This is a genomic window from Granulicella cerasi, from assembly GCF_025685575.1.
GTDB lineage: Bacteria > Acidobacteriota > Terriglobia > Terriglobales > Acidobacteriaceae > Granulicella > Granulicella cerasi.
This window is the reverse complement of the sequence record NZ_JAGSYD010000004.1, coordinates 1-57,671: the sequence shown is the minus strand read 5'-3', so window position 1 is coordinate 57,671 and position 57,671 is coordinate 1. Positions and strand designations below refer to the sequence as shown.

The 57,671-nt window shown below is 59.0% G+C and carries 44 protein-coding genes (1 of these 44 running past the window's edge); 31 read left to right on the top strand and 13 right to left on the bottom strand.

The annotated features are described in order from the left end of the window. Nucleotides 1-1,925, bottom strand: the 5' portion of a protein-coding gene (locus OHL11_RS13875; RefSeq protein ID WP_263372124.1) for a glycoside hydrolase family 31 protein. Its footprint begins 802 nt before the window's first position; only the first 1,925 of its 2,727 coding nucleotides appear in the window; its start codon is at nt 1,923-1,925; the stop codon falls past the left edge of the window. A gap of 239 nt (nt 1,926-2,164) precedes the next feature. Between OHL11_RS13875 and OHL11_RS13870 the strand changes: the two genes are divergently transcribed. Continuing rightward, nucleotides 2,165-5,359 (top strand): beta strand repeat-containing protein, encoded by a 3,195-nt coding sequence (locus tag OHL11_RS13870; protein WP_263372123.1) that lies wholly within the window; start codon nt 2,165-2,167, stop codon nt 5,357-5,359. A gap of 58 nt (nt 5,360-5,417) precedes the next feature. Here OHL11_RS13870 and OHL11_RS13865 read toward each other — a convergent pair whose 3' ends face one another. The 11 genes from OHL11_RS13865 to OHL11_RS13815 all read right to left on the bottom strand — a co-directional run bounded on the left by OHL11_RS13865 (nt 5,418) and on the right by OHL11_RS13815 (nt 26,887). Beyond that, nucleotides 5,418-7,061 carry a glycoside hydrolase family 28 protein gene (locus OHL11_RS13865; RefSeq protein WP_263372122.1) on the bottom strand — a complete coding sequence of 548 codons (1,644 nt, stop codon included), beginning with the start codon at nt 7,059-7,061 and terminating at the stop codon, nt 5,418-5,420. Further along, the gene (locus OHL11_RS13860; protein WP_263372121.1) at nt 7,058-8,140 is read right to left on the bottom strand and encodes a hypothetical protein; all 1,083 of its coding nucleotides are present in this window, start codon (nt 8,138-8,140) and stop codon (nt 7,058-7,060) included. The genes OHL11_RS13865 and OHL11_RS13860 overlap by 4 nt, the downstream gene beginning before the upstream one ends. Then, nucleotides 8,140-11,799, bottom strand: a complete 3,660-nt coding sequence (locus tag OHL11_RS13855; RefSeq protein ID WP_263372120.1) for a hypothetical protein — start codon at nt 11,797-11,799, stop codon at nt 8,140-8,142. The genes OHL11_RS13860 and OHL11_RS13855 overlap by 1 nt, the downstream gene beginning before the upstream one ends. Before the next feature lie 3 nt (nt 11,800-11,802). Beyond that, complete coding sequence (locus tag OHL11_RS13850; RefSeq protein ID WP_263372119.1) at nt 11,803-14,028, bottom strand: GH92 family glycosyl hydrolase; 2,226 nt, start codon at nt 14,026-14,028, stop codon at nt 11,803-11,805. A 55-nt stretch (nt 14,029-14,083) separates the two neighbouring features. Beyond that, nucleotides 14,084-16,327, bottom strand: a complete 2,244-nt coding sequence (locus tag OHL11_RS13845; protein WP_263372118.1) for a GH92 family glycosyl hydrolase — start codon at nt 16,325-16,327, stop codon at nt 14,084-14,086. A gap of 17 nt (nt 16,328-16,344) precedes the next feature. After that, on the bottom strand, nt 16,345-17,907 hold the full coding sequence (locus tag OHL11_RS13840; protein WP_263372117.1) for a VWA domain-containing protein: 1,563 nt from the start codon (nt 17,905-17,907) through the stop codon (nt 16,345-16,347). Between the two features lie 162 nt (nt 17,908-18,069). Beyond that, the gene (locus tag OHL11_RS13835; protein ID WP_263372116.1) at nt 18,070-20,625 is read right to left on the bottom strand and encodes a hypothetical protein; all 2,556 of its coding nucleotides are present in this window, start codon (nt 20,623-20,625) and stop codon (nt 18,070-18,072) included. A gap of 199 nt (nt 20,626-20,824) precedes the next feature. Further along, nucleotides 20,825-23,140, bottom strand: a complete 2,316-nt coding sequence (locus tag OHL11_RS13830; protein WP_263372115.1) for a hypothetical protein — start codon at nt 23,138-23,140, stop codon at nt 20,825-20,827. Nucleotides 23,141-23,384: 244 nt separating this feature from the next. Next, complete coding sequence (locus tag OHL11_RS13825) at nt 23,385-25,082, bottom strand: SGNH/GDSL hydrolase family protein (RefSeq protein WP_263372114.1); 1,698 nt, start codon at nt 25,080-25,082, stop codon at nt 23,385-23,387. Next, entirely contained in the window at nt 25,079-25,897 is an 819-nt protein-coding gene (locus OHL11_RS13820; protein WP_263372113.1) for an SGNH/GDSL hydrolase family protein, read from the bottom strand. Before OHL11_RS13820 ends, OHL11_RS13825 begins: the two co-directional genes overlap by 4 nt. Before the next feature lie 117 nt (nt 25,898-26,014). Further along, on the bottom strand, nt 26,015-26,887 hold the full coding sequence (locus OHL11_RS13815) for a MurR/RpiR family transcriptional regulator (protein ID WP_263372112.1): 873 nt from the start codon (nt 26,885-26,887) through the stop codon (nt 26,015-26,017). Between the two features lie 359 nt (nt 26,888-27,246). Here OHL11_RS13815 and OHL11_RS13810 point away from each other — a divergent pair, with 359 nt between their 5' ends. The 13 genes from OHL11_RS13810 (at nt 27,247) to OHL11_RS13765 (ending at nt 41,606) form a co-directional block, all read left to right on the top strand. Further along, nucleotides 27,247-30,651 (top strand): TonB-dependent receptor domain-containing protein, encoded by a 3,405-nt coding sequence (locus OHL11_RS13810; protein ID WP_263372111.1) that lies wholly within the window; start codon nt 27,247-27,249, stop codon nt 30,649-30,651. A gap of 112 nt (nt 30,652-30,763) precedes the next feature. Further along, nucleotides 30,764-33,676, top strand: coding sequence for a glycoside hydrolase domain-containing protein (locus OHL11_RS13805; protein WP_263372110.1), 2,913 nt, complete (start codon nt 30,764-30,766; stop codon nt 33,674-33,676). A 423-nt stretch (nt 33,677-34,099) separates the two neighbouring features. Beyond that, the gene (locus tag OHL11_RS13800) at nt 34,100-35,320 is read left to right on the top strand and encodes a tyrosine-type recombinase/integrase (protein ID WP_263372109.1); all 1,221 of its coding nucleotides are present in this window, start codon (nt 34,100-34,102) and stop codon (nt 35,318-35,320) included. Nucleotides 35,321-35,552: 232 nt separating this feature from the next. Further along, nucleotides 35,553-35,777 (top strand): helix-turn-helix domain-containing protein, encoded by a 225-nt coding sequence (locus OHL11_RS17390; protein WP_390233450.1) that lies wholly within the window; start codon nt 35,553-35,555, stop codon nt 35,775-35,777. 91 nt (nt 35,778-35,868) lie between these two features. Next, a complete protein-coding gene (locus tag OHL11_RS13795) occupies nt 35,869-36,159 on the top strand; it encodes a hypothetical protein (RefSeq protein ID WP_263372108.1) in 291 nt (96 codons plus the stop codon). After that, nucleotides 36,159-36,575, top strand: coding sequence for a hypothetical protein (locus tag OHL11_RS13790; protein ID WP_263372107.1), 417 nt, complete (start codon nt 36,159-36,161; stop codon nt 36,573-36,575). The genes OHL11_RS13795 and OHL11_RS13790 overlap by 1 nt, the downstream gene beginning before the upstream one ends. A gap of 942 nt (nt 36,576-37,517) precedes the next feature. After that, nucleotides 37,518-38,099, top strand: a complete 582-nt coding sequence (locus OHL11_RS13785; protein ID WP_263372106.1) for an HNH endonuclease signature motif containing protein — start codon at nt 37,518-37,520, stop codon at nt 38,097-38,099. A gap of 63 nt (nt 38,100-38,162) precedes the next feature. Further along, nucleotides 38,163-38,435, top strand: coding sequence for a hypothetical protein (locus tag OHL11_RS13780; RefSeq protein WP_263372105.1), 273 nt, complete (start codon nt 38,163-38,165; stop codon nt 38,433-38,435). Then, nucleotides 38,428-38,901, top strand: coding sequence for a sigma-70 family RNA polymerase sigma factor (locus tag OHL11_RS13775; RefSeq protein WP_263372104.1), 474 nt, complete (start codon nt 38,428-38,430; stop codon nt 38,899-38,901). Before OHL11_RS13780 ends, OHL11_RS13775 begins: the two co-directional genes overlap by 8 nt. 181 nt (nt 38,902-39,082) lie before the next feature. Beyond that, nucleotides 39,083-39,706, top strand: coding sequence for a DNA cytosine methyltransferase (locus OHL11_RS17385; RefSeq protein WP_390233444.1), 624 nt, complete (start codon nt 39,083-39,085; stop codon nt 39,704-39,706). Further along, a complete protein-coding gene (locus tag OHL11_RS17380) occupies nt 39,672-40,205 on the top strand; it encodes a hypothetical protein (RefSeq protein WP_396269813.1) in 534 nt (177 codons plus the stop codon). Before OHL11_RS17385 ends, OHL11_RS17380 begins: the two co-directional genes overlap by 35 nt. Beyond that, nucleotides 40,186-40,545: an HNH endonuclease gene (locus tag OHL11_RS17375; protein ID WP_390233438.1), complete on the top strand. Its 360-nt coding sequence runs from the start codon at nt 40,186-40,188 to the stop codon at nt 40,543-40,545. The genes OHL11_RS17380 and OHL11_RS17375 overlap by 20 nt, the downstream gene beginning before the upstream one ends. Further along, nucleotides 40,542-41,606 carry a DNA-methyltransferase gene (locus OHL11_RS13765; RefSeq protein ID WP_263372102.1) on the top strand — a complete coding sequence of 355 codons (1,065 nt, stop codon included), beginning with the start codon at nt 40,542-40,544 and terminating at the stop codon, nt 41,604-41,606. Before OHL11_RS17375 ends, OHL11_RS13765 begins: the two co-directional genes overlap by 4 nt. Here OHL11_RS13765 and OHL11_RS13760 read toward each other — a convergent pair. Further along, nucleotides 41,599-42,363 (bottom strand): 3'-5' exonuclease, encoded by a 765-nt coding sequence (locus tag OHL11_RS13760; protein ID WP_263372101.1) that lies wholly within the window; start codon nt 42,361-42,363, stop codon nt 41,599-41,601. The genes OHL11_RS13765 and OHL11_RS13760 overlap by 8 nt on opposite strands. Before the next feature lie 145 nt (nt 42,364-42,508). On the opposite strand from OHL11_RS13760, the gene OHL11_RS13755 reads away from it, so the two are divergent. From OHL11_RS13755 to OHL11_RS13675, 17 genes are all read left to right on the top strand, one after another. Next, nucleotides 42,509-42,901 carry a hypothetical protein gene (locus OHL11_RS13755; RefSeq protein ID WP_263372100.1) on the top strand — a complete coding sequence of 131 codons (393 nt, stop codon included), beginning with the start codon at nt 42,509-42,511 and terminating at the stop codon, nt 42,899-42,901. Next, nucleotides 42,873-44,567, top strand: coding sequence for a terminase large subunit (locus OHL11_RS13750; protein WP_263372099.1), 1,695 nt, complete (start codon nt 42,873-42,875; stop codon nt 44,565-44,567). Before OHL11_RS13755 ends, OHL11_RS13750 begins: the two co-directional genes overlap by 29 nt. A gap of 12 nt (nt 44,568-44,579) precedes the next feature. Then, nucleotides 44,580-45,890, top strand: a complete 1,311-nt coding sequence (locus OHL11_RS13745) for a phage portal protein (RefSeq protein ID WP_263372098.1) — start codon at nt 44,580-44,582, stop codon at nt 45,888-45,890. A gap of 3 nt (nt 45,891-45,893) precedes the next feature. After that, entirely contained in the window at nt 45,894-46,610 is a 717-nt protein-coding gene (locus OHL11_RS13740; RefSeq protein WP_263372097.1) for an HK97 family phage prohead protease, read from the top strand. A 111-nt stretch (nt 46,611-46,721) separates the two neighbouring features. After that, nucleotides 46,722-47,870, top strand: coding sequence for a phage major capsid protein (locus OHL11_RS13735; protein ID WP_263372096.1), 1,149 nt, complete (start codon nt 46,722-46,724; stop codon nt 47,868-47,870). Nucleotides 47,871-47,963: 93 nt separating this feature from the next. Further along, a complete protein-coding gene (locus tag OHL11_RS13730; RefSeq protein ID WP_263372095.1) occupies nt 47,964-48,635 on the top strand; it encodes a head-tail connector protein in 672 nt (223 codons plus the stop codon). Nucleotides 48,636-48,638: 3 nt separating this feature from the next. After that, entirely contained in the window at nt 48,639-48,968 is a 330-nt protein-coding gene (locus OHL11_RS13725) for a phage head closure protein (RefSeq protein WP_263372094.1), read from the top strand. After that, a complete protein-coding gene (locus tag OHL11_RS13720) occupies nt 48,961-49,353 on the top strand; it encodes a DUF3168 domain-containing protein (RefSeq protein WP_317890655.1) in 393 nt (130 codons plus the stop codon). Before OHL11_RS13725 ends, OHL11_RS13720 begins: the two co-directional genes overlap by 8 nt. A 77-nt stretch (nt 49,354-49,430) precedes the next feature. After that, entirely contained in the window at nt 49,431-49,907 is a 477-nt protein-coding gene (locus tag OHL11_RS13715; RefSeq protein ID WP_263372092.1) for a hypothetical protein, read from the top strand. A gap of 45 nt (nt 49,908-49,952) precedes the next feature. Then, a complete protein-coding gene (locus OHL11_RS13710) occupies nt 49,953-50,312 on the top strand; it encodes a hypothetical protein (RefSeq protein ID WP_263372091.1) in 360 nt (119 codons plus the stop codon). A gap of 337 nt (nt 50,313-50,649) precedes the next feature. Further along, nucleotides 50,650-51,096: an HK97-gp10 family putative phage morphogenesis protein gene (locus tag OHL11_RS13705; RefSeq protein WP_263372090.1), complete on the top strand. Its 447-nt coding sequence runs from the start codon at nt 50,650-50,652 to the stop codon at nt 51,094-51,096. Further along, nucleotides 51,089-53,644, top strand: coding sequence for a phage tail tape measure C-terminal domain-containing protein (locus OHL11_RS13700; protein WP_263372089.1), 2,556 nt, complete (start codon nt 51,089-51,091; stop codon nt 53,642-53,644). Before OHL11_RS13705 ends, OHL11_RS13700 begins: the two co-directional genes overlap by 8 nt. 9 nt (nt 53,645-53,653) lie before the next feature. Continuing rightward, complete coding sequence (locus OHL11_RS13695; RefSeq protein WP_263372088.1) at nt 53,654-55,246, top strand: SGNH/GDSL hydrolase family protein; 1,593 nt, start codon at nt 53,654-53,656, stop codon at nt 55,244-55,246. 65 nt (nt 55,247-55,311) lie between these two features. After that, nucleotides 55,312-55,944, top strand: a complete 633-nt coding sequence (locus tag OHL11_RS13690; protein ID WP_263372087.1) for a hypothetical protein — start codon at nt 55,312-55,314, stop codon at nt 55,942-55,944. After that, the gene (locus OHL11_RS13685; RefSeq protein WP_263372086.1) at nt 55,944-56,489 is read left to right on the top strand and encodes a hypothetical protein; all 546 of its coding nucleotides are present in this window, start codon (nt 55,944-55,946) and stop codon (nt 56,487-56,489) included. The genes OHL11_RS13690 and OHL11_RS13685 overlap by 1 nt, the downstream gene beginning before the upstream one ends. Nucleotides 56,490-56,494: 5 nt before the next feature. Then, complete coding sequence (locus OHL11_RS13680; RefSeq protein ID WP_263372085.1) at nt 56,495-56,956, top strand: DUF6950 family protein; 462 nt, start codon at nt 56,495-56,497, stop codon at nt 56,954-56,956. 55 nt (nt 56,957-57,011) lie between these two features. Further along, nucleotides 57,012-57,671: hypothetical protein (locus OHL11_RS13675; RefSeq protein ID WP_263372084.1), on the top strand; the 660-nt coding region annotated here is incomplete at its 3' end.

The following is a 57,671-nucleotide window of genomic DNA, read 5'->3' as shown; positions in this document are numbered from 1 at the left end:
GTTCCGGGACGCATGAAGACCGGCGTCTGCTCAAGAGAGTACTCGCGCGTCATCCGCGCGCCGCCCTGCAGGTGCCTGCCGCTGGACTGCTCGATCCACTCACCCTGCGGCAGCCAGAGGCTCTCCTGAGCAAGCCCGGAGACACTGTCGACCGGCGAGGTGACCGGCGCCACGATGACGTTGTCGCCGAAGAGAAACTCGTTCTTCGCGTCGTAAGCCTCGTTCTGCTCCGGCCAGGAGTAGTACAGCGGCCGCAGGAACGCCACGCCGGTGTCGTATGTGCGTCGTGCCTCCGTGTAGATGTAAGGGATCCATGCAGCGCGCTGGCGCAACGTCGCTTCCATGATGTCGCTGTACGGCTCCGGATACGCCCACACGCGGCGCTCGGCCTCCGGGTTCTTTGTGGTGTGCGTGCGCAGGATGGGGCTGAACGCGCCGAACTGCAGCCAGCGCAGATACAACTCCGGCTCAATCGCACCGGGCATGTGGCCGCCGATGTCGTGGCTCCAGTACGCATAGCCGACGTTCGCTGCGGTTGCTGTGAAGTTCGGCTGAAAGGCCAGCGACTCCCACTTCGAGATGGTGTCGCCGGAGAAGCCGATCTGGTAGCGATGGTTGCCGAGACCACCCCAGCGATGGAAGAGCATCGGGCGCTTGCCCTCGCGCTCCTGGTCGGTGAAGTGAAGATAGTTCAGCCAGAAGGTCGGATCCACCCCGGCCACATCCGTATGCGCTTCCTGCTGCCAGTCGAGCCACCAGAAATCGATGCCCTGCTTCTCCAGCGGATGATGCAGGATGTCGAAGTAGTTCTCGGCAAACTTGCGGTCCGTGATCTGGAACGGCACGTACTTGCCGTCGGTCTGGCCCATGGCGCGCGCCATCTCCGCGTACGGAGCCTCGAAGGTCTGCACACCCGACGCCGGATGAAGATTCAGCGTCGCGTGCACGCCTTCCTCATGCAGGCGATGCAGGAACAACTCCGGTTCGGGGAAGAGGTTCTTGTTCCAGGTGTAGCCGGTCCAGCCCTTCCGGTGGCCCGACGGGTCCTGCTCATTGCCACGCACGGCGATGTGCCAGTCCATGTCGATGACGAGTACATCCAGCGGCAGGTTGCGCGAGCGGAAACCGCTGACAAGTTCGTTCAACTCCTGATCGCTATACGCCCAGTAGCGCGACCACCACATGCCGAAAGCGTAGCGTGGCGGCAGCGGGATGCGTCCGGCCACGCGAACGTAATCGCCCATCTCGCGCGCGTACTCATGGCCGTAGCCGAAGAAGTACCAGTCCACACGCTTGCCGGGCTTGCGCTGCGCAAACCACGGCCAGTTGCTGGCGAGGCCCTTGCTCATCGAGAAATCCGCAGAGTCAAAGAGCAGGCGCGAGGAGTCATCGACCAACGTCCAGCCATCGCGTGAGAGCAGCCCCTGCTCCAGCTTTACGTCATCGCCCTTCACCCCATCGAGCGTGCGTGCCGTACCCAGCAGATTGCCACTGGGCGCCATGCCGGGCTTCCAGGAGACCGACTTCCCATTTACGTCGAGCGCGATGGAAAGGTTTGCGCTGGTGAAGCCTTCGTCCCCCTTTGCGGGCTGATAGGTCAGCTTCAGTGCGCCTGTGTCGATCGTCAGTGTGCGCGTGTCACCGCTGCCCGTCAGCTGCTGTGAAAACTTCGGCACCGCGAGATGGCGGTTGAGAAAGGTGAACGACGCGCGGTCTTCGAAGGTGCCATCTGCTGACCACTCCAGGCGGATCAGCTGCGGCGTCAACACGGTGAAGCGTGCGTGGTCGAACACCACCGCGGCCGCTGCGGCCGCGGTCGAATCATAACGTTCGGCAGTGCCTTCAGTGGCACGCGGTACAGAGTGCTGCGCGGCGGCGACGGGGACAAGCGACAGGCACAGCATGGTGCGCAGGAAATTCTTCACAACAACTCCATGAAAGATCGCGTTCATAAACTGACCCATTGCGACGCGAAGAATCTGTTGACTCTCTATCGTGGCAGAGGGTATAAGTTGCTCGCTCGCAAAGTGGCTCAACTTCAGCATGGAAACGTTACCAGTTTTCGCCCGCTTTTGGCGATAAAAAACGTCTCCACGCCGTCACTGCCAGGTTTATGTCTTGGGGGAGAGCTCTATGGAGTTCTCCTCGGAAAGAGTTTGTACTCATGCGTAAGATCGTCGCAGCTTTTCTGCTCACCACGGCCGGCCTCCTCTCTCTCGCGGGCTGCGGGAACTCCGCGGCCCCGAAGATTACGGACACGCTCACGCCCTCGGGCACGCTGGCACTCGATGCCGGGCAGAGCGTCGCCTTCACTGCGAAGGTGAATAACGACAGCAACAACGGTGGCGTGACGTGGCAGCTGCTCGACAGCTCCGGCGGCCAGTTGACCCAGCAGACCTCAAGCTCCGCGACCTACGTGGCGCCCGCGACGCTCACCGGGCAGTTCATCGCATTGGTGAACGCGTTCCCGATCAATGCACCGCAGTCCTCCGCGACAACGACGATCAACGTCTTCCCTGCGCTCGCCGCGACGACACCGACGATCCCCTCCGGTCGCGTCGCCGCTTCGTACACCTATCAGTTTGCGTCAACAGGCGGAGCCGCACCTGTGGCCTGGAAGGTCGCGTCCGGTACGCTGCCCGCAGGGCTCACGCTTTCGAGCACAGGTCTGCTCTCGGGCCTTCCCACCGTTTCGGGCACCTTCACCTTCTCGGTCAGCGTGACCGACTCGGCGACCACGCCGCAGAGCATCCAACTCTTTGAGACACTGACGATCGTTGCGGCGAACCTCGCCATTACCACGGTGACGCTGCCCAATGGTCTGCTCAATCAGCCTTACAGCGCGACGCTGACCTCGCAGTATGGCACCGCGCCAGTCACCTGGGCTCTCGCCAGCGGCAGCGCAGCGCTGCCCGCAGGACTGACGCTTTCCTCTGCAGGCGTGATTTCCGGTACGCCGACCGCGGCAGGCGCCACGACCTTCAGCGTGCAGGCCACGGACTCCAGCCCCACGCCACTGAAGGCCAGCGCTACCTTCACCATCACCATTTACGCGCCGCTCGCCATCACGACGACCTCCCTGCCGCAGGGCTCGGTGAAGAACGCGTATTCGCAACAACTGCAGTCCACCGGCGGGCAGTCGCCGGTGACCTGGAGCATCACCTCAGGCACGCTGCCTGCGGGGCTCACGCTCAGTAGCACCGGCCTTCTCTCCGGCACGCCGACCACGCCGGTCAGCAACGCCGCGCTCACCGTGAAGGCGACGGACTCCTTCACCCCGGCGCAGACCGCCAGCGTCAACCTCAACCTCACCATCGTGCTGAGCACGCTCGCCATCACGACCACCACAGTTCCCTCGGGAACGACAGGCCTGCCGTATTCGCTGCAACTTGCCTCCACCGGCGGCAATGCACCGATTACCTGGTCGCTCGCGGCAGGCTCCACGCTACCGGCGGGGCTGACGCTTTCCCCCGGCGGCCTGATCTCCGGCACACCCTCGGCGGTTGCCACGACGACCTTCACGGTGCAGGCTACCGACACCACTCCCGCCACCGTAACCCAGACGTACACGATGAAGGTCGTTGCTCCATCGCTGCTGCAGATCGATACGACATCGCTGCCGGCTGGCAATATCGGAACGCCTTACTCTGCGACGCTCTCCGCCTCGCTCGGCACAACGCCCTATACGTGGACCCTCTACAGCGGCACGCTACCGAGCGGCTTCACACTCTCCGCAGGCGGCGTGATCTCCGGCAACACCTTCGTCGGCGGAACGTACAGCTTCACCGTGGCAGTTACCGACAGCACCGGCGCGAGCGTCACCAAGGCCTTCACCATCGCCATCGGAAGTACGCTCTCAGGTGGCACCGCGAACGGGACGCTGAAGGGCAGCTATGCCTTCCTCGTCACCGGCCGCCCGGGCAGCACGACGGTGGGCGATGGCAAGGTCTACGCCCGGGGCATCCTCGGCAGCTTCAACGCCGACGGCAACGGCACCCTCACCGGTGTGGTCGACCTCAACGATGGAAGCAGCGGCGTACAGACGGCCCAGACCCTCTCCGGCACCTATGCGGTGAACACCGATGGTCGTGGCCTGATGACCATCACGATCGGCGCACAGTCGCTGGTGTACGCGGTGGCGCTCTCCAGCCAGACGGCCGGCGTCGCGCAGTACGTCGCACTCACCGGCTTTGACAACTCCACCGGCACCGGCATGCAGAGCAGCGGCTACGCTCTCGCGCAAACGGCATCCGCCTTCGCTGCGAGCACGGTGAAGAACAGCTTCGTCTTCGGCCTTTCGGGCGAGTCCGCCTGCTCCGCCTGCGGCTCGTCGGTCAAGTATGGACCGGTCGTCGCAGCAGGACTCTTCACCGCCGACGGCACCTCCGCCATCACCTCGGGCACCGAGGACGCCTCAGCCTACGGCACCAACTACAGCAGCCTCAGCCTTACGGGAACCTTCGTCGCGCCCTCCACCACCAACGGTCGCGGCACGCTGAAGTTCACCTACACCGGCACGCAGTTCACCGCAGCGCCGGTGAACTACAGCTACGTCATCGTGAACGCCAACCAGATGCTGCTGCTCTCGATCGACACGCACACCACTTCGGCGCTGCTTGCCGGCGAAGCCCGCCTGCAGCAGTACTCCTCCTACGCCGCCACCACGGCCTTCCCTTCCGTCTCCATCAGCTACGAGACCCAGGCGAGCGGCGGCGATGGCGCAACGACCTTCCCCACGGCGTCGAACGCGATCCTCTCCGCGCTGACCTATACCTCGTCGGGCCTCGGCACCTTTCTGGTCGATGCCAATCGAGCGGGTACGTTGACGCAATCGCAGAGCAAGTCCGCGTCCTTCACCGTCGGCGTCACCGGCCGCGTCGCGATGACGATCACCGGCGCGCTCTCGCAGACCATCTATCTCTACGGACAGGGCGCAGGCTACGGCATCGACCTCTCGACCACAAGCACTTATCCTGCGCTGGTACGCTACGAGCTTCAGGTGCCCAGCACCACGTCGCAGATGCCGCTGGATTCCGGCATCTTTGCCGTGGCCACGCCGACGATTCCTGTGGCAGCACCGCTGGATTCCGGCATCTCCACCTGGAGCTTCTCCTCGGGCAGCGTGAACGGTCTCGTCACCGGCAAGATCGCCAACGTGCTCGATACCAGCGTCCCCGCAGGCACGCTGAGCACGGCGCAAAGCTCGTCGGCCACGTACACCGAAGACCTCACGGGCCGCCTGCTCTTCACCACCTCCAGCACCTCGAGCGCAATCGGCTACGCCATCACCGGCACACGCGCGGTGAGCATTCCCACCGCGTCCGCAGCGACGCCGATCGTCTCCACCTACCAGAAGTAAGCATCCACGAGAAAGCCCACGCTGATCCGTCAGCGTGGGCTTTCCGTGACACTCACTCTCAGGCCCCGGTAACCGCCTCCGCCTTCGCGTTTTCTGCAAAGGCAACGACCTTCGCCGCGCTGCTCGTCTCGTTGCCGTGCAGCGCAATCCCGCTCGAAGTCGCGCCCGCAACTTCGACGAACACCGCAGTTCCCGCAGGTGCGCGCGTTCCGCTTACCCAGGCGTTCTGCGTATTGCGTAAGCGCAGCAGAGGCTCGCCTTCGGCCGCAGCGCTTGCCTTCACGTGCAGCAATTCCACATCCGATACATCCTCGGTCGCGATCACCGGTCGAGGGTCCGGAGTCTCCGAGTTCAGGCTGAAGGCACTGACCGAGATCCCCTTCGCATGACGCACATACAAACCCGCAGCGGGAAGCCTGCCAAACATGCGCGCCTCGGGATAGAACTCGCGCATCTCTGGGGGCATTCCATGCGCCCATTTGCGTTCGCCCTTCTCCACGGTTGCGATCGAGATATCCCGCAGCGAGACGTTCTCGACCGGCATCCCTTCGACGCCCATGATCGAACTCGTCAGCAGCGCACCGCGCGCCTGAATGCCGCTGATCTTGATGTCCCGCACGAAGCTGCCTCGGCCCTTGTGTCGCTCGCCAAGTCGCACGAACAGCGGCGTACGCACGTTCTCCATCACGATGTTGGAGATCGCAACGCCTTCGATCGATCCACCATCGACCATCTCCAGGGCAATGCCTGCGATCACGCGTTCATTTAACGGCGATGATGCTTCGTTGTAGATCACGGAGTTTGAAAACGTGATGTTCTCGAAGCGGCCATATGTCGCCGTGCCCAGCTTCAGACCGTTGCAGCAGGTCGTGAACACGCAGTTGGTGATCGTGATGTTCTTGGTGGGCAGCAGCTCGCCGTAGGGGTTCTCACTCTTGATGCAGATCGCATCATCGCCCGTGGCGATGTCGCAGTCAGAGATGAAAACGTTGCGGCTGGCGGTGATGTCCATGCCATCCGTGTTCGGCGCAAAGATGGGATTGCGAACGCGCACGCCGTGAATCCAGACGGACTCACAAGCGATCGGACGCATCGTCCAACTCGGCGCATTCGCCAGCGTGACGCCCTCGACACGCACGTTGCGGCAGCGGGCAAACTCAAGCATAGGCGCCGGACGCCGGGGCGTAGCAGCTTCGTAATCCCACGCAACCACGTCGGCCCACATGTCTTCGGGCTTCGCCTGGGGGCGGCCCTTGCGATGCCAGAAGTGTGCGCCGTTGCCGTCGATCGTGCCAAGTCCTTCGACCGCGATGTTCTCCGCGTCGATCGCGAAGATCAGGTGACGACCGTTCGCATCGCCTTCTTCAGCAGGGCCCGGATGATACTGGTAGTCCTCCGTTCGAGGACTACCCAGCAGCTCCGATCCCGCCTCAAGACGCAGCGTAACGTTGCTGCGCAGTTGCAAGCCGCCGCTGAGGTACACGCCCGGCGTGAGCACCACGACGCCGCCACCAGCTTCGTGCGCACGATCGATCGCCCGCTGCAGCGCAACCGTATTCAGCGTGCGCCCGTCAGCGACAGCGCCTTCGCTCGACGCCGCAACGACCTTGCCCTGGGCCGCGGCGGTAATGCTCATCGCGCCCGCCATGCCCGTGGCCGCGAGAAACCGACGGCGGTCCAGCAGCTTCTGTTCTCCGCTCACGACGCACTTCCCTTCGTCGAATCCAGCGTACTCATCAACACCCACTCCTTCTGCTGCCAAAGCTGCAACGGTCCGGCCGGCGCGCTCTGCTGTCCCGGGGGTGCGAAGCCATACGCCGGCTGCACGCCGGTCCAACGCTCTCCGCTCCTGGTCAACTTTGCGGTGGCGGCGATCTTCGGCGCAGCCGCAGATGCGTCACTCTCGCTGGCGAACCTCGCCAGCCAAAGCGTATTGCCATACGCTCGTCGATGCAAACCGAAGGAGTAATTGTCGAATGCAGCAGCCGCGCCTTTGCCATCCCACGCGCCCGCGCGATAGTACTTGAAGCGCGCCATCTGCAACGGCTCCAGACTCGTGTCTTCGAGCACGCCGCGATACTCATCTTCCGACGCCTGCACGTAGGCCACACGCGTGTAGCCCTCCAGCGTTTCGGGCGCAAGCTCCACCGGTAGCTCGAACTTTGGCGGCAAAGGATCACGGTCCAGCAACGTGGTCTCTGTGCGTTTCCAGCCATTGGCCGCAACCACGCCGTTCACCAGGCCACGATCCAGGAACGCGCGCAACGCCAGCGCAATGCCCTCGTCGGTCGTGCCGGTGATCGTGATGACTTCTGTTTCGTAAGGCGCGCTCGGCACGACGAGCGAATGCAAGAACGGGCTGCGGTCTGACTCCACGTACCCGACATCGCCGCTGAAGCCACCGAAGCCGTAGATGTAAGCCCCCTTGGCGGAGAACTCCGCTTCACGCTGCCACGCGGCGACGATCAGTGGATCGTCGGGACGACCGATCAGCAGCAGGTGGTTGTAGGCCAGGTCCTTCGGCGAAGCCAACAGCTTCCTCGTGTCGCTCACCGGGACCTTGCCCGTTGCTCCCATCGCGCGCAGCAGAGGATGCGTCGGGGCAGCTTCCTGCAGCGAGGCCAGCGCCGTGGCCAGCTTCGCGCTCACGCGCGCATCCACACCGAAGAGAAGGCCACGCGCCGGCCCTGCGACCGCGTTTACAAACGCGCCGATCGACGGCGGATTGACCGAAGCGAGCAACCCGCCGCCTGCAGCAGCTATGAAATCACGACGACGCATCAGGCCACCTCCCTCAGTGCGATGATCTCTGCATCCGCAGGCCGCACCGGCATATTCACCACCCAGAAATCACCCTCGCGCTTCACGTCGAAGGCCACATGATCGTTCACGCCGCAGGCCTGCGCAGACTTCGCGGCAGGATTCTGCACACGCACGCGCACCTGCAACGCACGTCCCTTCTCCCACCAGTCTTCGACGACCACCAGACTCGTCGCGCCGGAGCGAAAACCGTAACCGGAAGCGCCTGCAGGAAACTGCAACGGCAACGCCAGGGCCTTCGTAATCTCCGGCTCAAGCCGCATCGCGTCGAGCGCGTTGAAGCTCATCGGATCTGCAGCCAGCAGCGGCACGCCGAGCTTCTTCATCGCCTCGATGCCCGCACCGCCTTCACCGCCGCCGAACGCGATTATCTTCACGCCACGCTTCTGCAACGCGGCAACATTGGCCACCTCGGCCTCGTTGAACATCGCCGGGTTGAGCAGCACCAACGGCGCATCGCCCTTCCATTTGTCCAGCGTGCGCAGGTTCGCACCAAACGCCAGCGGAACGCCGGCGTTGCTCAGATACTCGAACGCCCGCGCGTACACGGGAATCAGCTCGTTGGCTTCCAGCGCGTCGCCGCAACTGAACTTCACGTGCGCGGGGTCTGCATAGAAGCTGCTGCTGACCACAAGCCCGGCACCGAGCGGAGCCTCCGGCGACAGCAGCGAATGACGCTCCAGCATCAGCCACCACTGCTGCCAGTCGTTGTCGTTCATCGTGTACGCGATGCCCACGTTGGAGTTGTAACCGTACGTATAGACCGAGCGGAAGCTGCCGTCGTCCCACACCATGCCGCGCCACGCGCGGTCATACATCACGCGCCGCGAGGGCTCCGTGGTCGACACCGGCGAGTGCCAGTGCTCGTTGTTCAGAACGCTCGACGGATAGCCCCACATGCCCTGTGTCGAGACCTTCCACGCAGGGTTGAAGGCGATCTCGCCAAGCTGGCGCCCGGTCGTCAGCGCAGAGCTGTCGGAGATCATTCCCCACGTCGAATCGTCACTCATGCCGCGGATCGTCGGTGCCAGCGCAGCAGCGGCGTCTGCGCCTGCAACGATCGGCAGTCCCTGCGCAATGATCGTCAGGTCCTTCTTCTCGGCGGCGAATGCGTCGCGCATCCCTTTCACCGCCGTGCAATAGCGCTCCAGGTGCCAGGACTGCCACTCCGCCTCATGCTCGGCGTGAATCTCCGCGCCCACCTGGCTCCTCGTCTTGCCCTTCAAGCCAGGTTTGCCGCTACGACGCAGATGACGATCGAACTCAACGTAGTCCTGCCATCCATGCAGCGCGGTGGTGTCCGGCCCGGTGTCCCAGCGGTCGGAGAAATCCAGATGCACCATCGGCGACTTCGACCAGTTCGGATGCGCCTTCATGCGCTCCACCAGCAGCGGTGTCGCAACGTCGAAGAAGAACTGCCCGCCCGCGAAGGACTTCCACGGCGAAGAGTAGTGGCGCATGTCGTCTTCAGAAAGATAGAGCCGCGAAGACGCGGTGCGCGCCTGCTGACGAATCTGTTTCAACTGCCGACTGTAAGCCCACACCAGATCATCCGGCTGCCCCCAGCCGGAGATGATCTCCGCCGTGCCTGTGCCGGTATTAAAGACGTTGCGAAAGCCGCGCGTCACGATGAATCCCAACGCTGCGCTGTCGTCTGGAATGATGTCGGTGATCGGCTTCAGCGCCTTGTCTCCGCGCGTCACCAGCAGCGGCATCGACGAGTGACTGCGGCCTGCCGTGGCCGTCAAGCGGTAGAAGCCGAGTTCCGCATCGTCCGGCAGTTTGCACTGCAGCTTCAGCGACTGTCGCGTGCCACCATCCAGAGCAACCTCCTGCTTGAGCAGCGACTTCTTCTCGCCGGTCATCGCGTTCTCAAGCGTCACTTCCACCGTCTCCTTCGCTGATGGCGGCGCTTCTCCCACCCAACCGGAGATGCGAATGTCGCCCAGCCACGGGGCCTGTCGACGCTTGCCCGGCTGCGCCGCAACCCACGGAAAGCGGATCGTCAACTTCGTCACCGACGCAGGCTGCTTCAGCGGAACATACGCCTGCCCATGGCCCGCGATGAACGCGTCCTCCAGCGGAGCGCGCAGCACTTCCTTGTCGTCGAACTGCACGATCGCGAGCAACGGATTATGCTCCTGGCCATCGACCGAAGAGCCATCGCAGCCCACGATCGTGAACGACGCCACCGTCACCGGCTTTGCGAACATGAACAACAGCACGTTGTCGGAGTTGCCCTTGCCCTGCCACGATGCCCACGCGTTGATCGCGTCCACCGGGCCCTTGCGATAGTTCGTCGCTTCATCGTTCAACGCCATCACGGACTGGTTCGTCTTGTCGACGAGGTCCACAACCGCCGCGAATGGCGCGAGATTTCGCAACCCGTTCACAACCGTCACACTGGCGTTCACCGTAGCGCCAGGCGGATACGCATAGTTCCCGACAGCCGCACCCATACGGTTGCGAAACGCGCCGAAGTTCTTCGAGTCAGGCTTATGAAACGGCGTCGGAATCGAACCAACGGAGTCTGTGTGCAGACGCACGCGCAGCGCGGGTTCGAGGTCGACACTCAAACGGCGCTCCGCCATCACGACGGATTCATCAGCAGAAAGCGCTGCCACGCGTACCTGCAGCGACTCGCGCGCGTCCAGGGCCTGATACCCCATGCTCGACGCACGCGGCAGCTGCAGGTCCACGGTCGCCTTGCCGCCCGCAGGCACGGTGACCGCAGGCTTCGCAGGCACCACGTCGCCGATCATCGCGCCCTCCCACGTGAGCACGCGTGCGAAGACGCGCACCTCTGCAGGCGAGCTCCCCGCGTTCTCGAGTTGTACCGTGACGTGCGGCCCATTCGAGGCCACTGAGAGCTTGATGGCTGCGGTTTCAGCCGCCGTAGCCGCGCTCGGCAGCGCACGCTTTTCGCTCACCCAGCGCAACAACGCAGACCAGATCGCCTCCGCGTGAGGCGCGGCGTCGAATCCAATCACTGAACTCGCCAGCACGACCACGCGCCCGGCGCCGTAACGACCCGTGACAATCAGCGGTTGCGCTGCACGATCGCTCGCACTCACGCGTACCTGCCAGTCGTGATTGAGCAGCGGCCTTGTCCACGCATCGTTGTGCGGCTTCACCGTGCGGTCCATCTTCGGGATGCGGCGATCAAAGCGCTCGTAGCGTCCTTCGCCGCGCTCCACGGCCGAGACCGGACGGATCGGAAAGAAATACGGCAGATGCAGTCCCTGCGGCTCATCCTGCGCAAACACCGACTTGTCCCACGAACCAGCTTCGATCGGGCGATCATTCTGCGACTTGATGTAGCCGATCTGCGCGCCCCAACCGATCGTGGGCAGCATCGCGCTCAGGCGTGCCGGAAGCTTGAGCGAATTGCGCGAAAGCGACAGGATGAAGTTCGCGCCCAGCCGCACAGACTCCTGTAGCTGCGTGATCTGCGCGTCGGAGAACTCGCCTCCCGCCTCCCAGAACACTACATCTCCGGGCGGTGCAGCAATCGCGTCGGCGACCTTCTGCGCCTCCGCAAACTGCATCCCCAACTGCTGCGCGGCCTTCGCCAGATGCGGCGCATCCTTCTCACGAAAATTCGTTCGTAAGATCGACATCGTTTACTTCCCTTCTGCCACTTCCTGCACACCATCCGAAGCGGATGGCGGAAAAGCTCCCGTCGGCCAGGCGCTGGGCTTTGCGGTCATGTGCAGCACCAGCGTTCCTCCTCGGGCGATCTCACCATGCCTGAACCATGCACGGTCCAACGGCTTTCCATTCAGCTCTGCATGGTCTACATACTTGTTTTCTTCGGAAACACCCTTGGCTTCGATGACGAAGCTCTTGCCCTGCGCGAGATGAAGCACCGTCCGCGGCACCGATGGACTGCCGATGAGATACACATCTTGTCCCGCGTTGGGGTAGAAGCCCATCACGCCGAAAAGATACCAGCTCGACATCGCACCGGAGTCGTCGTTGCCCGGAATACCGGAGCGGCTCGCGTTGTAGCTCGCCGCCAGGATCGCGCGCAGGTGATCCGCAGTCTCGGCAGCGTGCCGCGTCCACAGATAGAGATACGGCGCCATGAAACCCGGCTCGTTGCCGACGTCGTAGCGGTCCTTGTTGCTGAGAAACAGATCGAGCCTGTGCGCAAACGCATCGCCTCCACCGGCCTTCGCAACCAGGCGTGCGTTGTCCTGCGGAACGAAGGTAGAGTATGTCCACGAGTTCCCCTCGTAGAACGTCTCTCCGCCCCAGCTGCAACCCTCGGCTCCGTTGAACTTCGCGCGCCAGCTTCCATCCTTGTGCCGAGGCCAGATGAAGCCACGCACGCCGTCCTCTTCGTACGCATCGTTCCAGAGCCTCTCCCAGTTGCGCGAACGCTGCAGATACTTCGCATACTCCGCTTGCTTGCCAAGCCCTCTGGCCAGCAGAGCCACCTCGTAGTCGTCCGCCGCATACTCCATCTGCTTGGAGCCCGGGCGGTCCACACCCTCGAGGGTGAGATAGCCCTTCGACTTCCAGTCCTCGATGCCCCCGCGGCCCTCCATCCTCTGGTCATCGGGAGTCGCCTCGGCGTCATGCTGTACCGCCTTGAACGCGTCCTCCCAGTTGATGCCCGGGAGCCCCTTCACGTACGCGTCGGTGATCTCGAACTCCGCATTGCTGCCGCCCTGCGTGCGCCCATTGCTGTTACCGCTGCGTGCGTCGGGAAGCCAACCCTCGTGGCGATAGATGTCGATCAACGCACGCACCATGCCGGCCTGGCGGTCCTGCGCAATCAGCGTGAGCAGCGGTCCCGAAGTGCGGAAGGTGTCCCAGATCGCATAGAAGTCATCGTAGTAAGGCTCACTCGAGTGCCACGCGGGGTTTTCGCCGGTGCGGTCGGTCGGCATCAACATCATGTGATACATCGCCGTGTAGAAGATCCTGCGATGCGTATCGTCGATGCCCTCGACTTCAATCGTGTCGAGCGCCGCGTCCCACGCATGGCGTGCCTTGGCCAGCGCAGCTGCGAAGTCGAAGCCCACAATCTCCTGCTCTGCGTTGGCCCGTGCCTGCTGTTCGCTGAGAAACGAGATGCCCACCTTCACATGCACCAACGCGGCCGACTTCGCACCAAAGCCCAGCCAAACGCCGGACTTCACGCCCTGTAGGGCGTCGCCCACCTTCAACGGCAGATCGTGCTGCTCATCATGCCATCCGCTCTGCGTCGCAATCGCGGTATCCGTCAGCACGCTGAAGAAGACGCGATACGGCTTCTTCTGGAAGTTCCATCCGCCCGCCACCGAGGTCGAGCCTTCGATCTCGTGATCGCTAACGACGCGCACGGTCGAAGCCACCGTGCGCTGATCTTCGTTCTGGTTCGGATAGCTGCTGAGACAGTGGCCCGCATCGATCAGCAGACCGTGCTCACCGCCGCGAGGAAACTGCAGCTCATAGAGCGCCGCGCGCGAACTCGTCGTCACCGCGACCTGAGTGGCGTAGCGGTCGAGACGAACGCGATAGAGCCCCGCCTCCACATGCTCGCCAGAGCGCAGGGACCCGGCGTCCTGTGCGCTGACGCGGCCCACCGTCGGCTGAATCAGCACGTTGCCGTACTTCGCACCACCGCCTGTGCCGGTGACATGCGTCTGGCTGAAGCCGTTGATCTTTCCTTCGGGAAGCCAGCCGCCATTGCCGGTGTTGTCACCTACATCCGGACCGGCCTTCACCATTCCGAAGGGCACCGCCGCGCCCACAAAGACATGCCCGCCGCCTTCGCTGCCGATGTACGGATCTACCCAGCGCGAGTTCTGCGCACGAGCGGCCATCGCACCGCAGCACCCCAGCGCCATTCCGAACATGAAACGTTTCCATTTGCACTGCCAGACCATTGAGACCGTCTCTTTCTGCTCTGCGTTACGGTTGCGGGGTCGATCCCAGGGAATTTACAGCGTCTGCCGAAGTCGTCAGCGTCAACCGCGCTCCACGCACGATGTCCGCATGGTCCACCGTGGTTCCATGGAGAGGTTTGCCGTCCAGCGTTGCCTGCGCGACATAGAACCGCGTTGTCGAAGCGCCTGGAGCTTCGATCGCAAAGTCCTTGCCCGACGGCTGATGGATCGTGACGCGCTCGAACATCGGCGTGCCCAACTCATAGGCCGTCGTGCCGGGACAGACCGGATAGAAACCCATCGCGCTCAGCAGATACCATGCTGACATCTGACCGGCATCGTCATTTCCGGGAAGCCCCGCGGCCCCAACGGTGAACTGCGTGCGCAAAATCTCATGCACGCGCTGCTGTGTCTTCGCAGGCGCGCCCGCGCTGTTGTAGAGATACGCAATCGCGTGGCTCGGCTCATTCCCCTGCTCGTACAAACCTTTATCGAACAAGCCGTCGAGCTTTTCGACGAACGCCTTCTCCCCACCAACCGCGTGGATCAGGCCCGGAACATCCTGCGGCACAAAGAAGGTGTACTGCCACGGCAAGCCTTCGGTGATGTACTTGGCTGGCTTTGCCGGATCAAACGGAGATACCCACGAGCCGTCTGCGTGGCGCCCGCGCACGAAGCCCATTGCAGGGTCGAAAACATGTCGCCAGTTACGCGAACGCATCAGCAGCACATCGGCATCGGAGTTATGGCCAAGCGCGCGCGCAAACCGTGACGCGACGAAGTCGTCGTACGCATACTCCAGTGTGCGTGAGACCTGCTCATCCCGATGGAAGGCCTCGTAAATGTGGTCCTCGAGCGGAACGAAGCCGTAGTGCATGTAGCTTTCCAGCGCCCGCCGCCCTTTGCCCTTTGCGTACTCCTCTGCGGGCGGCAATCCCATCGCATTGCGCATCACCAGCGCATACGCGCTCTGCACGTCGAACCCGCGCAAGCCCTTCGCATACGCGTCCCCGATCACCGCCACAGCATGGTCGCCGATCATCTCCTGGGTATAGCTGTTCCACGCAGGAAAGATCGGCAGGAAGCCGCCCTGCTCGCCTTTGTCCACCAGCGATTGCACCATCTGGCCTTCGCGCTCAGGATCAAGGATGGTCAGCAACGGATGCAGCGCGCGGAAGGTATCCCACAGCGAGAAGTCGTCGTAGTATGCCGTACCCGCCGCAGCCTTGTGCAGCTTCCCTTCCTGCGCAAAGCCGTTGTAGGTGCCGTCGACATCACTGGCCACGCGAGGGGAAAGCGACGCATGATAGAGCGCCGTGTAGAACTGCACGCGTTGATCAGCGGTACCGCCCTGCACCTCGATGCGGTGCAGCCACTCGCGCCACAACTTTTCTGTGGACGCACGCACCTCGTCAAACGTCTTCGCACCGACCTCTGCATCCAGGTTCTTGCGCGCCTCCTCGAGGCTTGTAAACGACATGCCGATATGCAGGGTCAAAGTGTCCTTGGCGAGCTTGCCAAAGCGCACATAGCCACCAAGCGCGTCGCACCCCTTGCCCTCCTGGCGATCGACGCCTTCATGCACAGCGGTGCCGCACCACGTGCCTGCCCCCGAAGCCTCACCCGTGTAGCGAATGACGAAGTATCCGCTGAAGCCTGCAGACTCTCCGGCTCCGATGTAGATGCGATGCACAGGGTTGAAGCCGACAATCTCATGCGCCTCGGGACGCACCTCGACGTAGCCTTCGCCCGCATGTACGTAGGGTTGCACGATCAGATTTCGCGGCGCAGTCTTCTCGTCGAAATGAATGCGCATCACCGATGCGTGCGACGATCCGGTCATCTCCACCCGCGCGTGGTAGCGGTCTTCGTTCACAGCGTAGTAGCCCGGATGCATGATCTCGCTGGCGTGACGGAAGCCCGAAGCACGATCTGTCGGCGAAACGTGAAGCACGCCGGTCGTGGGCATGACTGTCACCGAGCCATAGTCCTGCGTGCAGCTTCCGCTCAGCCAATGGCTGCCGCGAAAGCCTGTCAGCGTCGTGTCCGCATCGTAGTAGGGCGACTTACACTTGATCTCCGCAGGCCTCGTCTCGGGCGTCCAGTTCGTCATCGCGAAAGGCACGCCCACCGCAGGGAACGTCTGTCCATCGTGTGCCGTGCCGATGCGAGGGTCGACCAGCGCGTAGGCGTCCTGCCTCTGCGCGGAGGCCACAGCGCACGCAGCGAGCGTGAGAGCGAGTACAACATTGCGTCGACGTTCGAGCAAAAACAACCGTGTTTCTCCTATCTCTTCTCCGGCGCATCCGCCGGCGTGCCGGGCAGATGCAACTCCGTCGTTCCCAGCTTGCCGGATGCTGCGTCCCACAAGATGAAGCGTACGCGCGAGGCGCCTGCAGCAAGCGGCGCCTGCACCTCCAGCCGCACCGGCTGATCGCGGCGCGCCGTGCTCTCCGCAGGCCGATGTTCGGTAAGCTCTTCGGTCTTCTTCTGCAACAGCTTGCCCTGCGGATTGAACACTGACACGACGAGTTTGAGGTGCGCCTCTTCCATCGCGCCGCTCTCGCTCCAACTGATCTCCATCTGCGGTACGCCGACCACGAACTGATCGGGCGTATTCGGCCGCTGTACCGCCAGCAGATGGAACCCCGTGTACGTCATCCGATTTTCCGAAGCAGCATCGAGGTCGTACTTCGAGCGAGCGGCGCGGCTTTCATGCGTGATCTCATCGCGCGCATAGTAGCCGTCGCGGAAGCCTGCATGCAGCGAGGGGTCCCTCAACGTAACCTTGATCTTGCGATAGCGTTGCGATGCATCTGATGCGCTCGAGGGCCGATAAGTGATCGTGTAGAAGCTGGCGCCGTACTGGGCGCTGCGTGCGATCTCATGGTCAACATCGTTACGGGAGCTGAAGAGCTTTCCTCCACTCGACTCCGCGAGCTTGCCGAAACTTACATCGCTCAGGAAAGGGTCTTGCGAGCCGATATCGCCGACCTGCGAACCGCTGGCATCGTTGGTAACGCGCACGCCGGTCTCGGACGACATCAGCGCAGGGTCGATCGCGTACAGCGTCACGCGGGCATCACGCATCATGTTCAACGCCTGCTGCACGCCCGAGGTGATGCCGCCGACAGAGTTCTGGTCAAGCCCCTGAGCGGTGAGGTCGATGCCCGGAAATCCGTGGCCGATCCAAAGCACGTTCTTGTGCCCCGGATGCCCTGCCGCGGCTTCGGTCACCTGTTCCAGCGCGCCGAGCGACACGGCGAACTGCTCCATGCGTCCGCCGCCCACCTTCATGTTCCACGGATAGTGCGCCAGATGTTTCGCAAGCCCCGCCTGCAGAGCGGCGCGGTCCTGCGTGTAGTCGACGATCACCTGCAGCTTCTTCTCGCTCACCGCGACGAGCATCGTCGGTGCGGTCAGAGCATCCGGTTCGCCTTCCAGATACTTCTTCACCGCAAAGCGCGCGTACGCCATGTCCTCGAAGCTGGTGTTCAACTCGTCGAGCACGATGATCGTCGCTGGTGCCTGCGGTGCCAGGCGTTCGAGGTCAGCAGTGGAGTTGATCTTTCGGCCTGCCGGCACCTGATGGGCCGCGGGCTGCTCGAAGTGCGTGATGGTCTGCGGTGTGCCGTCCTCGGTGATGCTGAAGTCAGCCTGCGTGAGGTCATTGCGCAACGCGCCATGCTTGTCGGTCACCACGATGTCGAGCACGACAAGTCGTGACTGCACGACGATGTCCGGAGTCTGCTGTGCGCCGGTGTCAGCCTTGGTCTCCTGCGCACGGCACGTCACCGCGAGAGCAGATGCCATCAGCAGCGTGCCCAGGCTCCGTACGATGGTCGGCATCCGCTTCTGCACCTTCAACACAACTCCCCGAATATGCGAGGAGACCACGCAGCATCGCGTGGTCTCTTCTGTTGAATGAGATGCCGGGCAAACTCTGCGAATACCCGGCATGTTTGTCCGGCCTAACTACGCGAGCGGACCGGAAGACGAACACTGAACGACCTACGGCCTCTGCCCGACCTTGCCGTTCTTCAGTGCCTGAGACATCGGCTGCACCGTCGGTCCGGCGGCGCCCACCACGACTTCGATGAACGCAGCGCCCGTGCCGCCGCCGATCGTCAGCACGTTACCTGCGGCGTCGAAGGTCGGCTTGAGACCGCCGAAGGTATTCGTCGCACGCGTGTAGGTGCTTGAGGCCTGTCCGCGGAACTTGCAGCTGGTGCAGACCGAGCCGCGGAAGCCAGGCTCGCCCGTCGACGGGGCCGGCGAAAGAAGCGCGCCGGAGTTCGAGAGCATGCCCAGGCCGTGCGAGCTGTTGATGATGTACCACGCGTTACCGTCACCATCAATCGAGACGCTGCGCGGTGAGTACGTCGAGCTCATGCCTGCCGTGTAGAAGTACTGGAAGGTGGTGTTAGCGGCCATCTGCGCGGGGGTGAAGGCGTTGCCGTAGTTCGGCTTGATCTTCACCAGCGCCGTCGGCACGGTGGGGGGCGCGGCGGAGGGGTCGAGCGTGCCTGCACGATCAATCCACAGAGAACCGGAGCCGTCGAAGGCGAGGTCCTGCGTGCTTCCTCCGATCGGGTACACCGTGTCGCCGGTCGCGATCGTCTGCCCTGCCAGCAGCGTGGTGCCGCCGGTCGTACCGGAGCCCACAGTGTTGATCGCCGCAGCGCATCCAGGGTGCGTACCTGCGTCAAGCATCACGTTGAGCACGTTCGAGCCCGTCTCCCACAAGAAAGGAGCGCCGGTGATCGCAGTCTGGCCACCACCGCTCGCGGTGATGTAGTCGGAGGTGTTGGGGTCCACCGCGATCGTGGTCGGGCTCTGCGAGTAATACACCGAACCGTACACCAGCCCGTTGCCAGGGTCGCCGTTGGTGAAGCCCAGCGTGCCGGTATTGATGACGCCCTGCATGCCCGCCAGCGTGGCAGGCGGTGCCGAGCAGTTGCCCGCCTTGCCGGTCTGCGCGACCGTGGCCACGTACGGCGTCAGGTTCGTCCAGATGGTATTGTTGCCGTCCACAAAGGTAAGCGACGGGGCGGAGTCCGTGGGCAGCGCATAACCGATCGCTGCGTTGCCACCGGCATCGCCGTAGTTGCCGCCGTTATAGCCGACGGCCGCACCGTTCGGACCAGAACCCGGCACCTTCACCACGTTCGTATTCAGACGGTCGCTGAACCACAGGTTATTGTTGACGTCGATGGAGCCCTGGAACTTGCCGAGCACACCATATGATCCGCTGGCAGCCTTCTGGTACTGCCCACCGATCGTCGTGGCATTCGCAGCCGATGCGCCCACACCGTAGTTGCTGATCACGTAGTTGGAGGTTGCCGAACCGGTCGACTGACCGGCGCGAATCGGCACGCCGACGTTGGTCAGCTCCAGCACGGATGCGGGATAGGTGCCTGAGGTCGTCTGCTGCGTCACCCACAGGTTGCCGTTGCCGTCCGGGCTTACCCAGGTGGGCATATAGAGCAGCTCGGTGGAGGTACCAGGGATGACCGGCTTGATCTGGATGCCGACGGAGAAATCATAGATCGACGCGGCCGTCATCACATACGGCTGGAACGGCGCGGTCGCCGTGATCAGCGCATAAAGGTTCGCCGTGTTGGTGGCGGAGATCGCCGGGTAAAGCGCGAAGTCCAGCGCGGCCTGCGCGGTGTCCGCCGGCAGCGTTCCGCTGTACGGCGTCACGTTGTTGAAGAGCACGCCGCAGGTGGAGGTCGTATCGCCGCTGCCCGACAGGCCTGCGGAGTTCACGCAGGCGGCGAGCATGTTCGCGATCGTGTTGATCTGCCAGAACTCAGCCACCGCGCCCGTCGCACCGACCGTCGCCGAAGCCGAGACCGTCAGCGGGCTGTTGAGCGCGCCGTTGCCGTTCGTGCCGGGCGCCTGGCCGGAGTGGCCATCCACCAGCAGGTTGTACATATCGTTGGCAGTCTTCAGACCCTGCATATTCGTGCTGCTGGTGGCGAAGTTGATCGACGGCGTGGGCGACGAGGCGCTCTGTGCCGCCAGTGCCGTGCCAAAGAGGCTGCCGCGTCCAAACTGCGCAAACGCATACGCCATCGCGACCGTCGTGACTTCATTGATGGAGACGAAGCCGTAGTTCGGCAGGTTGTCACAGAGGCCGACCGAGGCCATTTCGGTCTGGTTATTGTTCACGCCCGAGCCGAGACCGGGATCGCCGCCCGCTGCCGTCAGGTACAAGTAGCTGCCCGGCGTGCAGTTATAGAGGCCGGTGATGTCGAAGGAGCCGGTGCTATCGGTGACGACGCTCTGCGAGATCAATGGAACCGCGCTGGCCGTGTACGAAGACCCCGAGCCCACGCCGATCTGATACAGCTGGACCTTCGCGCCAACGATCGGGTTTTGTCCGCCGATCGCCTGCCCCATCAGGTGGCCGGGAATGCCGGCGGGTGAGGAAACGGTTGTACCGCCAGCGCCGGCGCCGTTGCCGGAAAGCGCACAGCCGGATAACGCGGAGGCGAACACTCCGCCAGCAAGGACGGAGACGATTTTACAAGGAGCCGAGCGGAACCAGCGTGACGACATGCCTGACCTCAGAGATAGAAAAAGTAACTGCAACAAAAGCTTTCCTGCACTCGCGAACACAAGGATCGGGAGTTCTTCGGGAACGGCGCTCGTCTGCCGCTCTTGGAACGATCATGGGAACGTTTCCAGTTAGCGCGAGAAATATACACATGCCCTGCTTCCTTTGGCAATGGGCTTTCTGAAACTTCTTTCGCGCCGTCTACTGCATGGTGAGCGCGATCGTCTGCGTCGCCGTCAGGGCGGTTCCCGCGTTGTTGGCCGTAGCCTTCACGGTCACGTTGTACGTGCCTGCCGTGGTACCGTTCACAGGAACGGTAAAGCCAGTCGTCTTCGCTGACCCGCCGCACCCGGTGAATGCCATCGTGACGCAGAACAGAGCCATCAGCATCGCCACCGCACGACGACGACGACGCAGCGCCAGACAAACCAGTAACGGGCAGGCAAACCACATCGGCATCCTTCCCCGCTTGTCCTCGCGATGCTCTGCTACGAGCTTCGTCTGAGTCTTGCTTGCCGCCTGCGAGAGGATACTCACCGTCACGTCTGCGCTCATGCCGTCGGTCAACACGACGTTCTGCTGAGATAGCGCGCAGATCGGAAGCACGGTCGCCGTAGTGCCTGTGGCTGCGGCCACAGTGCAGGCCAGCGTGACGGTGGCGTTCAACGCACCGCCGGACTTCAGCGTCACCGTATCGGTGTTTCCGGTGCTCGCCCCAGCGGTCACCGCCAGCGACTGCGCGGCCGTGGTCATGGTCAGCGTCGGCACAGGCACGATCAACAGCTCGATCGGATCATCGGCCACCTGGTAGGTCACGTTCTGGCCACTCTGCGCGAAGCTCACCGTCGCGCGAGTCGTGAGGTTGATGGCAGCCGAGGCCTTCATGCCTGTGGGGAGCGTGATCGTCAGCGGCACCGCGGCCGGCGACGCCATCGTCAACCAGCTCAGCGTCTGGTTCGCGACGATCGAGCGCTGCCACGCGATGAACATCTGTGAATTGGAGCCGACCGTGGCCGAGGTCGAACCCGTGACCTTCATCGACGACAGGTTGTAGTAGCCGGTGTAGCTGGCAACCGTCGGCAAATTCGCGGCCGTGAACGTCGGCGACGCGCTGCCGGAGATCGCGGCAACGTCGCTCATGAAGCCCTTGATGGCGAGGTACGGCTGCAACACTGTGCCCGGCGTCGTCGACGAATCCACGAAGCCGTAGCCGGGCTGCGGCGTGGCGAGCTGGAAGAAGTCAATCCACTTCATGCCGAGAGCCATGTACATCGGGAACTCGCGCATGATGAAGCGCGCCTTCGCGTTCTGATCGCCGGTAGAGGTGCCCGTCTCCGTAATGCCCTGGTCGATACCCCAACCGTAGCTGGCCTTGTGCAGGATGTTCAGCTGCACGGCCGCCTTGAAGTTCGCAGCCGGGTCGTTGCCGTCGAGGTAGCACAGCCCCCAGTTCGTCCCGGCAGCCAGACAGTCGTTGTTCCAGCCGCCGTCTTCAGGATCGTTACCGTAGGGGTGGAAGGACTCGGAGTTGAGGTTGAGCGACGCCGCAGCCTGTGTCAGCGTCGGGTTGCGCGAACCGAGCAGCGAGTTGAAGCCGCTCTTGTGCGTGTAGCCCCACTCGTAACGGATGCCATCGGGCGGCGCCTGCGCCTCGAGCGCCGTCGCGAAGCCCGACTGATCCAGCGCCTGCGAAACATCCGAAGGAATGTTCGCGTCGTAGAAGTGCTGGCGCATGTCCCACGGATCATGCGCCCAGGTCGGCTCGTTCCAGATCTCGACGCGCCCGGTCAGGCCGTAGTCCTTCATCGTCTGCGCGAGAAAGCCGACGTAGCCGCCATAGCTTGCCGTGGCGGGACCGGCATAGGCAGCGATCGAGGGATCGGTCGCGCTCGCCGTCTTCACGCTCGGGTACAGAAGCTGGTTCACCGTCAGCAGCGTGCCGGCGGGGATCGCCACCGAGGTCACCGCAGAGATCGTGATCGTGCCGGTCGTCGTGTTGACAGCGGTGATAAACGAGCCCGCGTAGGAGTTGCGGCCCAGCGCGGTGAACTGCACGCCGTTCTGCTGCAGCACCTGGCAATACGGCACGTTGATCTGCGAGAGCGTGCCGGTCGTCGCGGTAACGGGGATGTTGTACACCCCGACGGGCACGTCGGCCGTGGTCTTCAGCGTGACGATCGCCTGATACGGCGGACCGTAGGCCGCGATCATCAGCGGATGCAGGCTATAGGTCTTGGCAGACTGCATCGCCGTCACGCAACCGGCGGGTAGCACATAGCCGCCGGAGGTGTTCTGCGCGGTCTGCACTTCCGTCGCCTGCCAGCCGCACTGGATGCGCACCTCGGTGGCGCCCGCCGCAGCCGCCTGCTGAAACTCCCAGGCATTCGCCGGGTTCACGTTGAAGCCGAGGCCGTTCTTGATCGTCGTCGCACTGACGGAGCCGTAGTCTTCAATCTTCGTGACGCTTTGTGCCTGCAGCGGCGCAACAGCGCCCGGCAGCGCCAGAATGGCGAGCATTGCTGCAAACTGGATACGTTTCCATAAAACAACCGAAGCACGCATGGCGGCCCTTTTCCTGGCCCGGCTCCGCTGAAGATCCGGCAGGCGTTCTATCCGGAGAGCGAGAACCAAGGCAAATAACTTTGGCAAAACAGCAGCCACTATACGCACGAGATTCGTCGCTTGGGAAGAGAAAAATGGAATCGTTTCCGCTGAGGCACATCTTCTGCCCGGATGCTTCCCCGCCGGATGCCCCGACGGCCTACTCCGGCGCCATCCAGCCGTTGCGCTGCATCCAGCTCTCGACCAGTTGCGGCCAGGCCGAGGTGCCGGGTTTCGTGCCGGAAAGTCCAAGTCCATGCGGACCGTGCTCGAAGAGATGAAGCTCTGCGGGCACATGCTTTTCGACATACGCCTCATAGAAACGCACGGTGTTCAGCACCGGCACAAGCCCATCGTCGGTGGTCGAAAAAAGAAAGACAGGAGGGCTGTCCGGCTTGACCTGCAGTTCGTTGGAAAGGCTCTGCACAAGCGCAGGATCCGGGGGATCGCCGAGCAAATTCTTCTCGGAGCCAGGGTGCTTCAGTCCAGGCTGCATGGAGATCACCGGATAAGCGAGCACGCCAAAGGTTGGCTTCGCCGAGACTGCGTCCGTGGCATCGGGCGTGTAACCAGCCACCGCAGGCAAAGGTTCGTTGAAGTGCGTGAGCAGAAATGAGGAGAGGTGTCCTCCAGCAGAGAATCCCCAAATGCCGACGTGATCGGCAGAGAAACCCCACTCGGCGGCGTGTGCACGCGCCAGGCGCATGGCGCGCTCCGCGTCCAACATAGGTACGGGGTACGCATACGGTGCCACGCGGTAGCGCAGCACGATGCCCGTGACGCCGCGACCAGCGAGCCAGCGAGCCACCTGCTCGCCCTCGTAGTCGATCGCCAGCCCCTGGTAGCCTCCGCCCGGGCAGATCAGCACAGCCGTATGCGTGGTGTTCGTGGCGGGCGTGTATACCTCGATCCCCGGAGTGTCGGCCTCATTGCTTCCCTGCTGCAGCGGCACGTGTTGCGCCCACAACGGAAGATGCAGCGGCGCGACAGCCGCCACTCGCTTGCCCTGCCACTCCTCGGCGAGCATCAGCCCGGCTGCTTTGTGCACCGCAGTTGAAGGGTGGCCCGCATGGAAATAGAAGCGCGCGTCGGGGTCCGCGCACGGCGTCGCGTCCTCGTGGAAGATCGCACGACCGGCGCAGCTGTTTTTTGTGTCCGTGATGCCGTAGCTTGCGGGCGAGCGCATCACCGCATCGAAGTAAAGACCCCAGTCGCTGCTCTGCACCGAGGCGTCCTTCAGCTCGCGCTGCATCTCTGCGGGGACCATCCACAGCGCCGGATTCAGCCTCAACGCAGTGCGACGGAACGCAGGAACCTGCTCCGGCAGAACCGCGATGCGGAAACGACGAGCGCCCACAGCGTACAGCGAGCGCATCTCGTCCTCGAGGTTCTTCACGGTGTCCGCAGTCATGCCTTGCCCGTCGTTCAAGCCGCCCGCCAGGAAGAAGAGCGTCTCCCCTGCATCGAACCGCACCTTGCCCGCGTGAACGAGGTCCACGAACTCGGCCACCTGGTTCTGCATACCAAGGCCGAGCAGGGCGTCTTTGTCGACAGTGCGGCCGGGAGCGCTGCCGGTGGGCGCGCCGCTCACCGCAAAGTTCAGGCTGTCCTGCGCTCCAAAGCTTTTGTTGCTGGTCCTCAGCGTGATGCCGAGTTTTTGTGCGGCATACCAGACCGCCGTGGGACCGTTGCCGTCCACATAGCCGCGACCGGAGTCCGAGTAGCTGTCTCCGAAGACATAGACGCGATGCACGGGAGCATTCGGTTGCGGCCGGGTCTGCGCCTGCAGCCGCGCGCAGCATGGCAGTGCCAGGGCAAACACAGCCGCCGCGAGCCCGACGATCTTCGTTGTCCTCATCGCTGCGTCCGCATGGCCTCGTCGATGCCCGCCTGCGCAAGCGGCTCCATGATGGCATAGCCCGGCGCCTGCGGGTGCACGCCATCGTGCGTCAACTCCGGCTTCAGCGCGCCGTCGGGAGTGGCCATCGGCGTCCAGTAGTCGACATACACAAGCCCCTGCTCCGCGGCGTACTGCTTCATCCAGACGTTGAAAGCAACGATCTTCTGCGCGGGCATCAGACCCCGACGCCAGCCGTAGTCGGCAGCAGGAAGCAGCGAGGCCAACACGACGCGGATGTGGTTCGCTTTGGCGAGTTCCACCATCGAGCGGATGTTGCCCGCGATCTGCTCCTGTGTGCGCACGCCGGTGTTGCCTGCGATGTCGTTCGTGCCAGCAAGAAACACCACAACATCGGGATGCAGGTTGATCACATCCTGACGGAAGCGCACCAGCATCTGCTCAGTGGTTTGCCCGCTGATGCCGCGATTGACGTAGGGTTTGCCGGGAAAAAACTTACCGCCGTTACGCGTCCATGCATCGGTGATCGAGTCGCCAAAGAAAACGACACGACCAGCCTCATGTGCGGGCAGCGCGGCGTTCGCAGAGGCATAGCGGTCCAGCCCTGCCCAGTCGATCTTCGAGAGGTCCGGCCGCGCCGGTGTGGGGACCGGGCAAGTTACGGCGGTCACGGCCGCAGGCGGTGTCGCCGGTGTCGGGGTCGTGGTCGATTGCGCGTGAGCGGCAACGGATACGGAGCTCAGGGCCAGCAGTACTCCAGACAGCTTCTTCAAGGGTTTCTCCTGATCTTCATCGCGCACAGGCGCGTCGCTCATGGAAACGTTTCCGCTCCGTGAAGCATGATGCCACAACCGCAGCGCGTTTGGCATCCTCGGCGAACGGCCACCGCGCCGCAAGAGCGGACCTCCCCGCTTGCGGAAGCCCATCGTTCCTCAGCTTTCGTTCTGATACCAGCGGTAGCCATGCCGCTGCTCGTAGTCGGCGTCCTGCAAACGGTTCGCGACCTCCTTGCGGCGCAAGGTAGCGGCGCTGGCGGTTAGCAGCTCGAGCAACGCCACGGGAGCAACGTAACTTGCCGCGAACGCCACACTGTTGGTGGGCACCAGCAGCAACTCGTTCGCAAACCGGGACAGTGGCGAGAGCGTGGAGTCGGTGATGCCTACGCAGTAAGCTCCACGTTCGCGTGCGTGCTGAATTCCCTCGATGGTCATGCGAAGGCCGCGACGAAAGCTGATGCCAATAGCCATGTCCTGCTCGCCGAGCGACCGCACCAGGTGGTTGGTGCGCCCGGGCGAAGTCACGGCCGTGACGGGAAACCCTGCGATCAGCAAGCGATACTCCAGGTACTCCACCAGCATCGCAGCCATGTCTCCACCGATGAGCAGGATGCGACGGGCATCATGCAGGCGTTGTGCGATCGCCTGCACCTGCAGCAGGTCTACCCGGTCGGTGACGAAGTCGATGTTGGCTGCGATCTGCTTGCGCGCAGACTTCAGCAGCTTCGACGTGCTGCCAGCCGCAAGCGAACTCTGCGCCGTGTCGAGGATGGTGCTGTTCTTCACCGCAAGTTCGTGCAGGTATCGCTGGAACTCGCGATAGCTTTCAAAGCCCAGCTCGCGGACGATGCGCACGACCGTCGCAGCCGCCGTGTCGACGCGCTTTGCAAGGTCACGCACGTTTAGCAGCACGAACTCGCCAGGGTTTTCAAACACCGGGCGAATGATGGCCTGGCGGTTACGGCTGAGCAGCTCCAGCTTCTCGGGGACGTCAGCAGGGACAGGCGACAACGGCGTGCGATGCGGCATGAAGGCAGATCCTCGAAGCGGGTCGTACAAGCAAACGGCAAAGTCTGGGGAACGCTGGAGAAGACGGGCGAATGATGCGAAGAGTTTACGGAGAAACGTTTGTTTCACGCAATGCATCTTCACGGTGCCATCAATTTCCGCGGAAAAAGCGGATTGACACGCGATAAAAGCTGGTCTACCTTGACACTACTTCAGAAAAATTTGCCTCAAGTGGAACATTTGTTTTTCTTGTAGCTCGACCGCAGTGTTGTTCCGGTGCCTTCGTTTGCCGGAGTCGCTCACTTGTCCCCGCTGGCTTTTCCAAAGCCGGCGCGACGTAGCTTTGTCTCGCGTTCAGCGCGGGGCACTCAGGGAGTTTTATGTCAAAACGACAGCGTGGCGTTGTCTGTAGATTGTTTCTCGCACCCCTTCTGCTGGCCAGCTCGGTCAGCCTCGCCGGCCAGACGATCACGGGCACGATCCGCGGCACCGTGCAGGACGCCACAGGAGCGTCGATCGTCGGTGCCACGGTCATTGCGCGCAACGTCGAGACGGGCGTGAAGACCACGGTCAAGACAGACAAAACAGGAAGCTACCGCGTCGTCAGCCTTCCGATCGGCCAGTACGAGGTGATAGTCAGCAAGGACGGCTTCAACGAGGCTTCCACCAAGCCGATGAGTCTTGAGATCGACCAGACGGCGCGCATGGATGTGAAGCTGGTTCCGGGCAGCGTTACGACGACGATCGAAGTCGCCTCCGACAACGGCACGGTGCTGCAGACAGAAAACGCCACGCTCGGAACGACCATCACCGCAAACATGCTGCAGCAGATGCCGCTGAGCGGCCAGAACTTCTCCACCGCAACGGTCTTCGTGCCGGGTGCCGTGCTGCCGACTTACAGTGCGCTGGGCGGGGCCAACGGCACGGAACGCGATACGACCGCATCGACTCTGCCGTCGTTCAACGGCAACCGCCAGCAGACGAACAACTACATCTTCGACGGCGCGGACATCAACGAAACGATGAACAACGTCGTCGGGTACAACCCTGCGCCAGAGTCGCTCGAACAGATCCGCGTGATCACCGCGAACGCCGATGCCGAGTACGGCAACGTGAACGGCGGCGAGGTCATCATGGTCACCAAGTCGGGCACGAACAAGTTCCACGGCAGCGTCTATTCGTTCTATGAGAACCAGGACCTGACGGCGAACCTCTGGAGCAACAATTACAACCGCATCAGCAAGGGCAAGTTTCATCAGAACCAGTTCGGCGCGAGCCTCGGTGGCCCAATCATGAAGAACCGCCTCTTCTTCTACGCGGACTTCGAAGGCTTCCGTAACAGCGCAGCAGGCACCGGCCTCGCCAGCGTGCCCACAGCCTACATGCGCACCGGTGACTTCTCGGAGTTTCTGGGCGGACACAGTTCGGGCGTTCCCCTTTCCAGCCAGATCCAGCTCTACGACACGACCAGCGGCCTGAACACCGCCACGCCCTACGCCAACAATCAGATCCCGATCGTGAACCCGGTGGCGAAGTACCTCTTCACGCATCCGGAAATCTATCCTCTGCCCAATCGCGGCAGTTCGGTGACGACGTCTCCGGATTCGCAAAACTACTCGGCGCCAACGAAGACGATCATCGTGAACAACCAGGGTGATGTGCGCGGGGATTACGTGATCGGCGCGCGCGACGCCATGAACATGCGGTTCTCGATGGGGGATGCGTGGGATGCGACGCCAAAACCTGTGCTTGCCGTGACCTTCCCGGCTGGCAACGAGTATCCCTTCATCGGGGGCGTGATCAACGAGGTTCACACCTTCTCCAGCACGCTGCAGAACCAGTTCCGCGCAGGCATCTCGCGCATCGGCTGGAAGCAGGGTCTGCCCGTTGACAGCACGGGTGAATTCGGTACGGATGGCGATGCCAAGCTTGGCCTTCCTTTCCCCAACCAGCCATACGCAGGCTTTACGCAGGTCAACCTGTCGAGCGTTGAAAGCAACGTCGGCACCCGCGGCGCGGCGACGAAATACTTCGACAACATCTTCAGCTATGGAGACGACGCCACCTGGCAACTGCATAAGCACAACTTGAAGGCTGGCGTCCTGGTGCTGCGCTATCAACAGAACAGCTACTACCCGAGCACCTACGGCGCGATGGGCTACTTCTCCTACACGGGCTCTTATACTGCGGACTCGCTCGCTTCGAAGACGGGTGCGCCACGCACCACGGGCTACGGCTTCGCCGACTTTGCACTGGACAAGTCCTCCGCGCAGGCGGTTGCCGGCGTCAGCGGACTTGTAGGCCATCGCCAGTACCGCACGGCCTACTACGTGCAGGACGACTGGCACCTGCTGCCGAACCTGACCGTCAACATCGGCCTGCGCTATGCCTACGATCAGCCGATCTATGAAGTGAACAACAAGGAAGTCAACGTCGATACCGACAACCCTGCAAAGTGCCCGGCCTGTCTTGAGTTCGCGGGACAGAATGGCAACAGCCGCGCGCTCTATAGCCCGTACTACAAGGAGTTCATGCCGCGTCTCGGCGTCAACTATCAACTGAATCCCACAGTCATCTTCCGCGCCGGGTACGGCATTACGGACGACCTTGAAGGCACCGGCGCCAACCTGCGCATGACGCAAAACGCGCCCTTCATCTATCAGTTCTACAACACCAACCTGACGCCGACGTCGACCTCCGGCGGCAACCCCTCGCCCGTCGAAAACGGATTCAGCACGGGGACCAGTAACGTCTCTACGTCCAGCACAATCTATCGCGCATGGGCGCATAACCTTCGCCCCGCCCTCATTCAGCAGTACAACCTCGCGACCGAAGTGCTGCTCACGCACACCCTCACCTTCCAGCTTGGTTACGTCGGCGAAACCGGTCAGCACCTGATCGTGCCGGTGCGCGCCAATCAATACACCACGCCGGGCGTGGCGAGCACCGCACCTTATGCGGCGCTGGTCGGCACCGGGGGCACGATCTACCTCACGCAGTCTGAAGGCAACTCCAACTACAACGCCATGCAGTTGCAGATTCGCCAGCGCCAGACGCACGGTCTGGAGTTCACCTTCAACTACACATGGGCACGCGCCATGACCAACAACCCCGGCTTCTATGGCGTGACCGGTGTCGATGGCGCCGGTGTCTTCCAGCAGAACATCTACGATCCTCACTCGGACTACGGCCCCGCAGCCACGGACGCGCGCAACTCCGTGAACTTTGTGGGCACCTACAGTCTGCCCTTCGGTCACGGTCGTGACTTCGGCGCTCGCTGGAGCCGTTGGCTGGATGAGCCGCTCGGAGGATGGAAGCTTTCGGCGAACGCGGTCATGTACTCGGGCTTCCCGGTGACGATCACGGCGACCAACGTGGCGAACGCGAACAACGGTTCGGCACGCGCGAACCAGTATCGTCCGCTCATCGTCGTGAATCGCAGCTTGAACCACTGGTTCGGCACTGATGCAAGCGCACAGCCCTGCTCGGGATCGGACAACGGCACCTGCGCCTACGATGTGGAGCATACCAACACCTATGGAACCGCCCATGTCGGCACCGAGCGCGCACCCGGCTACCGCATCATCGACATGTCGTTCTTCAAGGACTTCCGCACCTACAAGGAACAGTCTCTGACCTTCCGCCTCGACGCGTTCAACGCCTTCAACCTGGCAAGCTACGCGGCACCGGGAGCTTCGGTGAGCACAGCCTCAACCTTTGGCCTCATCACCAGCACCCTTTCTCCCGCGCGGCAATTCCAGTTCGCGGCGAAGTATCGCTTCTGAAGGTGAGGCCCCCGGATCGGGGCTTCGCAAGAGTTTCCATGTAGTCGTTCCCACGTAGATGGAGGAAGAGACCATGAACAGATTTGCGCAACAATGGCGAGCAGTAGGCAGTATGGCACTGGCACTCATGCTTGCGAGTGCGGGGCGCGCGCAGAGCGTAGCCAGCGTGGAAGTGGAGGACATGAAACAGGTATCCGCCACCTCTGGCTGGGTGCTCGCATCGCATCGCCTCTACTGGAGTGATAGCGCCGGCTCCCAATGGGCGGAGATTACGCCGCAGGCTTCGACGAACGTCGTCAGCGCCTACTTCAACGCCAACGGAAGCGGCTGGGCACTGCAAGCCGATGACGAAGGCAGCACCTTGCGCCTTGACTCCACCCAGGACAAGGGCGCTCACTGGAGCACTACAACGGTGAGTTCCCCCTTCACCGAAGCCCTCGTCTTCAACGGCAAGTCCTCGCTGCAATTCACCGATGCGGCGCATGGCTGGATGATGCTCGGCGTGCAGTCAAGCTCCGCGTTCCGCCGTGGCATCCTTCTGCAGACCGTCGATGGTGGCGCGCATTGGACGCAGACGAAGATGCCCCCGGTCGGCGGTGAAATTCAGTTCTCCGATGCCACGCACGGCTTCGTCGGCCCTGGCCCGAACGGCGATGACCTCTTCCGCACCACCGATGCCGGCGAGAGCTGGACCGCAGTCACACTGCCTGCGATCGCAGGACTCGATGCTGTATCGAGCACGGTGACGCTTCCGGTATTCACGGGTGCGCAGAGCGCTACCCTGCTCCGCACCATCGCGACCCAAGGCTCGACGACGAGCGTCCGCTACTTCACCAGCGATGGCGGAGCGCACTGGAGCGCGGAGACCTCCAAGGGATTCCAGCACGCTCCCGCCGCGCTGGCAGCCGACGCCACGCTCGCCACCAACCTCACGTGGACCGGCAGCGTCTCCAACGCGGGGCCGACAGCTATGCTCGCACAGCGAAGCAGCTTCACCTCCACCGACAGCGGATGGGTCCTCTTTGCCGGCGGCAGTTGTTCCGCGCAGGGAGAATGCACGACGAGCCAGTCGCTGATGGGAACCGCTGACGGCGGCAAGAGCTTCCATGCGCTCGGCGTTCTGCCCGGTCTCACCGTCAGCAGCGCCAGCAGCTTCAAACTGTCTCCCAAGGGACGCAGCTCTCAGATCTCGCCGATGGGCAGTGCGCCGCAGCCGCAGTCCTCTTACCCGGTCACTGGCGTCATGGGCTTCGACGCCTGCAGCCTGCCGACCACAACGCAGTTGAATACGTGGTGGACCGGCAGTCCCTACCAGACCGTCGGCGTCTACATTGGCGGCGCAAACTTCGCCTGCAAGAGCGGGCTCGCCAACCTCACCTCTACCTACGTCTCCACCGTGCTCGCACAGGGTTGGGAGATCGTACCGATCTGGGTCGGTATGCAGGCTCCAGGCGGGTCCTTCTCCTCCATGATGAGCACATCGCCGGCGACCGCGCAGACGCAGGGCGCCAGTGAAGCGGACTCCGCGATCGGCGCGATGGCTGCGCTGGGCATGGGCCAGGGATCGACGATCGTCTTTGATCTCGAGGCCTACACCTATACCAACGCCACCTACCTCGCCGCGACACAGGCCTTCCTCGAGGGCTGGAACGCAGAACTGCACGCGAAGGGCTATCTCTCCGCGGTTTACAGCAGCCACAACGAGTTCAACGGCTGGATCCCGACGATCGTCACGCCCGCCATCGACACCATCTGGTATGCGTACTTCTTCTCAAGCGGCGTGGCCTGCGGCACCACCTGCCAGACGGTTTATCCCACGGCCTCCGCCTTCACCGCGATCGCGCCGTACTGGCTGAACCATCACCGTTCGCGCCAGACCTCCAGCTCCTTCAACAGCACCTACAACGGTCTCACTCTCAACATCGATGAGGACTACACCGATGCTGCCTTTGAAGTAGCCACCCCCATCACGTTGACCGCGACTAAAGCCGGGTCGGGCAAAGGTACTATTGCAACGACCAGCATCAACAACTCGCTCGATACCAGCAGCTACACGGCAATCTCCTGCGGTCCCACCTGCACCTCGGGCACGGCACAGATCGCCGCCACAGACACCGTCGTCCTGACCGCAACGCCAGCAAGCGGCGCGATCTTCTCGGGATGGAGCGGATGCTCGTCGACCTCGGGCGCAACATGCACGATCACCACGGCCGTCAACGCCACGGTGACCGCTACCTTTGCCCCCGTGCCCACGTACGCGCTCACGATCACCAAAACCGGCACAGGCTCGGGCACGGTCGTCAGCAGCGATAACTACATCAACTGCGGCACCACCTGCACGGCGCAGTATCCTGCGGGATCGACGGTGACGCTCACCGCCACACCCTCCACCACCTCCGCCGTCGGCGTATGGACCGGCTGTACCACGTCTACAGGCTCCACCTGCAACATCACCACCGGCTCGTCCGCGGCGACCGTCTCTGTGAGTTTCAAGAGCTTTACCGCTGCCATCAATCCCGCCGCCGTCTCCATCGTCGGCGGCAAGAGCTCCACTGCCACAGTGACGATCACGCCGGACTCCGGCTACATCGGCACGTTCTCCACCTTTGCCTGCAGCGGCCTGCCGGCCGTCGCCACCTGTGCGTTCAGCCCCACATCGCTCAGCGCGATCGGTGACGGAGCGGCGCTCACCACGACAGTGACAATCACCACCACACCCGTCTTCTCTGCCTTCGTGTCGTACAAGACCACGATGGTGCTGGCTGGCCTGACGCTTCCGGCACTGCTGCTGCTGCCGTTTGGCGTGGCCCGTCGCAAGACAATGCGGAGAACCATGCTCTCGCTGACAGCGCTTGCCCTTCTCGGGGGACTCGGCTCCATCACCGGTTGCTCGCCGGGGAACCCTGCCCCCTACGACACGGTCGCTCCGGGTTCGCCCTTCAGCGGCACGGTCTACGTCACCTTCAACACAGCCGCTGGCGGCTCCACCAAAGTGCCGCTTCAGCTCACCGTCACCGCGAAGTGATCCACCTGCAGCTTTTCAAGCAGTAAAAAGTACGCCGCCGACCATCACACGGTCGGCGGCGTACTTTTGCGAGACCTCCGGCACACTCGCATCGTGACGCACGAAATTCCTAAGTCGACAGGGTCATAGCAGAGCGTAAGCTGAAGAATGAGTCTCCTAGCTGCTTACTGGAACTAAAAATTGAAGGGGAGGTTTTTGGTAGCGTTACCGGGGCTCGAACCCGGACTCTTCGCCTTGAGAGGGTGTAAATGGTCGTTTGCACGAATTTGCACCGCACCGCACATCGTCCCGCTAATCCATTACACTGCAACACTTACAGCGATTCGCTAACGAACTCCGCTGCACCGAAATGCACGAATTAACGGTACCTATCTGGCAGAAATCTGGCAGATTTTTATGCCACACTGTCCGAGGGGCCAACTCATGCCACGCGGACGGAAACCGAAGATCATCGAAGGCGACATTGCCGGAATTTACGAGCAGAAAGGCAAGAGCGGCAGCACCTGGACCGCCCGCTATTGGTTCTCGGGCAAGGATGTACGAAAGACCTTCAAGACCCAAGCGACCGCAATCGAGCACATCGAGAAGGTACGCCTCATGCGCGTCACAGGTGAGCGGCTTCCGACGACAGCCAAGCTCCCACTGCTCACCAGCTCAGAGCAAGAGAAACGTGGATATGTCTCCAACTTGCTCCTCGTCGACCTCATCGACGAGTACATGCTCAAGCAGAAAGAGACCGCCGAGCGCGAGAAGCTCCAGAACATCAAGAAGACGGGATACGTCTCTGATCCGCAGGCTCGCATCGGCAATATGGAATCACGCTTCAAGGCGATTCGTAAGGCGTTTGCGGATCGTTACGCAGACTCAATCGAGCCTCACGAGGTGAAGGACTTCTTAGAATCCTTGAATCTCTCGGATGGAACAATGAACCGCTACAAGACGACTTTGAGTAGCGTCTATGAGTATGCCATCGAGCGCAAGAAGCTGAAGATCAACCCGACAAGTGGAGTGAAACGCTTCACCGAAGAACTCGGGATTCCACGATGGATGCAGGATGACGAAGAGAAGCAACTGAGGAACGTCATTCAGAAATGGATTGACGAAACGCCTGAAGAGCACCGTGCGACCCGCCTAATGTTCCGTGAACACCTCAACGAGATCACTGTGGCCTCACAGTCGGGAATGCGTAAGGGCAACCAGTATGCGCTCCGCTGGGTTGAGGACATCAATTTAACGCTACGCCTTATCGTGCTACCTGATACGAAGAGCGGTCGTCCGCACGTCATTCCAATGACCGATAGCGTTTACAAAGCATTGCTGGATCAGAAGGCAATTCAGCAGGAGCTTGCTTCCCTTCGCGGCGTAGGCTATGGCTCTGAGCGCATGAAGTTGGATGGCAGGGTTTTTACGATTCGAGAGAACCGTGAGTGGTTCAAGAAGGCCAAGGACGAAGCTGGCATCAAATCCCTTCGTTGGCATGACCTCAGCCGCCACACGGCTGGTTCACGCCTAGCCGCTGGGGGAGCAAACCAGAAGGTCATTCAAGAGGTTCTGGGCCACTCCACACTCGCGATGTCTGCTCGCTACACCCACCTGTCGCCGTCTCACGTTGCCGATGTGATGAAGGCGGCTCTGGATCGCTGAGTTGCACCGCTACGAACGTTGTGCCAAAATGAGTTTGTTGTTGGGGCACATCCCTCATGGGTCTTCCGCAGAACATCGCGATGACCAGATCACCACTAAAGACCAAGGTGGGGTGCCAACAATAGGCTGAAAGCCATCCTTTGCCGGATGGTGCGGGACTGAACCGCAGAGTGGTGCTACGCAGGCACGAAACTCCGAAAACTTAGTTGTCTGGTTTTCGTAGAGGTTCATCATGCCCACCGCTTCCCTGAAGCATTCCGCTATCAATCCAGTTCGCTTTGACCGCAATAAGGCGGCAGAATACCTATGCCTGTCAGTCCGTTCAGTGGACTACCTCATCTCTACTCGTCGTCTAAAGGCTACGCGACAGGGTGGCAAGGTTTTCATTCAGGTCGCTGACCTAGATCGATACGCCAGCCAAGATCACACACAACCGATTCGTCCTGCTACGCGATAGCACGGCCAACGACTTCAAATGTCCTGGCCGTGCAAGCCGGCTACGCATTCACGTAAAACAACCGCGCCAATGAGCGCGAAAGGATTACATCATGTCGAACGTAAAAGCAATGAACGCAATGGACCGTGCAGCACTGATCGCAGCCGCAAGCAAAGGTGCAGGCAAAAAGGCACCTGAAACTGATGCCCTCCTGCAGGATGTCCGCTCTCTTGACGGAGGAAACCTTTGCTTCTTCCCAATCAAAGAGGGCCGTGATGCTAAGAAGGAACAGGTCCGCATTCACGCGCTGCTCAAGAACAACAAACTAGCGGGATACAAGGTGCGAATCAATCCTAACGACGCCTCGCAGATCATCATCTGGAAGGAAGAGGTGGCAGCATAATGCAAACAAACACTCAATACGAATCTCAGCTTGTGACGCTTGCCCAACTACTCTTTCACGAGGCAGTTGAGTTCACCGAGTTTTCCATGACCGAGGGCCGCTTTGCCCTGGCTATCACTGAACGGGGCTTGGGAGGTTTCATTGACCAACCGAATTTGGACGAACTCATCGGCGGTGTACTTTGCGATGCGGATGTTGCATGTAGATCAGAGAAGGTCATTGATTATCCGGCTGTCGATCAAGGCATTTATGCGCGGTACAGGATTAGTGGCCCTGTCGAATCGTTAGCGGCGATCCAAACGACGATTCGCGAGATGATCCAATCTGCCGGAGGCGACGCAATCGAGTGTCTGGAATCGAACCCGTCTGAGGCTAGTTTTTACAAAGCCGGAGGAAGATTCAACAATCCGACTTAAGCCAGTGGCACCTAGTAACCAGATAGGCAGTCTCCATAACGGAGATTGCCTATTTCCATTTGCACTGCAGCCTAGTCAGTCATTCCTACTCGATATCGAAAATAAATATGCAAAAGGCGAAGAAACATTGACGAATAGGCGAAGAAAAGGTATACTTATATATGTGTAAGGCCAAAACACCGGCGTTACTTGATTGGACCTGTATGCAGAATCCTTTGTGGGTTCTAAGGTCACCGGAAGGTAGCTAGAAGGGCGAATAAAGCATCTAGCGAAGCGACCGGAGCATGGATAGAGGTTGCGGGTTAAACGAACTGATTAAGGTGCTTGCTAGCCGCCAGTTCGGAACCTGATTCAAACAACAACAGCACAGACAAGCTGAAGTTGGCATCGCTACAGAGGGCTACGAACGTGGTCGATATGCAAACCGATGCAGAGTTTCCCATACCTATCCGAGGTGCTATATCCGTTCCAGCCCAAGCATATAACGGGCCTAATCGTCAGACTCGGATTCAGGGAGTGAGGTTTGCGCTGCTCATACGTTGCTTATACGGAGATCATCGGTAGACACTCTTCAGCTTATGGATAGCTAGAAGTGTGTCTACTCACCATTGCTTACCGGAGATGGTTTGAGTGATTCATTGTCTCTATCTACTAACTCATCCCTACTATTCAGCGGTTTTATCCCGCCGGATATGATTCCCTTCATCAATGCCTGATGTGAACACTTGCTTCGATCCGCATGGCGCTTACATGAGCCTGATAAAGGATCATTCATCATTCCTATCCCGCCTCTCAAAATAGATCAATTATTTTCAAGATTGCCTGACGATCTGGGCTGAGAAAAGCATACTAAGTACGTGTGTAGGCAAGAGATATGCCTATACGAATGTTGAACCTCCTTGAAGGCCATTCGTCATTTATCGCCTCGGAGGGCAACATTATATGAAATACCCCGCATACCGCAAGATCACACGCAAGATCGAACAGCTCTTCCGCTCCATCACCCGCACCGAAGATGGCTGCTGGCTATGGAACAAGTCAAAGCTCACAAATGGCTATGGCATGGCCTCATTCGAGAGCAAGCCAATCACCGTACATCGCCTCTCCTATCGCCTCTTTAGAGGTGAGATTCCTGAAGGCGCATATGTTCTTCACAGCTGCGGTAACCGCTCATGCCTGAATCCCGACCATCTCCGTTGTGGATCAGCGGCGATGAATATGCAGGACCGCATGGACTCTCCACTAGGCTGGCGCGCCGGTAGCAGAGGTAAGGGCGTAAGCCCTGAAGAACATGCTGAGATCTTCGCCATGTTTGATGCTGGGCATTCAGCCTACAAGATTAGCAAATCTCCTCTATCAACAGGCCGTGTCGTGACGGAATCGCAACTATCCTTCATGCGTCGCAATCGGAAGCTCATCGAGACTACGGATGCAGACAAGAGGAAGAGGTGTCCTAAACCTCTCAAGCCACGCAGACCCAATAGCGTCGTCACGATCATCCACACCAACGCACTCACCGCATAACGAATCCATTCAAGCCGGATTAAGGAGTCATTCCCTATCCGGCTAAACCCTACAGGAACAATCATGAGCAAGAAGAAAGGACAGTCCAAGAGCAAGTTCAACGACCACAACGAAGCGCAAGAGCTTGTGCCATTCAAGCATCTTTGGAAACCCGCTCCATCGCTGAAGCCAAGCATCGCCACAATGAACGCCTACGTCTATGGCAACGATGAAGCCAGAGCGATCATTGATGCTTGGAGATTCAAATCAAGCCGAGGCACACGCATCATTCAGATGGATCGAGAACGATATCACGATCTTGTAAGACGTACCGCCGGGGTGACGTTTCATGGGTAACGTTGATTCCCTATACCTGGCGTGGTCCATCCGGCCAACCGAAGAGGCTCTCGCGGTGTTGATCTCTGCCGTTCGGCGCATGGCCTACAAAGCTGCACGCGGAACGGTGTATGAGCACCGAGAAGATTTCGCTCAGGACGTGAGCATAACCATCTGGAGCTTACTACCTGGCTTTATTCCACAGTCGGCTGGATCGTTCTCGCATTGGCTCTCGAGCATCATTCGTCGGATTCGATTGAACCAGATGAAGGCTCAGATGTTGATTCAGCTTGCAGATGACTTCACAGAATGCGCGATTGAAGACGATCCAGTTGCATTCGACACATCTATCCTGCCTGTTCCAATACGCCAATCAGCATCACTACTAGCTTCTGGCTACACGATCAAAGAAGCCGCTGAGATGCAGGGCTTAGAAGCCGATACACTGCGTCAGAGATTCCGCCGATACCGAAAGAATCTCAAATAGCTGTCACGTTTTACCTCTGCCAATCCATATATAGGTAGAGGCTCTTCCTCGAATGATTACGTGGTCAGCACCAACCACATGCCGCACTGATCCATAGCGACATAGAACGGGTGCAATCTCTCCTCATGGCGACTCAGGGCAGACATCACGTCTGCCCTTCGCTGTTTAAGCCGCCGACCACATGAAAATACTGAATGCCATCTCCCTGTTTTCAGGATCAGGGATGCTTGACCGTGGCTGCGCTGCGGCCCTAAAGACACAAGATTATGAACTCCGAACCATCCTCTACTGTGAGCGTGAAAAGTATGCGCAAGAAGTCCTCCAGGCGAGGATGCAAGACGACCTCCTCTACCGAGCACCTATCTGGTCCGATGTCACAACGCTCAACGCCACCCAACTTGAAGGACACATTGACGTTGTCATTGCAGGCTTCCCTTGCCAACCATTCTCCGTTGCAGGGAAACGAGCTGGCCTCGAAGATGAACGCTACCTATTCGCAGATGTCATTCGTATCGCCAACGAAGCAGGCGCATCTCTCCTCTTCCTCGAAAACGTTCCAGGTTTGCTCTCCGGTAAAAAAGACGGAACAGCACCAGTCACAGACGTTATGCGGCTCATGGACGAAGCAGGGTTTGATGCTGTCTGGCACTGTCACACTGCCTCAGAAGCAGGTGCACCCCACAAAAGAGAACGCTGGTTCTGCCTCGCATGGAGAACCGTGGCTGACTCCGAATGTGATGGACAAGCTGGATCCAAGATCACAGGAAGCATTGACTGCATATCAGCAGAAGAATCGGCCGGGTAGAACATCCTGCCCAACGCTGCGTGAGCAAGTCGTCTACGGCAAGAACTGGACCACGCCTCAGAAGCATGACTCATGTGAAAGCACGAGGGTCACAACGGCATACAACACCGTCACCCGCGAAGTGAGGAACTGGTCCACGCCGATCAAAACTGACTCGAAGTTTTGCCTCACAACGGGCAAGTTCACCAACATCGTCAGCCAGGTGCAAGAACTGAGCAATGGAAGTCCCTCGAATCGTCTCAATCCTGCGTGGTGTGAGTTGCTGATGGGTTGGCCGATCGGCTGGTCGAGCACGTCTGCCTGTGCCCGCACATTTCCCGGCTTCCCTAAAGGCCAGGGTGATGAACAACACGATTACGAGGCACCTCGCACGATCCATAAGGATCAGTGCATCAATCGCCCGAAGCGAATCGCAATGATTGGCAACGGTGTCGTTCCTCAACAAGTAGCACTTGCGTTCACTGCGCTCATGGCTCCCGATGGCAAGCAGACCGAATAAACCCTGTAGGTATCCCAACTGCTCTGCTCTCGTTGCATCTGGCTACTGCGAAGCTCATGCCAAACCCGTAGCTCAGGCGAGAGAAAGATGGCGTGGAACGCCAGCTTCACGTGGTTACGACGCTGATTGGAAGACGATTCGTATTGAAGCTCTTCGGCGAGATAAATTTCTCTGTGTTCATTGCCTCGCGCTGAACAAGATTACTCCTGCACAGGATGTAGATCACATCATCCCCATCAGCGTAGACATCACCAAACGCCTCGATCTAACCAACCTGCAATCCCTATGCCGCTCTTGCCACAGAGCAAAGACGGCCCATGAGCAAAAGGCACCTGTATGAGCAACGCAACGACACAACTGATGCTGGGCGACTGCCTGGAACAGATGAAGTCGTTGCCAGATAACAGTGTCGATATGGTTCTCACGGATCTGCCGTATGGCACTACAGGATGTACGTGGGACTCCATCATTCCGCTAGAGAAGCTGTGGGTCGAATGGAGGCGCATCTGTAAGCCGAATGCCGCTATCGTCCTTACGGCATCCCAGCCGTTCACTACTGCTCTCATCGCATCGAACCTCAAGGCGTTTCGCTACTGCTGGGTATGGGAGAAAGATCGGCACTCCAACTTCCAATTAGCGAAGAAGCAGCCTTTGAAGCAGCATGAAGACGTCGTTGTGTTCGCTCAGAGACAGCCGACATACAACCCTCAAGGCTTGATCAAGCTAGCGAAGCCTAAGCGGATGAGCAACAAAGAGGGATCACGCCGTCTTCAGCACATCGCAAGCGCAAAGAAACGTTCGACTTATCTGCAAGAATGGACTGGATACCCGAAGTCGGTATTGAAGCTCCCCACAGAACGCGGCCATCACCCGACACAGAAGCCTGTCGCGCTATGCGATTACCTCATCCGCACATACACCCATGAAAACGACACTGTTCTTGATTGCACGATGGGCAGCGGAACGACTGGCGTTGCGGCGATGAACACTGTCAGATGCTTCATAGGCATCGAGCGAGATGCAGCTTACTTCAACACCGCCAAGGCGCGAATCAACGCAGCCGAAGAGAAGATCATGAATCCACTGCAGACCATTGAAACCATAGGAATGGACATCGCTCATGTTGCCGAGCAAGCAGTCGCATTCCTTCCCCACGTTGTATCACTTCTGGACCACGCCATAAAAGATGAGCCAGAGGTAAAGACACTGCTATCAGGCCTCATCACACAAGCGATTGCTGTTCTGACAGCAGGATCAACCGCCGCAGAAGACAAAGGCATCAGCCTTGCTGCTGATGCAACAACACTGGCTGCTGCTGAACAGTTCTTCATGTATGTGAAAGGCACGTTCCTGCCTCAAGCAGAAGCGATCTACAAAGAAATCTCCAGCGACATCAGATAGCACCGTATTTCTTCCATTGCACCTTCATGTTCAGTTGCTTGGTTGCGTGCCAGAAGACGTGTGTAGCGCGAATGCTGTCAGCCAACGCGCGATGATGATCGTTATCAGGTGCATTCAGATGGGCAGCAACCGTCACGAGCTTATGATTCTCCATCCAAGGGAATGCTCTGCGCGCTCTCTTTAGAGCGCACGTGTATCGATTCTCAACAACCACGCCAGACTTCGACGCCGCAGCCCAAAGAAACGGCATGTCGAATGCAGCATTGTATGTGACAAGTGGAAGATCACCGATGAACTCAATGAACTGAGACATCGCATCCTCTATCTCAACGCCCTGCTCGTCAAGCATCTGCTGCGTGATCCCTGTGATCGACACAATCTTTGCCGATACCTTCTTGCGCGGCTTGACCAAGATTTGAAAGCTCGGATGCTCCGACTCATCTAGCGTCACCTTCACAGCACCGATCTCGATGATCTCGCATGTAGAAGCGTGTAGCCCGGTAGTCTCCAAGTCCAGCACCACGAACTGCTGAGGCAACAGCCGACGCATATCGACCTGAACAGGATCCGGTTTTGGCTTAGGTGGTGATGCAACTGCGACCGCCTCACGCGCCGGAGGATCGCTGACGATCTGCGCCGGAGGATCTTGCCGCGCGTCATCAAGAGGTCTCTTATCTGCTTCCTCAGCAGATATCTTCCTCATATAAACAACAAAGATCACAATAGTAACGGATAGCAATAGAAGTATGGGAATCACAGCTCAACGTTCCTCACAACTCAGGGTATGGAGCGAGTCTACCTCGACAACCTGATGGGGGATAGGGGCCTTTGATTCGTAGCACTCGAAGCCTCCCGCTACCCAGTCCCGGCCTCATTTTCATTTCCGCAATTCAAACATCACCATGCCTAGACCCCGTACACCCACATCACGCCTTGAACTCACAGGTGCGCTCACTCACGACGCCAAGCGTTACGCTCCGCGCGCGGATGAGCCAACGCCAGCAGCACCGATAGGTGATGCACCTGAGCATCTGAATGACGCTCAGAAGGCTATCTGGGCTGAACTTGTAAGCATTTCCCTTCCTGATGTACTCGCCAACGCCGACCGATTCTTGCTTGAGCTTACTGTTCGCATGATGAATCGCCTGCGTGAAGACACAGCCTCCGACTCCAACCTCACCACACTGCGCCAATGCCTAGCTCAACTCGGCATGACGCCTGCTGACCGTTCGCGCGTATCGAGCAATAAGCAAGAGACACCCGTACATGACGAATGGAGCAACCTCATCCACTAACGACTATGCCGCTAGAGCCACGCAATACGCTCGCGATGTCGTTGATGGCAAGGTTCTCTATTCCAAATGGATTCGTCTCGCAGCCCAAAGACATCTGAATGACCTTATCCGGCCTGATTTCCGTTGGACCTTTTGTTCAGACGCAGCCAACAAGGTCTGCCAGTTCGCGGAGCTATGCAGACATGAGAAGGGCTCGAAGCAAGGTCAGCGCATCAAGCTCGAAGCGGCCCAGATCTTCATCCTCGCCAGCATCTTCGGCTGGATAGATTCGACCAGCCTACGCAAGTACCGCGAAGCGATCATCATGCTTCCGCGTGGTAATGGAAAGTCACCACTCGCGGCCATCATTGGCCTCTATATGGCGTTCTTTTCTGGCGAGAAGGGTGCCGAGGTCTATTGCGGTGCCAACAGTGAGAAGCAAGCCAGCGAGGTATTCCGACCAGCGAAAGCGATGGTCGAACAAGAGTCTCGATTAGCATCTATTGGCATTCAATGTGCGGCTAAGAGCATCTTCCAACTCTCAACACGATCCAGATTCCAGCCAGTTGTTCGTAAACCTGGCGATGGTGCATCGGTTTGGTGCGGCATCCTCGATGAACTGCACGAAGCTCAAGACGCTACGCTCTATGACACCTTCAAGACCGGCGCGAACAAGCGTCCTGGCTCTCTAATCTTGGTCATATCGACCGCTGGCGTCTCAAGCACCGAGAACCCCTGCCTTGCCCTTCAGAGAAAAGCCGAACAGATGCTGGATGGCGTCATCGAAGATGATCGCCTCTTCGCTGCCCTTCATGGCGCTGATCCCGATGTGGATTGGACCTCACCACTGGCCGTTGAAATGGCAAATCCTTTGCTCGGCGTCTCAAATGATCGCGAGGCTATCCTACTGGACCAGCAAGAGGCTGTTCGCAACTCTGCAAAACAGAACATCTTCAAAGCCAAGCACCTCAACATCTGGTCAACAGCCTCCTCCGCATGGATGAACATTGCGGCATGGAACAAATGCTACGATGCCATTCTCACAGAAGAATCAGTGAAGCAGCTCCCATGCTGGATTGGCTCTGATCTCGCCTCCAAGCTCGACCTATCAGCAGTCGTTCGCGTATACCGCGACGATAGCCAAGGTGATAGACCGCACTACTACGCCATCACACGTTCTTATCTGCCTGAAGAGCGAGTGAATCTTCCAGAGAACCAGCATTATCTCGGCTGGTCGAAGCAGGATTATCTCTCTGCCACGCCTGGAAGCAGCATCGATTACGCCACGTTAGAGGCTGATGTCCTAGCTGATATCGCCAGCAATCAGGTGAAAGAGCTCGCCTATGACGCTCGCTATGCCGATCACTGGGCGCAGCGTGTATCAGAGCTATCCGGCATCCCCCGCGTTGAAGTTCCACCATCGCCCTCGGTATTGTCACCGGCCATGAAAGAGCTTGAAGCGGCTGTTGCTGATGGCCGATTCCATCATGACGGCAATCCCGTTCTGACCTGGTGCATCTCGAACGTGCTCACACGCGAGACATCCGTTGGCAACTACACGATGCCCGATAAAGCACGACCTGAATCGAAGATCGACTGTGCTGTAGCTCTCTTCATCGCTATGGCTCGCGCTCGATTAGGCACACAAGACAACGCCGAGTGGTCCTTCACACCCTTCTGGCTCTAGGTATCCCCTCCCATGCAACTCTTCAAAGCACTACGAACGTTCGTCTCTGCAGACGTTGATCTCACACGTCTTGACCTCGACACGCGAACTTCGCTGGAGTCTCCAGTTGTGCCATTGAACGGCCTTACAGCCTTCCGAATGGCCTTCGATGGTCAGCCAACGGCTGCCGGTGAAGTAGTCAGTGAACATAACGCGCTAGAGATCTCAACGGTCTATGCCTGCGTTCGCATCATCGCTGAATCTATCGCGACCATTCCTTTCCGTGTGTATCAGACCGATGGCAAAGCACGCACTGAAGCCACGACTCACACCCTCTCTTATCTCCTCGGCACTGAACCCAATCCTGACATGAGTGCAGCGACCTTCTTTGAGTCGCTGTCAGGATGCTTGGCTCTCACCGGCAACGCATACGCCGAGATTGAGCGCGGAACGAAAGGATCAGTCGTGGCTATCTGGCCTCTTGATCCGCACCACACCGAACCTGCACGCCTGAACGATGGAACTCTCATCTACATCACTCGCGATGGCACCAAGAATGGTGAAGAACGCCAGCTTCAGGCAAAGGATGTCATCCACCTCAAGCTCTTCTCTCAAGGTGGACTCAAAGGACTCTCCCCGATTGCGCTGGCACGTCAAGAACTTGGTTTAGCGCAAGCACAACTCAAGTCTGGTGCTCGCTTTTATGGCAATGGCTCGAAGGCTGGTGGCATCCTCACACCGTCATCGCCGCTCACACCCCTACAGATGCAACAAACCAGAGAGTTCTGGGAACAGCAAGTTGCCGGAGTGAATCAAGGCCGTATCGGTGTTTTACCGGCGGACTTCAAGTACACGGCCCTCGGGCTATCGATGGAAGACGCTCAGTGGCTTCAATCACGCGGTTACACCCGCAATCAGATTGCAGCGTTATTTCGCCTTGATCCTCACTGGGTTGGCGATACGACACGCATGAGTGATGCGAACCATGAGCAGTCTTCACTCTCGTTGATCCAAGACACGCTTGCACCGTACCTCACCAAGTTCACCCAAGAATTCATGCGTAAGCTGCTTCCTACAACGGGAAGATCGCGCAGTGTCTATGACCTGCGATTCGATCTCAGTGAACGCCTCAAGACAGACTTGAAGACCACGATTGATTCCCTGGCGATTGGCCGTCAATGGGGAGCCTACAGCGCAAACGATATGCGTCAGGCATTAGGCCTCAACCCCATCGGGTCTGAAGGTGACATCTACCTCGATCCCGTCAACATGATGGACGCTCGCAAGTTCGCTGAGTGGTCGCCAATCAAGCCCACGCCTCCAGCCGAACCGGAGAACAAGTAACCCATGAACAAACATGAAATACGCTCCGTGACTGCGGAGCTTCGAGTCGCTGCGTCTGAAGATGGCACTCGAACACTAACTGGCTTCATTCCTTACAACACTGAGAGTGTTGACCTCGGTGGCTTCACTGAAGTCATTGCACCAGGCGCATTCGCTGAGGCTCTGCAACCAACATCTGATGTGCTTGCCTTACGCGATCACGATGCCAAGCTCCTGATGGGCCGCACAAAGTCAGGCACGTTGATCTTCACCGATGCCACCGATGGACTTCGCTATCAAGTGAAGCTGCCTAATACGACAGCAGCAAATGATCTCGCTGAAAGCATCGAACGTGGTGATCTTGATGGAACATCCTTTGGCTTCTCGACTGATGAAGACAAATGGATCAATGCTGATGGCAAGGTCATTCGCACCTTGCTCAAGGTGAACCTCTTTGAGGTGTCACCATGCAGCTTCCCCGCGTATCCAGATTCCGGCATCGCTCTACGTTCAGCACCTGTTGAGATTCGCAGCCTGATTGAAACCCACGATGACGACAATGAGACGGACTCCATTGCCGATCAATGCCAGTGTCATTGTCCTGCTTGCTCCGAAGACAACTGTGCTGATTGCTCGAACGCCGATTGTGAAGACGATCTATGCGATTGCGACGACAGCTCAGAAGAAGACTCTCTCCGCAACGCTATGCACATGATTCTTTCTATCCGCCAGCGTAGATAAAGCCCAACACCAACAAGTTCACGCAAGACCTCACCTGCTCATGCCAGCGGGATGGGATTCGTGCGTCCAGATTCACCATTTCTCCCACCTCACAAGGATTCCTCCCGATATATGAACCTCGCAGACCTACAAGAAAAACGCATGAAGCTCATGCTTGATGCTTCCAAGATTGCCACTGAAGGCACACCCGAGACACGGTCCGCATTCGACAAGATGATGGCCGATGTTGATGCCATTGATGCAGACATCGCACGTCTTGAGCGTGTAGCCAGCTTTGAAGCAGAGCAACGCACTCGCACTGTTCGCCCTGCTATTGACGGCAGCGAAGAGCGCAGCAATCAAATCAAGCAGTCCTTCCGCAACTACCTCATGAATGGCGCTATTGAAGCTCGTGACCTTACCGTTGCAGGCCAAGGCATCATGATTCCTCAGCTGTTCGATCCTGCTGTCATCTCCGCTCAGAAGAGCTACGGCGAAGTCTATGACGTAGTGAACATCTTGAAGACCGACCACGGCAACCCAATCAAGATGGTGCTCGATAACGACACCACTGCTGGCCTTGTTGGTCAGACTGTTGGCACCGATGCTGCTGAAGTTGATCCAACCACGTCAAGCGTCACCCTTCAGGTAGATACCTTCAGCACCGGCATCATTAAGGTTGATAACGGCTTAATCACTGATGCTGGCTTCGACATTGAAGCGTGGATTCGTGACAAGTTCGCCAAGCGTTTCTTCCGTGGCGCATCCAGCCTCATCATCAACGGCAATAGCGGCAACGTAGCCTCTCTCACCTATGGCTACAGCTCCAACGCCTTCACTTCAAACGCCACTGGCGTGTTGAAGTATGTTGACTTCGCTACTGCGATAGGAACACTTGATCCTGCGTATCAGGCAAACGCCGTATGGGGTATGAGCAACGCAACACTTGCTGCTGTCATAGCGTTATCTGACTCCAATGGTCGTCCCTTGTTCTTACCTGATTACGGCAACGCTGCAAACGGCTACGTTGGAACCATCCTTGGCCGTCCTGTGAAGCTCATCACTCAGCTTCCTGGTGTGGCTACAGGTAACACACCCATTCTGTTCGGTGACTTCAAGGAAGCCTATACCTTCCGTCAGCAGAACCCCGGCTTGAGCATCCTTCGCTTGAACGAGCGTTATGCCGCTGGCTACGAGACTGGCTTCGTGGGCTTCGCTCGCGTTGGTGGTGTTGTGACTGATGCAGGCACTCATCCTCTCGTAGGAATCACCATCAAGTAATGCTTCAGAGGAGTCGCTATCCATCGATAGCGGCTCCTTATGTTTTGCAGCAACCAGCAGCCCGGTCCGCGCTACAGCGTGCCTTCCCTCCGAATGCAAAAGTTCTCCCTACAACTCGTCACACCGCCAGCGGTGGAACCCATCTTGCTACGCGAGGCGAAACTCCATCTTCGTGTGGACTTCACGGATGACGACGATCTCATTACGGCACTCATCTCTGCGGCTCGCCAGCATGTAGAGAACATCCTGAATCGTGCGATCTACGACCAGACATGGTGCATGACGCTCGACCAGTTCCCTTACGCCGAATCACTCCGAACAATCAGTCCTTCGACACGCGAGAACTACTTCGGCAACGGCTACTACTTCAGCTTGTGCCAGGTCTTCATTCCGTTCGCCAAAGTGTCATCGATCAACTCGATCACATACCTTGATGGCGATAACCAGACAGTAATGCTCGATGCCTCCACGTATGTAAGCGACCTTGCCTCAGAACCAGCACGCATCGTTCCTGCGAACGGTGGTTCATGGCCCTATCCCTCCTGCTACGTTCCCGGCTCCGTCAAGATCACCTTCACAGCAAGCACCTACGGCGATGGCTCTACTGTTGCCAACTGTCCAGCTCCCATCCAGCAAGCCATGCTCTTGCTCATCGGCCACTGGTACGCCAATCGTGAAGCCGCTTCCGAGAAGCCACTCACCAATCTTCCCTTCGCTGTAGATGCACTGCTCGCACCGTACAGAAATCTCGCAATGGCGGTGTAAGCAATGAACGCAGGCAGCCTCAATCGACGCATCACCATTCAGCAACAGTCCACATCACAAGACGCCTACGGTCAGCAACTCGCAAGTTGGACAGACGCATTATCGACTTGGGCTTCGATACGTGCGGCGACAGGCAAAGAAATTTATGCCGCATCAGGCTTCGTGTCGGAACTCTCCCACATCATCACGATCCGCTATCCGGCTATCAAAGTCTCCAATGCAATGCGCGTTCTGTACGACAATCGCATATTCAATATCCAAGCCGTAAGCGACCCCGATGAAGGTAAGGTTCAAACAAACCTTCTGTGCCTTGAGGTAGACGCTAGTGCTTAACTCCGGTCTCGTGTCTCTACTGAATAGCGATGAAGCACTCACTAGCCTCATCAGCGGTCGCATCTACCCAGTTCTTCTCCCTGAATCACCCACATATCCAGCGACCACCTATCGCACCCTTTCAGCCATCCCCACGTATCAATTCGCCGGCTCAGCAGGCATGGTCACAACTCGTATCGAGTTCACCGCGTGGGCGACCGACTACGGAACTTGCAAGGCGATCATCGAAGCGATTCGGAATGTTCTCGACGGCTTCACCGGTGCGTTAGGTGATGGCACCAACGTTTCAGCTTGCCTCCGCGCTGGCGTGATGACCGACGCATTCAACTCTGACGCTCGACTGTACGGCGTCTCCGTCGATTACAAGCTGACGCACACCGAGTAGCCCCCACACACATCCCCACCGATTCACCCAACCGTGTCTCCGACGCGGCGATCCCTCACGTTTCAAAAGGACACATCATGGCAACCAGTTCATCCACATTCATTCTTGGTTTCGGTTCGACACTCAGCATCGCGACCTCATCCACAGGCACCGCAACACCCGTAAACCAACTCTCGAAGATCACGTACACCGCAGAGAAGGCCGACTACATTGATGTGACGACTCTCTCTTCACCTTCCGCTGCCGCTGGCGGCCCCGTAGTGAAAGAATCTGCGCCCGGCACAATCACACCCGGAACAGCTTCCGTGACAGGAATCCTTGATCCCGCTGGCGACCCCGGTCAGGTGATGGTGTCGGCTTCCTTCGATACGCAAACACTTCTGTATTTCACCCATCAGTTCGCACCCGCTTCCAGTCAGACTACCGGCGCGAAGCGCACGTTCACCGGCTACATCTCGGAGAAGCCCACTATGGACGCCAGCCTCACGGATGCCGTGAATTTCAACTTCAGCATTCAAGTCACCGGCGTCATCGCTTACACCCCCGGTTCCTAAGCACTAAGAGGCTCCCGTCGCGGAGCCTCAACCTTTTGAGGTCTTATGTCCGAACACAATCCATTACTTCCGACGGTCTACCTCGACATTGCAGGCAAGAAACGCAAGCTGCTCTTCGACTTCAACGCCATCATCAAGGTTGAGGAGTTGACCGGTATCAATCTATTGCAAGCCGTCGTCAGTGACCTCGAAGCGAAGAACATCCGCGCGTTGTTGTACGCATCGCTTCTTCACGACGAACCCAACCTCACCATCGAAGAAGTCGGTTCGTGGATCACGCTGAAGAACCTCGCGAACATCCGCACAGCTATCAATACCGCATGGTTCGCTTCAATCGAGGACATCGAAAAGATCGATGATGATTCATCCTCGGGGGAAGCGGAGACTCCAAAGGTAGAGGTCTAACCGTCTCTTATCTCTGGAGTCGTGCTCGCGTTGATCTTGGACTCTCGACAGATGAGTTCTTTCGCCTCACGCCTTCGCTCCTCCATCTTTTATTGAATCGCCATCGTGACCGCCTTCTACACGAAGAGATGGTCGCCGCGCTCACGACAGCAGCGGTAATCAATCACTCGTTCTCACCGCCTGAGAAGGGTGTGTCGTGGATGGACTTCGCTCCTCATTACCGCGAGTTCAAACGCGGAACGAGCAGAACAAGCCTCAACGCCTCTCAGCTCAAGCAAGTCAGCGACTTCAATGCGTTCGCCTTAGCTATGGCTGAACAGATGCGACAGGAATCTCAATGTCAGACGACTTCCAACAACTCAGAGCCAAGCTCGACCGACTCAAGCGAGACGCATTAGTCGCCGCCGAACGTAAAGCCCTGCGATCCACCGGTGAGGTCATTCGTGAAGAGTTGATGACACTCGCGCCTGAGCAAGCTGGCAAAGCTGAAGGCTTACTAGCCGTCGGTGAGTTGAAGGCTTCGTTCCGCTCCTACGTCCGCATCGCGAGGGACGACAAAGCAGCGAGCGGGACTGAGGACACGGTCGTAGTGATGCCCAACACCAAGGTCACTCGCGACGTTCTCGGTTGGTTAGAGCGCGGCCACGCAGGACGCACCAAAGATGCGAACCGTACTAATCCCAGACCATTCGTACGTGCCGCTCAAGATGCGGTCGAAACGAAAGCTGTAGACACCTATCGCGAGGTGATGACGAGCGAAATCAAGAAGGCATTTAATGAGTGATTCGATTGCAGTTGTATTCAGTGCTCAGACCGGCCAGTTCGTCGCATCAGTGGAAGGCATGGATGCAGCCGTCGCAAAGTCGGCTGAGACCGTTGCGGCTGCGAAAAACGCCATTCTCAAGTCCTACCAGCAACAATCTTCCGCTGCCGCAGAGCAAGGTGCATCCGCCGAGAAGCTTGCCTCGATGCAGGAGAAGGCTGCTGCCCGCCTCTCATCTGTTACGGAAGAGAACGCACAGCGGATCATCAACTCGATTCAGAGGATCAGCGACAAGCAGAAAGCCGTTGCGTCTGAACTCGCCAACCTCAAGGTTCCAGAAGCCAAGGAAGGCGATGACATCACCAATAAGCAGCGTGCATCTGCATTGTTGCGCGGTGGTGGTATCCGTGCGGGTGAATCCTTCCTCACTCAGTTCGGTGCCTTCAACGCACTCAGCTCCACGATATTCCCTGCACTAGGCCTCGCCGCAATTGGTGAGGAAGCCGTCAAGCTCGGCAAAGAGCTATACGACGCGTTTGATTTAGGCGGCACGCGGGCACGACAGACCGCAAGCGAAATCCGTGAAGTCAACAACTCGATGCGCGATGAGAACACGTCTCTGGACGTGCAGATCGACAAGCTTCAGGAAGAACAAGCCAAGCTAGAGAAGAAGCCATTCAATGGTTTGAAACTGACTCTCGATGAAGCCGCTGAGTCAGCGCAAAAACTGACGACCAAGCTTGATGAAGTGTTTGCAGCACAGCTCAAAGTGTTGCAAGGCATGGCTGCATCAACGCCTCAAAAGATCTTCAGTGGTGGTTCTGACACGCATCAAGAGCAAGTGATGTTGCAGGAACACCAGAAGTGGATATCCGCAGCACAATCACCTGAGACTCAACTCAATGAGTCGAAGAGCTATGCGAATTCCCTCCAGACACGTCTCGCTGAGTTGAAGCAGAAGCAAGCCGACAACAATGCGACGATGGCGAATGCATCCCGGCAAGGCGTCGGTTCCCTCCCTCTGACCAGCTTCAACGAAGAGATAAGGGCCACGCAGCAGTTGATCCAGTGGCAGCAGGTGGAACAACAAACCATCGAGAAGACCATAGCGTTGCAAAAGCAACAGGCGGCAACTCAAGGTGCGAGAGACAAGCATAACGATGCGTTGCTTGGACATGGTGACACAGAGGCAGCGAACAAAGCCGCTGAAGCACGCCTCAAGTCGATGGAAGCCTACGTCTCCGAATGGAAGCTCCAAGCTCCGGTAGACGCGAAGGCTCTCTACGATTATTGGGAAGTGCAACGATCAGCGTTCACCATTGGCAGCAACCAATACAACACCGTTGTCGCGAAGCAAGCCCAGTTAGCCGAGGAAGGTGCTCGCCGCGTACACGAAGGCATTGCGAAGTTCATCGAGGAACAGAAGAAACTGTCGGTTCCTCTCACACTTGATCGTAATGTCTCCGTCGTCGGCAATAGTGATGCCTCCGCTCGTGGCTTACAGAACGAATACGCCAAGTCTGCACTGTCGGGCGATGAGGTCACCGCATCGGTCGCTCGCACCAAGGTTCAAATAGACCTTGCGAACGGCTCCATCTCTCAGCTCACAGCTACACAGAGACTCGCGGCGATTAGCGCAGGCCTTCACGCTCAACGTTTGGCCGACTTGGATGCTCAGATCGAGCAACTAAAGAAGGACGGTTCATACGACTTCGTGACCGACCGATTCGCTAGCGACAAAGACCAGTCGAAGTATGTCGAGTTGCAGGCACAGAAGACGAAGGAAGCCGGTCAGGCATCAGTTGAGGCTATGCAATCGGCAGCTACGGCAGCCGGTCAGTCCTGGTCAGGTGCTCTAATTCAGGCCAACAACTTGTGGGTTCAGTCAGCACAGGACTCGGCCTCACAAGTGAAGTCCATCTTCGATGCGACCATCAATGGATTCAACGACAGTCTTGTCAATTTGATTACGGGCAAGAAATCCAACTGGAGCCAGCTCTTCACCGGTATCGGCGGCATGATGGCGAAGGATGGTCTTCAGCAAGGCGAAGCCGCGTTGCTGGGGAAACATTCGATGTCGTCGGCCTCTAACCTCGGCGGCATGGCGAGCCTCGCTTCGCTCTTCCACTCGAAGAAGACAACGCCTGACGCAGGTACAGCCGACCTCTTACAGGACGGCGCAGACTTCTCTGGTGATGATGCAGTCGCCGCGACAATCTCTTCCTTCATGAGCAAGATTGGTGGCTGGTTCTCCAGCATCTTCGGTGGTAACCGTGCGATTGGTGGCGGTGTCAGCGTTGGTCATGTGTACAGGATCAATGAAAAGCCCGGACAAGAGTTCTTCGCACCCTCGGTGAATGGAACGATGATCCCCGCTAATGCCGCAGGATCAATGTTCGGCGGTGGTTCCTCCGCGATGTACACGATCAACGTCCAGAAGGGTGTCACACCTGAAGAGTTCCATCAGGGTGTGACCTCCGCGCTTCAGCAATACCACACCCAAGTGATGCCCCACGGCGCACGCGCCGCAGTGAGCGACGGCAATTCCCGTCGTGGATCAAGACGATAAAGGAAAACTATGACAGGATTCACAACAGTATCAGGCGCGCATCTACAGGATGCGAGTGGGACACTCGTCACAAACTCGACGATCAAATTCCAACCCGTTGACAACAACGGAAGACCTCTCTCGTTCCGTGCTGGCGGCGACGGTGGACAGGTCATCGCAATGGCGACAACCGCGACGGTGACCAATGGTACATTCACCACAACACTCGCCGACACAACTCTCACAACGCCTGTGAATGTTGGTTATCGTGTCACCGTCGTAGACAACGTCACAGGTGACCTCCTACTGAGTCACGGTTATGAATGCGTGCAACCGTCTGGTGTAACGTGGGACTTTGATTCCTACGCGCCGAATCTCGCAGCACAGAACACCGTGCAGTATGACCTCACCGCCGCTCTCAAAACGCTTTCGACCGAACTCGGCTTCAACACAGTGACCTCGTATGGTGACGCGACCATCGCCTGCAACAACACCACTCCGACTGGCATCTTCGCTGGTGTAAACACATCTGTTGCGACGTCAGGCGCGTTGAAGAGCATCACCTATCAGTCCGCAAGCTCTGGCGGTACGATGACGTTCTACTTACTGCACGCAAATAGTGGTGGTCTACTCGTAGTCGATGACGTATGGACGATCACAGTCCCCCACGCTGGCACGGTGAAGCTAGTTGCTGGCGTAGACTTCTCAGCTCGCAACGTCTCGGTAGGTCAGTACCTCGGTTATTACACCGCGACTAACGCCACGGCCACATTCGGGGATGGCACTCCTGGTCCCGGCTTCATCTTTGTAGGTGGTAACCCCGGTGCGGTTGGCTCATCTTTTGGCGTGCAAAGTATGGCGCAAAGTGGTGAGTTGGCGTTGGCCTTCGAGGTGCAAGAGGCAACTGTCGATGTCGAAACCGTTGCGAGCACAGCTCAAGAAGTCGTCACAGAGACGAAGAGGCTATCCGGATTACGCTTCGGCGTATTCGGTGATTCAATCTCCGCGCAGTTTGCTAACCAATGGCAACAGCGCGTGTGCGACATCACTGGTATGACGTGGGTCATGCAAGATGCACGATACGCTCGCTATACCAGTCAAATCTTTGAGAACTACACGCTGTCAGGTGGTGTCTACACGCGGCACGACAGTACGACCAGCCCAGCGTCGAACCTCATCGGTGTGGCTACCGGCAACACGCTTGCACAAGACCTTGCCAACGTGGACGTGTTGTTTATCGAGCTACTGACAAACACTCCCACCAACACCTTCGGTTCCTCTACGGATGCACCCGGTACAGCCTCAGCCGCCGGAGATATCAGCACGGCTCTACAAGCGTTGTTCACGGCCAAGCCAACACTTCGTATCGTATGGATCACGCCATACCAAGCGAATCCGGGTGCGGCTGCTATGGCGAGTCAGTCTCAGTTTGTTGAACTCAACACGCTCATCAAGCAGATAGCGACACTATGGGGTATAGGTATCGTCGATGGTGGTGCCATCCCGATCAATCCGTCCACATGGTCAACGTATCTACGCGATGGGGTACACCCCACCGATAGTGCATATCAAACGCTCTACGGACCGTGCATCGCGGCACAGACGTTAGCTCTGCTCGGCTAAAGCAATCCCCTTCCTTCTACACATGAAAGGTCTCCTTCGGGAGGCCTTCTTTATTGGAACTCCCCATGGTCATAGACACATTTCAAGGCGTGAGCGTCCTCGCGTTCCCGACCTCTCCTGCGCCAAAACAAATTGAGTTGACGATGAACAACGTCGTCGCTGCACCGACGAATCCATTCACTGGTTCAACTCAACAGGTGCTGGCATGGCCGGGTGGAGACTTCTGGTCGGCGCAGATCGCGATGCCGAAGCTGACGCCCCAACAGATACCGACGTGGCAAGGGTTCCTCGCTGAGTGTCGTGGAAAGCTCAACACCTTTTTGATTGGTGACCCTTCGTACAAACATCCTCAAGGAACCGTTAAAGGTGTTCCGGTCGTCAATGGTGCACAGTCCGCGATGGCGACGACGCTCAGCACCAAAGGTTGGACACCGAATAGCTATCGCTTACTTCTCCCCGGCGACTATCTGCAAGTTGGCTATCGCCTTCATCGCGTGATCGACGTCGTGAACTCAGACGCCAACGGTGACGCCACTATCAGCCTGTGGCCTTCGCTCAGAGAAGCGGTAACGGATGGTCAGGCCATCATCTTGAACAACCCTCGTGGACTATTCAGGATGAGCGACAACAAGCAATCAATCACTATCGATGAGACTCGTTACGGTGCTCTGACTTTAACCGTCGTGGAGGCTCGCTGATGAGAAATCTCTCCACAGCCATGCGCGCGGCACTCACGGCACGCGTTCTACGGCCAGCCATCCTCATCGAACTCACGTTCAAGAGTGGGACATACTTCGTCCACACGGGCATCGGCCAAATCACATGGAACGGCAACACCTATCTAGGCGTTGGTTCCCTCGGTAAGGTCGGCACGATCACAGAGAACACCACTGTTGAAGCCGCAGGCACCACACTCACCCTTACAGGTGTTGATCCGACGTTATACGCGGATTGCATGACCGACATCGTGACCGGACTTCCCGCTCGCATCCTTCTCGCTTGCCTGTCAGGTTCAACCGTCATCGATGCTCTGGTCATCTTCTCCGGTCTTGTCGATCAACCAACCATCACCGAGAACTCCGACGACATCACCGTCACGCTCGCCTTAGAGAACGCTTTGACCAATCTGCAACGTCCGCATCGTTCGCTTTACACGGCTGTAGATCAACGAATGAAGTGGCCTAACGACAACGGCTTCGACTGGATTACCTCGCTCATCGACACCGCGAACACTTGGGGATAACGTACATGCAACGATCATCAACGTGGCTCACCAAAGAGCTTCCCGACTACCTCTTGTCCTGCTATTCCAAGCCCTTCGTTTGGGGAACGCTGGACTGTTGTCTCTTCGCCGCTGGCGCGGCTCTCACGATGACCGGCGTGGACATCGCCGAAGAGTTCAGAGGTAAATACACCGACGAAGCCTCGGCTTTCGCACTGATCAAAACCGTCACCGGTGGCTCCACTGTCGCCGATGCTTTCGCGTGGTGTGCCACGAAGTACGGTATGACCGAATGGGTAAAGTCCGATGGCTCTCCTCAGCCCTTGATGGCGAAGCGTGGCGATATCGTCGCCTGTCTCAACGGCGAACAACTCATCGCTGGAATCATCGACCTCTCTGGTCGCTACGTAGCCGCTATGGCAGAGACGGGATTCATCCGCTTACCACTCAGCTCGATTCAACGTGCATGGCACGTCCCCGCCAACTAGACACACATTCATCACATACGCCACCTTCGGGTGGCTTTTCAATTGGAGTTTCTTCATGGGCAAGGCTATATCCGTCGCCGGAATGATCGAGATTGCGGCTGGCGTCGCTCTGCTCGCTTCACCTGTTGGTGGATTCGTCGGGACTTTATGGTTGCCGATGGTTCTCAGTGGTGCATCCGCAGAGTTAACTCAGATCGCTTCATTGTTCCAGTCGAACAACGGAATCATGAGTACCATCCGGCAGTCGGCAGCACCTCGACGGGTCATTTACGGAACTCAGAGAGTTGGTGGTGTGGAGATTTACGAGTCCACCACAGGCGGTTCCAAAGACCAGTACAACCTCGTCATTGTGTATGCGTGTCACGAAATCACATCGTTTCATGCGATGTACTTGGACGGTCGCCGGCTGTACTTCACAGGAACTGATGGCGACTACGTCGTTCGTAACGGAGATGGCTTCGGTGGTGGTGGCAACGGTGTGACCTACACCGGACCAAACGGTCAGCAGTACAGTTTCGCCAATGCGGTGTCAGGTCATCGTGGTGTCTACGTTGTCCCTCGCTTTGGTGACCAGGCCTTCGGTGACTACATTCAAGGTCTCACCAACAACGACCCTACATGGAACACCTACGTGTCTCCGAACGGGACTCGCGATTACCCATCTGTGATGGGTTGTGCCTACTGTTACATCAAGGTCGAGTACAACACCGACGAC

What these genes read in the sequence shown, in the direction of transcription:
- OHL11_RS13805 (WP_263372110.1), top strand. Translation starts at nt 30,764, where the DNA reads ATGGCACTGGCACTCATGCTTGCGAGTGCGGGGCGCGCGCAGAGCGTA.
- OHL11_RS13695 (WP_263372088.1), top strand. Translation starts at nt 53,654, where the DNA reads ATGACAGGATTCACAACAGTATCAGGCGCGCATCTACAGGATGCGAGT.
- OHL11_RS13765 (WP_263372102.1), top strand. Translation starts at nt 40,542, where the DNA reads ATGAGCAACGCAACGACACAACTGATGCTGGGCGACTGCCTGGAACAG.
- OHL11_RS13810 (WP_263372111.1), top strand. Translation starts at nt 27,247, where the DNA reads ATGTCAAAACGACAGCGTGGCGTTGTCTGTAGATTGTTTCTCGCACCC.
- OHL11_RS13750 (WP_263372099.1), top strand. Translation starts at nt 42,873, where the DNA reads ATGACGAATGGAGCAACCTCATCCACTAACGACTATGCCGCTAGAGCC.
- OHL11_RS13820 (WP_263372113.1), bottom strand. Translation starts at nt 25,897, where the DNA reads ATGAGCGACGCGCCTGTGCGCGATGAAGATCAGGAGAAACCCTTGAAG.
- OHL11_RS13715 (WP_263372092.1), top strand. Translation starts at nt 49,431, where the DNA reads ATGGCAACCAGTTCATCCACATTCATTCTTGGTTTCGGTTCGACACTC.
- OHL11_RS13710 (WP_263372091.1), top strand. Translation starts at nt 49,953, where the DNA reads ATGTCCGAACACAATCCATTACTTCCGACGGTCTACCTCGACATTGCA.
- OHL11_RS13680 (WP_263372085.1), top strand. Translation starts at nt 56,495, where the DNA reads ATGCAACGATCATCAACGTGGCTCACCAAAGAGCTTCCCGACTACCTC.
- OHL11_RS13790 (WP_263372107.1), top strand. Translation starts at nt 36,159, where the DNA reads ATGCAAACAAACACTCAATACGAATCTCAGCTTGTGACGCTTGCCCAA.
- OHL11_RS17390 (WP_390233450.1), top strand. Translation starts at nt 35,553, where the DNA reads ATGCCCACCGCTTCCCTGAAGCATTCCGCTATCAATCCAGTTCGCTTT.
- OHL11_RS13735 (WP_263372096.1), top strand. Translation starts at nt 46,722, where the DNA reads ATGAACCTCGCAGACCTACAAGAAAAACGCATGAAGCTCATGCTTGAT.
- OHL11_RS13785 (WP_263372106.1), top strand. Translation starts at nt 37,518, where the DNA reads ATGAAATACCCCGCATACCGCAAGATCACACGCAAGATCGAACAGCTC.
- OHL11_RS13740 (WP_263372097.1), top strand. Translation starts at nt 45,894, where the DNA reads ATGAACAAACATGAAATACGCTCCGTGACTGCGGAGCTTCGAGTCGCT.
- OHL11_RS13690 (WP_263372087.1), top strand. Translation starts at nt 55,312, where the DNA reads ATGGTCATAGACACATTTCAAGGCGTGAGCGTCCTCGCGTTCCCGACC.
- OHL11_RS13830 (WP_263372115.1), bottom strand. Translation starts at nt 23,140, where the DNA reads ATGCTCGCCATTCTGGCGCTGCCGGGCGCTGTTGCGCCGCTGCAGGCA.
- OHL11_RS13840 (WP_263372117.1), bottom strand. Translation starts at nt 17,907, where the DNA reads ATGCCGACCATCGTACGGAGCCTGGGCACGCTGCTGATGGCATCTGCT.
- OHL11_RS13705 (WP_263372090.1), top strand. Translation starts at nt 50,650, where the DNA reads ATGTCAGACGACTTCCAACAACTCAGAGCCAAGCTCGACCGACTCAAG.
- OHL11_RS13725 (WP_263372094.1), top strand. Translation starts at nt 48,639, where the DNA reads ATGAACGCAGGCAGCCTCAATCGACGCATCACCATTCAGCAACAGTCC.
- OHL11_RS13870 (WP_263372123.1), top strand. Translation starts at nt 2,165, where the DNA reads ATGCGTAAGATCGTCGCAGCTTTTCTGCTCACCACGGCCGGCCTCCTC.
- OHL11_RS13730 (WP_263372095.1), top strand. Translation starts at nt 47,964, where the DNA reads ATGCAAAAGTTCTCCCTACAACTCGTCACACCGCCAGCGGTGGAACCC.
- OHL11_RS13745 (WP_263372098.1), top strand. Translation starts at nt 44,580, where the DNA reads ATGCAACTCTTCAAAGCACTACGAACGTTCGTCTCTGCAGACGTTGAT.
- OHL11_RS13835 (WP_263372116.1), bottom strand. Translation starts at nt 20,625, where the DNA reads ATGTCGTCACGCTGGTTCCGCTCGGCTCCTTGTAAAATCGTCTCCGTC.
- OHL11_RS13855 (WP_263372120.1), bottom strand. Translation starts at nt 11,799, where the DNA reads ATGTCGATCTTACGAACGAATTTTCGTGAGAAGGATGCGCCGCATCTG.
- OHL11_RS13800 (WP_263372109.1), top strand. Translation starts at nt 34,100, where the DNA reads ATGCCACGCGGACGGAAACCGAAGATCATCGAAGGCGACATTGCCGGA.
- OHL11_RS13825 (WP_263372114.1), bottom strand. Translation starts at nt 25,082, where the DNA reads ATGAGGACAACGAAGATCGTCGGGCTCGCGGCGGCTGTGTTTGCCCTG.
- OHL11_RS13700 (WP_263372089.1), top strand. Translation starts at nt 51,089, where the DNA reads ATGAGTGATTCGATTGCAGTTGTATTCAGTGCTCAGACCGGCCAGTTC.
- OHL11_RS13795 (WP_263372108.1), top strand. Translation starts at nt 35,869, where the DNA reads ATGTCGAACGTAAAAGCAATGAACGCAATGGACCGTGCAGCACTGATC.
- OHL11_RS13685 (WP_263372086.1), top strand. Translation starts at nt 55,944, where the DNA reads ATGAGAAATCTCTCCACAGCCATGCGCGCGGCACTCACGGCACGCGTT.
- OHL11_RS13775 (WP_263372104.1), top strand. Translation starts at nt 38,428, where the DNA reads ATGGGTAACGTTGATTCCCTATACCTGGCGTGGTCCATCCGGCCAACC.
- OHL11_RS13815 (WP_263372112.1), bottom strand. Translation starts at nt 26,887, where the DNA reads ATGCCGCATCGCACGCCGTTGTCGCCTGTCCCTGCTGACGTCCCCGAG.
- OHL11_RS13755 (WP_263372100.1), top strand. Translation starts at nt 42,509, where the DNA reads ATGCCTAGACCCCGTACACCCACATCACGCCTTGAACTCACAGGTGCG.
- OHL11_RS13850 (WP_263372119.1), bottom strand. Translation starts at nt 14,028, where the DNA reads ATGTTCGGAATGGCGCTGGGGTGCTGCGGTGCGATGGCCGCTCGTGCG.
- OHL11_RS17375 (WP_390233438.1), top strand. Translation starts at nt 40,186, where the DNA reads ATGGCAAGCAGACCGAATAAACCCTGTAGGTATCCCAACTGCTCTGCT.
- OHL11_RS13860 (WP_263372121.1), bottom strand. Translation starts at nt 8,140, where the DNA reads ATGCGTCGTCGTGATTTCATAGCTGCTGCAGGCGGCGGGTTGCTCGCT.
- OHL11_RS17385 (WP_390233444.1), top strand. Translation starts at nt 39,083, where the DNA reads ATGAAAATACTGAATGCCATCTCCCTGTTTTCAGGATCAGGGATGCTT.
- OHL11_RS13780 (WP_263372105.1), top strand. Translation starts at nt 38,163, where the DNA reads ATGAGCAAGAAGAAAGGACAGTCCAAGAGCAAGTTCAACGACCACAAC.